Genomic DNA, 57,671 nt, shown 5'->3' with positions numbered 1-57,671 from the left:
ACTCTCTGCCTGTACTTGATGTCGGTTATCACGTCACTGTTGTCAAGCCCAAAGACAAGCCGCTCACCTCTCTGCCAGACGATGTTCATACGATGGTACTTCAAAAGATATTCTCCAAGAGTACTCCACAGAGATACGTCGATCTGGTAAAGGCTCTGGGTGAAGCTTACGCCGAAGAAGGCTACAAGCGTGGTGATAATGCTGTGAAGGAGATGCTAAAGATTTTCAATGAACGAAAGCTGATAACAAAAGAAAAAGACGGCTACCATTATCACCCAACTCTGTTTCCGTCCAAGTGAGTTTACGAGTTTAAGTTTAACCGGGTATATATATATTAAACTAATATGTGCCCATAATATATGTAACAGCATGACTATAGAAGAAATTAAATCAGTCAGCATTGTGCAGTTCCTGGAATCACAGGGCTATCATCATGTCTATATATTAAAGGAGAACTATTGGTATCTGTCTCCTTTTAGGACTGAGGCATCACCTTCATTCAATGTCAGTCCCAAGAAGAATCTATGGAATGACTTTGGAGCAGGCGAAGGTGGCAATCTCATCAATCTGGTTCAGAAAATGAATCCTTCTTGGAACAACCATGAAGTTCTGACCTATCTGGAACAGAAGATAAAGGAACACCATCTTCAATATTCTGAGGATTATGAAGCCCAAAGGAAGGAAGATGAGAGAAAGGATGCCTGGAAGCAAGACCAAGTTGCCCAGCGAGAGAAGGCAAAAGAAGCCAGCACCATCATTGAGCGTATTGTTGAGCTCAGTCACCCTTATCTCAGAGACTACATTTTGCAGAGACGAATAGACTATGACATAGCCAAGGAGTATTGCAAGGAAGTACATTATCGTATCTATGACAAGAGTTACTATGCCATAGCCTTCAAGAATATCGAGGGCGGAATGGAAGCAAGAAACAAATACAGCAAACGTAGCATCGGCAAAAAGTCGATTTCAATTATCAGACCAAACAACGAGCCACACAAAGAATGTTGTATCTTTGAAGGTTTCTTTGATATGCTGACATATGCCAGTATCAAGAGATGGATAACAGGAAATGGGCTTTGCCTGCCACATGAATGCGACTATCTCGTTCTCAACTCTGTCAGTAACATCAAGGTTCTGATGCCATACCTGCAGGAATACTCCGTGATACATTGTTATCTTGATAACGATGATGCAGGTGCAAAGACTGTAGAGAAAATAAAAGCTGCTTATCAGGATAAGGTGATAAATGAATCTCATCGATACGTCAACTACAAAGATGTTAATGATGTAATCAATGGTATCATCAAACCACCCAAATAGTGTGAAACTGCCATGACACTAACCAATCAGGAGGTTCTCTTTCGAGAGGGTCTCCTTTTTTGTTTTATACGCCCTTTCGTTATTTTATAGTATGATTATTAAAATATTATCATACTTCTTTTATAATCTGTGTTAAGACTGAAACAGTTTTAGCTTTGTTTTTTCATTTATCGCACAAATATATGTTCCTTTGCACTGTTTTTGGGAAATACGCCGACTCGTCGGATGTAAGTTCCGAGTATGATAACAATAAAAATAACAAATAAAATTCAGATTGAAAATGTCAGGATTCGTAATTTTTGCGCTCGTCCTCACTTTTGTGTATGTAGTGTACTTTGCAGTAATGATCACATTAGACCTACATGGGAAGAAGGATGAAAAGAAAACAGAAGAAGAGACCTATGATGTAGGTGATTTGACCAATGAGGAACAGCCAGTTGCAATCGAAGAACGCAACGAGGGTCCTGACGAAGGTGACATGACCTTCACGGAGCAAATCACGGATGATGGACTCAGAGTTGTCAACCCGACAGGAAACGTACCATATCCGCAACCTCCTTCAGATGAAGAGCTGTCGCAGCAGCCACAGTCACATACCGTGACCAGTGAAGAACTCAATGAGAAAAACGATGAGATTTTGGAGCACATAGATCCAGTGCCACAATGCAGTTACCTCTCAGATGAGTTTATGCAGAATCTCAACAACAAGCACAACACCCGAAAAATAGAAAAGAAGAATGCCAGAGATAAGCTGTAAACACAATCTTTTGTTTGCCATAATGTTGATAGGTGTCATGCTCTTCCAGCCAATGTTGGCATCAGCCAAATGCGGAGGTGTCGATTATAGCTGGGGAGCAGACGCTCTGAGCAATGCTCATGACTTTACGGTAACAATGATGCTCTATGTAGTCTATCTGGTGTATGCCATAGCAGCCATCGTAGCCATCATAGGAGCTTTACAAATCTATATAAAGATGAATACGGGCGAAGGTGACGTAACCAAATCCATCATGATGCTGATTGGTGCCTGCCTTTTCATGATAGGTACAACTATCCTGTTCCCTGCATTCTTCGGTTATAATATAGTATAAGGTAAAAAGATAGGATAACAAAACATCTCAACCTGCAGGAGAGATAAATGAGTGTAAATTTTTTAAGTAACATCAAAAGAAATCAAATGAAGAAAATCAAGAATTTCACAAAAAAACTTTTCAGTGCCAAGCGTATGAAGACGCTCGCCATGCTCCTTTTCTGTGGAACATTAGCGACCTATGCACAGAATGCAGCTGGTGATTACACCGCCGGAACAGATGCCCTCGCAACTGTGACGGAGGAGATTGCCAAGTATGTACCTTTTGTGGTTAAGCTCTGCTATGCCATTGCTGGTGTAGTAGCCGTTGTGGGTGCTATCAGCGTTTACATCGCTATGAACAATGAGGAGCAGGATGTCAAGAAGAAGATCATGATGGTTGTTGGCGCATGTATCTTCCTCGTTGCTGCAGCCCAGGCTCTGCCTTTGTTCTTCGGCCTCTAATCTATCGTTCAAGCATTAAAGAATACATCATGTCAGGAGAAGTAAAAGAAAATCAGTACGTAAGCTATCCCATGTTCAAGGGTCTCCAGAAGCCCCTTGAATTTATGGGATTCCAGGGACGCTACATCACCTGGGCAGCCTGTGCCATTGGTGGAGCCATCCTCGGCTTCATCATAGCATATTGCATCCTCGGCTTTGTGGTTGGTCTTGTGGTTCTCGCTGTTTCCCTCTGTTCGGGAGCTGCTCTCATCTTCTTCAAACAGAAGAAAGGGTTGCATACCAAGAAGGAAGAGCATGGTGTGTTCATCTATGCTTGTTCGCATAGAATGTAATCAAACAAAATTCAAACGTAAACAAATGAGCAAGTGTGTTGAAATCTGAATAGTGTAAATCGGTAGGCTCACCCTCTCGCAAGGATGAGCCTATCTTCATTTGATAAAAGAGCAAATAACAATGATCATATATGTAATCATAGCATTTGTAGCAATACTCATAGGCATGGCTATCTCAGTCTCTGCCTTTGGAACCGGAGGAAAACGCAAGAAAATCTTTCAGGACATCTACTTCTCTGTTGAGGATGTGGATGGCATTGGCGTGCTCTACACCAAGACTGGCGAATATTCTGCCATCTTGAAGATGGAGAACCCGGTGCAGAAGTATTCTGCAAACATAGACAGCTATTATGAGTTCAATCATCTTGTCACCGCACTTGCCCAGACCCTCGGTGAAGGCTATGCCATTCATAAGCAGGATGTCTTCGTGCGTAAGCAGTTCCAGGATGAGAGTAACGACAACCATGAGTTCTTGTCAGAGTCTTACTTCAAGTATTTCAATGGACGTTCCTATACCGACAGCCAGACTTATCTGATTATCACCCAGGAGAATAAGAAAAGCCGTATCTTCTCTTTTGATAGCAAGAAATGGCGTGACTTTATGGTGAAAATTCGCAAGGTCAAAGACCAGTTGAAGGACTCAGGCGTGGAAGCCTCCTATCTGGACGGAAATACAGCTCGCGAATATGTTGACCGCTATTTCTCGATGAACTTTAACGACAAGACTGTATCAATGACCAACTTCAAAGTCGATGAAGAGTCTATCTGTATGGGCAACAAACGATGCAAGGTCTATAGTCTTGTTGATGTTGACTGTGTCAGCACACCATCTATAGTCCGTCCTTTCACAAACATTGAGGTAAACAATGTTTCAATGCCAGTGGATATGGTATCATTGGTTGACAGCATCCCATCTGCCGATGTAGTTGTGTATAACCAGATGTTCTTCATTCCTAACCAGAAAAGAGAACTCTCCCTACTCGACAAGAAGAAAAATCGTCATGCCAGTATGCCAAATCCAAGCAACCAGATAGCCGTGGAGGACATCAAGAAGGTGCAGGATGTGATAGCAAGAGAAAACAAGCAGTTGGTATATGCCCACTTCAACCTTGTCGTTGGAGTACCTATAGATGCTGATATTCAGAAATGTACCAACCATCTGGAGAACTCCTTTGGCCGATTGGGCATTCATATCAGCAAAAGAGCCTACAACCAGCTGGAGCTGTTTGTCAACTCATTCCCTGGTAATTGCTACTCCACCAACCCAGAGTATGACCGCTTCCTAACTCTCAGTGATGCAGCAGCCTGTCTCATGTACAAAGAGCGCATTCAGCATAGTGAGGAAACGCTTTTGAAGATTTACTATACAGACCGCCAAGGTGTGCCTGTTGCCATCGACATCAGCGGAAAGGAAGGAAAGAACAAGATAACGGATAACTCCAATTTCTTCTGCCTCGGTCCTTCGGGAAGTGGTAAGTCCTTCCACATGCATGTCATATGGACTAAAACGCATCGAAAAGAACTCCAAACAAAACTTAGAGAAACGTCATAAATAGCTCATTTTCAATACATATTCATTAACATAACGCTCCAACCGCCTATTGCGAGTTTCATCCGTTTATAGTAATTTTGTACCACGGTTGTACCATGGGCAGAGGGACACACGGTTCTTAATGAGGGTTCTTATTTCCTCTTATTTCCCCTTGTTTCCTCTTAAAAGTTTCCGTCAAGGACCATCCCCCATGAGTCACTGCAAAATTCAAAAATAACGGTAAAAATGAATACTACAACTCGCATTCCAATCGTGCTGATGTCCGTAGAGGAAACAGCGCAGGCAGTAAGCATCAGCGTCAAGACAGTACGCAGTCTTATTCGTCAAGGCAGGCTAAGAGCCGTAAATTTCGGTACACGCATGACCAGGATCTATTTGCAAGACCTTCTTGAAATAGCCAAGGGACAAGGTTATCAGGTGGTTCTCCCTTCTTCCCTATCGTTAGAAGGAGCAACGTCCAAGAAAGCACAGAGGCTAAAAGATGCCGAGACTGGCTCAGTCAACAAGTTGGCAAAGTGTCGCAAGACTCCCAGGGCTGGTGAAAGAGCACCTGATGGAGTAACCCACGACACCCATTACACAATGGCAGAGGTGTTGAGCACCTTTAATATCAAGTATGGAAGATTCTATGAAGTCCGCAATCGTTACCAACTCCAGTCAGTTCACGCATGGGGAACGACCTGCTTCAAGAAAGAAGACGTGGAAAGGGTTATCGGGCTTTATAATGAAGAACAGGGTAAGAACATTTCCGATGACTGGTACACCTGCTTCGACATCATGAAACTCTACGGATTAGGCAAGACACAGGTACGCAGATTTGCGGAGACCCATGGAGTGAGAATCCGAAAGTTCAAAGGCGGAAGAGCCAACTACTATCTGAAAGCAGACTGGGAGGCTGCACGCAAGAAGGCAGAGAAAAGCAGTACTACGACCAAGGCAAAACGGAAGTGAGACACAAGTCAAGAGATGGTTCAAACAAACTCATATACGACCCATGCCGTTGCAATTGCTATGCAGCACCCATCCATGTCGGTCGAAACAAACCCACAACGCAGAGTAACGGATATAAGACAAAAAACGCATCCAATACCTGCTTTTAGTCTGATTTTGAGCGTAAAATCATACTCAAAAGCAAATTCAGGTTAAATTCTGGCTGTATTTGAAGCCATCTTTGCTTTTCTCTTTTCACGGCAATCTAACTTTGCATCGGATTTGAGAGTTAAAGCGTTGCGACCATGGCTATTCGCATCCACAGATACACATCGGTAAGAATAATAAAAGAATAACAATATGACGAACATTTGTACAAAGGTCACCGTGCGGAAACGACCTATCAAGAACGGACAGACTTCCCTCTATCTGGATTTCTATCCTCCAATCCGCAACCCGAAGACAGGCAAGCTCTCACGCAGGGAGTACCTTGGTCTTTACATCTACACCAACCCTGTTGAACGCTTTCAGCAGGAGTACAACAAAAGTATGATTCAGAAAGCGGAAATCATCAAGTGCCGCAGGACTGAGTCCATCATCAATGAGGAGTATGGCTTCCTCGACCGCAACAAGGGCAAGGAGAGCTTCTTGGAATATTTCAAGAACCTCATGATTGAGCGTGGCAGCAGCCAGAACTGGGCAACCGCCTACATGCACTTCCACAATTACACGCATGGCGAGTGCCGCTTCTGCGACCTTACCGTTCCGTACTGCCAGGGATTCCTCGACTACCTGTTGTCGGATGCCTGTATGCACAACGGCAAGCGCATGATGGGAACAACAGCCAACAACAACCTTACCAAGTTGAAGTGCATCCTTGCCATCGCATACGAGGACGGACTGCTCAAAGAGAATATCGCCAAGAAACTTGTGCGTGCCAAGGCTCATGGCAACAAGCGGCAGTTCCTCACCAAGGAAGAGTTGTTGCAGTTGTCTCAGACTCCTTGCAAGAGTGATGTCCTTCGCCGTGCAGGTCTCTTCTCCTGCCTTACAGGTCTTCGCCTTTCTGACTGCATCAGACTCCAGTGGGAGAATATCGTCAAGTTGGCTGATGGCGGCTGGGGAATGGACATTATCACAAAGAAGACTTCCACCGCTGCAATCCTGCCTATCAGCGAAGAGGCTTTGCAGCTCTGTGGCGAGCGAAGCACTGGACAGGTGTTCAAGAATCTCACGAACAGTACAGTGGCATTGTATCTCAAACCGTGGATAAAGGCTTCCGGCATCGAGAAACACATCACCTTCCACTGCTTCCGTCATACCTTTGCCACCTTGCAGTTGGCAGAGGGAACGGACATCTACACCGTGAGCAAGCTGCTTACCCATAGCAATCTTGCCACTACTCAGGTGTATGCCGATGTGGTGGACGAACTCAAACGTGATGCGGCAGAACGTATCTCGCTCAAAATACCAACAAAGGAAGAGAGTGACCAGACATAAGTGAAAAACATAATCAGGATAACAAATGGAAGAAAACAAATCATTATCGTTCGACCAACTGCCCAGTGCAGTTGGCGAACTTCTGACAAAGGTCAATACGATGATGACTCGTCTTGATGACATTGGTCAGAGAATAGGCAATGCTCCGAGCGAGAATGACCATGTTCTTATGGACATCAGAGAGGCAAGTGCCTTCGTCCGAAAGAAAGTCTCATCGCTTTATGCTTACACATCTGAAAGGCGCATTCCTTTCTACAAGAGAGGGAACACGCTCTACTTCTTCAAAGACCAGCTGATAAAATGGATTGAGGCAGGTGGCTCATGGGACAAGCCTTACGAATCGACCCAGGAGGAACAGGCAGACTTCGAGGCTCATCTGGCAATGTTGCAGAAAAGCAAGAAGAACAAGCCTGCCTCCATGAAGAGGGTCAAGGGCGAGAAAAATCCTGATGGGGAAGAATGGCATGACGGATAAGAGAATCATGTAATCTACTTTTTACGAAAGGGGAAAGAGAAACTATTCATTCTTTCTTTGCTGAGTAATCCGTTTCACTAATAATCAGTTTTTCAAGATGAGTAACCAAAGCATAAAATACGGAATCCTGCTGACCAAGGAACAGCTCGATTTCTTGAAGGATGACAGGCAGGGCTTCCACCGCATGACCGCCTTCGGCACTTTTGTATCAATGGCATCCACCAAGCCAAGTGTTTATCTGAAGACAGGCTTCTCCGCTTCTCTCTCCATCGGGCAGTTTGCCATCTCTACCGTTGAGCTGTCTGCCCTTTGGAAGTGTGACCGCAAGACAGCGGCAAAGGTGGTGGAACTGTTCAATCAGGTGGGCATCCTCTCAACCGAGAGGAACAACCGCACCTCCATACATACGATACTATGCATCGCCTTCTGGTACGTTGACGGCATCAAGGAAGCCATCAAGAACCCCTTCTACAACCGTCAATCCGTGACTTCCGCCACCCAAGAGGAATCGGTGTCCAATGTCCCATCCGATACCGCTTGCTCTTCGGAAGGCAATCTTTCCAATGGCATAGGTCAGCAGAAAGACAGCAGCGTCAATCCTGCCACTACTGACATTCTGCAGCCCCATGTTCCTGCCTCTTATAATACCTCTTCCCCTTTCGTTAATTCTCATGTTATCGGGGATGGACTTTCAGATCCTTCTCCGATACCACAAGACTTCAAACAAAGGGAAAAGGAAGGTGATGACCATTTTGAGTATGAGGTTGGACAGCCGTCAGAAGATGACTGCAATCAAGGAGAAGGGGCATCACCCATTGAGTTGCTGCCGTCTCCTGTCTATGATGACGAGGGCAACCTCTTGCAGCCACCGCCCCATGAAGGACGATGCGAGGATCACACGGAGAGACATGGCGCGCATATCACCCCAAGTCACTCATGATGTCATCTCTACTTTTCCCTTATTTCGACTATTGACGTTCCCGACAGGCAAGCTATCCAGAAGCCGCTACCTCTATTAGCCGTAGTTTTTTTTCGGAGGTCTAAACAAGAAGTACCAGTGTCAGACGGTTTCGCTTCGCCCACCGCTTCCTACTGGCATTCTTGAATGTTCGCAGGCTCACATTGGCTGTCCTGTTATATCAAGTATAAACTTTATAAACCCCATCTACAATGACAAAAGACAAGAATAACAACACGGAGAAAACCTCAAGGAAGAGACCTCCGAAGACCAGACACATTGACGTTCGTTTCACAGAAGAACACTACGACTTGGTAGTACATAATGCCCGACTGTCAGGCAGGAGCAAGAGCACATATCTTCATGACTTAGGCATCGGACACAAGCCATCCCTACCCATGACCGCAGAGCAGGAGGAAGCCTTGAAGGGCTTAATCGGGGCAAGGTCTGAACTGGTTTATGTGCGCAATGCGCTTCATGCCCTGCCACAGACCGAGAGACTAAAACTCTTCAAGAGAGCCGACTTCATGGAACGTTGGCTTCAAGGCATCAACACCCTGATAGAGGAATTGAGCCGCATTAGAGACAAATTCTTGGATATGTTATGATAGCAAAAGCGTCAGCAATTCAGCATGGTCAGGCAATGACCAATTACGCAACCAAAAACAATCGCGCGGACATCGTCAAGACCAACCATCTCAGCGAGGGTCTGCCGCCGATGGGCATGTGGGACGAGATGGTGCTGCATCAGTCCATGTTCAAGCAGAGGTATGCCAAGAAGCCCATCGAACTGACGTCCATCCGCTTTGAGCTTTCCCCATCTGAGGAGGAGGCACGTAACTGGACTATGGAGGACTGGAGAAGATTCCTTGACGAGTTCATTCGTGAGATGGATGGTATCTCCAAGGTGAACCACATCGGCAAGAAGAAAGGCAAGGCTGCAACTTCGGTCAAGCCGACCAACATAGCCAACTCACAATATTTTGCCGCCCTTCACCGTGACTCCAAGAGTGGCATTCCCCACCTGCATCTGGTGGTGAACCGCATCGACATGGACGGTAATCTCAATGATGTGAAGTTCATCGGTGAGCGTGCCGTGATGGCTGCGAAAGCCATCAATCAGCGTCATGGTTGGAAGGATGCCATGGATATTCGTCAGGAACGCATTGCAGAGGTGACCAAAGCCTGTATGGATGTGCTGCGTTCAATGCCGTTCTTTGATTGGGATGAATATGCCGACCGATTGAGGGCAAAGGGATATGACATCGAGCTTATCCGTGACAAGAATGGTCAAGGCAGGGTGCATGGCTACCGCTTCAAGTTCGGAAAAACTACCATCAAGGCTTCCGAACTGGGTGTAGGAAGGAATCTCACCGCATCGAAAATCGGGAATACCTTCCGCAAGCTGCACCCTCAGCCAACACCTGTTGCAGTTGGTCAAAGACCTTCTCCTTCTGTTTCAAACGCTACCACATTGGACAGCAGAAATACGGCATCGCAAGGTGGTCTGTCTCGTACAAGCAATGTTGCCAAACCTGACCTTCCTGCCGGATTGAGAAAGATTATTGAAGTCGATGGTGAGCGTTTCAGCATAGTCATGCCGAGAACTGCTTACGACACGATGAACAGTTGTATCGAAGTTCCCGAGAATGGATCCGCAAGCCACACTGACATTCTGAATGTAGCCATGCTGCTCTTCATGAACTACCTTGATGCTGCCACATCGATGTCTGAGTCATGTGGTGGCGGTGGCAGTCCTGGCAGTGGCTGGGGACGTGATAAGGACGATGATGACCGTGAATGGGCAAGACGTTGCGCAATGCAAGCAAACACACTCTGCAAGCCGATAAAGAGAGGCATGAAACGATAACTTTTCAAACAAGAACGGTATGGGAAGAAACAAGAAAGATGCCACACAGGATGTGCTTAACCTGTACAATCAGATGCAGGAGGACGAGAACATCGAGAGTGGCAAGGAAGAAATCAAAGTGACCCTGAAAGAGATTGAATCAGCCAAGAAAGCACTCTATGAGGCAAAGGAGGAACTGGGCAATGCCTATCGGAGGTTGGAATCAACGAAAGTGGCACTTATGGCTGCCCACAGGAGCACGGACAACATCGTGGATAGTATATGCCATGCCATAGTCAAGGCAGAGCAGAGCAACCTCAAAGTCGGCATCAACGATGAAGGAGTTGCCCAGTTGGATAAGCGGAACAACACCGCCATTTCTGCTTTCAAGCAAGCCCTTGACGAGCATGAGAAGCGGATAAACGACCTGTTCACTCACCAGCAGAAAGAGCTTAAACGAATCCGCAATATCGAGGAGGGTGCATACTTCAACGGTAGCACCTATGCCTGGATGTTCGGCTTGGCTTTCCTAAGTTGGTCTATCATCTTTGTTGAAATCACCATTTGGATATGCATCACACTTTTTTAGAAAACTCAAAACATCAGAATCATGACAGACAACGAATACAGCAAGGCAAGAAAAGCCGCTGTTGATGCCCTTATCTACTGGGCAAAGACAGGCATGAGAGAGTTCACCATGCGTGACGCAGTAAACGACTATCTGGAGGCGAGCGGTGCTAACCGCCCCTCCATCGGTGGCGAATAGACCATCCTTGCACACAGAAAAAATGCAGCCAACCGACTGGCGATTGACTGCATATACAATTCATTTTGCAATAAGATTACTTACTTTCCCTCTTTTCCATCGGTTTTATTAGATGAGTTTGTTTTTGTAGTTGCTGTTTTTGATGAGGTTGCTCGTGGAAGAAGAGTTGGATTAGAGCCTATTGACCAACGATTATTCTTCGGTTGCGACGGAGGAACATTTGTGTTTGTGCGACTGGTTTCTTTTCGCTTTTGTTCCGCTTTTCTTTTTTCCTCTGCTCTTCTCCTCGCATTTTCCCGTTCTAAAGCAATGCGATTACGTTCATTAATCTCATGAAGACGTTGATTGTTTATCCTTTGTTGCTCTTGTTGGAATCGTCTCTCATTTTCTTTTCTAATTTGTTCATTACGTTCTTCTTCAAGATATCCTAAATTCCGCAGCATTTTAGTTTAACTTATTTTATAAGTACCTGAGCAACAAAAAGTTGCTCAGGATTTTGCCATGTCAGATTTTTCACCTATCTTAGTGTTGCAAATCAAAATATGTATCAAACCCGACAGACATGGCAAAGGTAGCAATAAAATCTGAGAAACTCTCTCCTTTTGGAGGAATTTTTTCAATAATGGAGCAATTTGACTCCAATCTCTCATCTGTAATCGACTCAACCCTCGGTATGAGATGTAGGCTGTATGGTTATCAATACAGCGAAATCATCCGTTCGCTTATGAGCGTTTATTTCTGTGGCGGCTCATGCATAGAGGATGTCACCACTCATCTGATGTATCACCTCTCGCTTCATCCGACACTTCGCACATGCAGTGCCGACACGATTCTCAGAGCCATAAAGGAACTGACCCAGGATAACATTTCCTACACATCCGACACTGGCAAGACCTACGACTTCAACACGGCAGACATGCTGAATACACTGCTCCTCAATTGCCTATTGTCCACAGGGCAGCTGAAAGAGGGCGAGGGGTATGACGTTGACTTCGACCACCAGTTCATAGAGGCTGAGAAGTTTGATGCGAAACCCACATACAAGAAGTTTCTCGGGTACCGTCCAGGTGTGGCTGTCATTGGCGACATGATTGTCGGCATAGAGAACAGCGACGGCAACACTAACGTTCGTTTCCACCAGAAGGACACGTTGAGGAGATTCTTTGAGAGGATTGAACAGAAAGGATTGACAGTCAATCGTTTCAGGGCAGATTGCGGATCCTGCTCAGAGGAAATTGTGGAAGAGGTCGGAAAGCATTGCATGACTTTCTATATCCGCGCCAACCGCTGCGGTTCGCTCTACGATGACATCTTTGCACTCAGAGGGTGGAAGAGAGAGGAACTGGGCGGCATTGAGTTTGAACTGAACTCCATTCTTGTTGAGAAATGGAAAGGGAGGGCATACCGTCTTGTAATCCAAAGGCAGAAGCGAATTGACGGTGAGATTGACCTGTGGGAAGGCGAATACACCTACCGCTGCATCCTTACAAATGACTACGAGTCTTCCGAGAAAGAGATTGTCAAATTCTATAACCTCCGTGGAGGGAAGGAACGCATCTTCGATGAAATGAATAACGGATTCGGCTGGAACAGGCTTCCAAAATCCTTCATGGGAGAAAACACGGTGTTTCTTCTGCTTACGGCACTCATACGCAACTTCTATAAATTCATCATGGCGAGGCTTGACGTGAAGAGGTTCGGACTCAAAGCAACAAGCCGCATCAAGGCGTTTGTCTTCAAGTTCATCTCTGTGCCAGCCAAATGGGTCAGGACATCAAGGCAGTATGTGCTGAATATCTATTCATGCAACAACGCTTATGCTGATGTGTTCCAGAATGACTTTGGATGACACCGACAACTTATGGTCGTGATTTTGCGTATTGCCTCAAGTCGCATGGTGGGGTAAGGGGATTTAATGCGTCTTTGTGGCGATTTTTGCTGCGTTGCACCCTCTTTTGCCACAGTGTCGCTACCTTTTTGACCTCTGTGTCATCTTATGAGGGCGGTTGCGGATTTGAGGTTGAACTTTTGTGCAATGTTGAAGATTAGTAATTCTATTCAACATTTGTGCTAAAAGTCGGCTCCATCGCCAATTTGCCAGCCGTTATGCGGCAGCTTAAAAAAAGACGACACCAAACCAAAAAAATCATCTTGACAACCACCCGACTTTGAACTACGAAGGATGAAATTTTTCAGGGACAACTTCCAGCATTTCCAAAAAACAGTTTAACCATTGACTTGGAGACAAACAAACAATTTGAGCATTAAGGTTTAAACCGAATTTTTCCGAAATTGACCTGACCTGACTTTTCCTGAAAATCGACTTTAAAGCTGTTTTTACAGATAAATCAGGTTTCTCTAACAGACAGGAAATAAATGCTAAGTATTTGGCTTTAAACTTAAAATCAAAAAATAAGTGTTTTCTTTTAATGTTTAACAGGGCTGATTTGACAGTTGGCGGTGGCAAGAAACTTTCAGGACCTACCTCATAGACAAGTTTCAAATCAAAAAAAGTATGATAGAAAACGGTATATGGATTGTAAAGCTTCCTCGAAAATAACTTTTGTGTAGGTTCTAATTGAAGGACAATGGAACCTCCCAGAAAATTTCCAAGACTCTCAAACATCAGGATTTTGAAAATATCGGAAGTAATGCCATAAGGAATATTTGACACCACTTTGAAAGGAAATTTCGGAACTGCAAAATTCCTAAAATCACAACCGACAACTTGAACATTTCGGGCATCAGAAAATAATTTTCGTAAATGTTCAACCAAAGCTGTGTCGTTTTCAATAGCAACAACATTGTTGGCGATTTTTAATAAATGAACAGTAAGAAACCCCTTGCCTGCCCCAATATCTAAAACCGTATCCTGATTACTTATATTTGCTTGTCTTATTGCATCTTTTATTAGCACTTTATCAATAGTAAAGTGCTGACCCGTAAAACGAACGGGCAATTTCTTTTTTGTCTTCATAAAATAAAAAATTTAAATTAAACAATATGCCTTTCGGCATTATTTGACAATCTCAATAAAATCAGTAGGAATATACGCAGTAGCGACAAGGCACAATCCCGAGATCTCAACAACAATTCTTTGTTGTCCTGCTATTCTGGCAACTTTTCCAACCACTCCCTTGAAGTCACCAGCTATTACTCGTACTTTATCTCCACTTTTATAGTGACACTGTTCCGCTGTAACAATGCGTACATGCTCACTATCAGTACTTGTTGCTTTGATAAAATTTATCATTGCATTGTATGGTATAATAAGCGGAGGATTTTTACCGTTTGCCTCTGGAGGAAGCGTCTTATCCAAATAATATTTTATAAAAGAGATTGGGGCATCAACTGTCTTTTTCACAAAACTGTCTGATTGTTCCCTTGTGGCGTATATAAAAAGAAAGTTGGGAAGAAGAGGCTGTTGTATTCGCTTCTTCTTCCCAGCAATCACTTTTAGTACATAGTGCATCGGCACGTATGTCTTAATATCATTCTTCTTTGCTTTCTCTACGGCTGCATTTACCCTGTTATAAGTAGCACGAAGAACAAACCAGTTGTAACCTTCCTGCTGGACATATTCCGAGGACACCCCTGTTTGTGAGCTTTGGGCTTCGGGGGAGACATTGGAGGCAAATCCAATGTGAGGAGGTGAATCGCAACCTCGTTTGGTATGCGCATTAAGCAATGCGTTCATATCGGCTTATATGTCGTTGCTCGTTAATAGCAATATAGACATAAAAAGAGCGTGGAAACGTCTGTTGTCTATTCCACAGTCTGAGGCTCTAGCAATTGCCTATCATAGTTGAACAGACAACGTCAGAGCCCACGCCGATATGAATAATCATTTCCATTAGGAGACCATAATAAACAATTGTTGTGCCCGAAAAGGTACAATCCGTGCTTACAGGTCTCCGCAGGAGCGATATTATCACACCCGGGACATCTACCGTTGGCTTTGCTCAAGACTATGATAACTGTTAATTTGCTAGATTACAGACTGTCTTAAACAGAGCGTTAGTAAACGCCTTCATTATGTCTGGACTATCTTTCCCACCCAATGCCCGCTTTGTACCGCTTTGTCATTATGACTCCGCCATACTCAGCACGGCGTAGGCTGCCTTGTATGCCATCACGAAAGAACACGTCTAACCTCAATGGCTATAAACATGGCGATAATAGTCCGCTGCAAAAGTACAAAGAAAATCTCAATACAACCTCATTTTGTTATGGAAAAGTATGTATAAACCTTAAATTTAACCATAATTAACTAATTCTTGCTCAAATCTCGTATATTTTGTGTAAGGAAATGGCCTCTTATTGGCGTAAAAAGCAAAAGACAGATGCGAATGTCACATCTGTCATTATTGTTGTCGCACATGTCTTTCTTGAAAGAAAGCCTATGGCTGGTTTATTTCAGAATGATTTTCTCCTTTGCTGGATGACATAAGGAGAATGTACTTTTGCCGTCTTTGTTTGTATAGCAGAAGTCGCATGAATTTATAATATCCATGCCAATCACCACATCATAGTCTGAATTGTCGTTAAGCAGAGCCTGAACATTCAACTCTGCTGTTCCTGTTGGAAGGATAACATGAACAAGGTAAGTCCAGGATTCGACATCACCTCCTGCACTCGAAATAAGAGCCTTGTTCTTCGGTTGTAACCCTAAAGCATTTACAACTTCCTGTGAAATCAATGTATTGGTCGCTCCTGTGTCCCACAATACATTTTCAACTTGGCAATGAACAGGAACAGCCACGTTTGCCGACAAATCTACGGCTGGACAGATAATGACGTTTGTAAGAATAGCCTCTGGCTGGGATTCGTATTCTTTTGTATATACAGCCATTCCTACCTCAACTCAATTTTTCCCGTATATGAAGTTTGTTGAGGAACAGGCTCGTCAGTGATAAGGCGAACCAAACGGACATAACCTGTCCGTGCAGCTCTATTTCCGTTAATGACGGGAGCCTGAACTGCGGTTGCAAAATCTATTGTCTTGTTCTTTATAACTTTCATATACCTACAATTTAAAAAATGTCCCGCTGGGTACGCTGTTCTTATGGGAAGCGAGCGGGATTTGTCAATGCAAAGGTAGGCATTCAATTCCAAAAAACCAAACAATTGGAAGAAAAACTAATCTAACTACCCTAAATTTAACATTTTATCAGGAAAACTACTAAACAATGAATACGTCTTTCAAACGCTATTCTATTGCCGCCGAATTATTAACCTGCATTGTCTTTCAGCATTATATGCCGACTGAGATACAACCGAGGTACAAGACATCCATTTTCGCCCTATGTAGAAGCCACAAACAAGGCTCTCTCACCCCTCCTTTTCTTTTTCGATTGTCTCACTCTTTATGGCTGATGAAAGTGGGACTTTTCATCAAAAATGCGCTCTTTGGATAGCAACCAGCCAAAATTGCCCAAAATATTTTCATAAATAATCTTAAAATTGCTTTTTGCCCCTGTCATAGTTTTTTCTCTTTGCCGAGTGCCTTGAACTATAGATTTTCCCCTGTTCAAAATTTGTACCGTTTTGAATTTGTTGTTTTCAAGAGAGTACTGTGGCTCAGCGTGTTAGGATATATAAAAAGGCTTCTTCATGAATAGTGTAGTCCGTCAGATGTGGGAACAGAACACCGACGTTGTGATGGTTGATACCGGTAATTCATATGAAGGACTCTGCGAATATGTCGGTGGCAAATATATCAGCTACACAGACGAGCATCCTATCACGATGAATCCTTTTGCCATCAAGCGTGAGGAGTTGAACATCGAGAAGATAGGCTTCCTGAAAAATCTGGTCATGCTCATCTGGAAAGGACCCCAAGGTGAAGTCACCAAGACGGAAGACCGTCTCATAGAGCAGGTTATCACGGAATACTTCGATGAATACTTCATGAAGAAACAAATAGAGAACCTGTCGTTCAACACATTCTACGAGTACAGTAAAGTCCGTATTCCTCAGATTATAAAGGAGAACAATCTGGCAGGAATAGACTTGGCATCCTACAACTATCTGCTGAAGGACTTCTACAAGGGTGGTAGTCATGAGCTTACACTCAATGAGAACCTCGACACAAAGCTGTTTGATGAGACCTTCATCGTCTTTGAGATTGACTCCATCAAGGGTGCGCCCGTCAAGGCTGCATAAATAACTATTCCATTAGCAAGGAATTAGGCAAGTGTACATTGAAAAGACCTATCATCCGCCTACTTATCCATTCAACGAAAGACGATGGGGAGTGTAGCATGTAGGAAATCCATAAGTCAATCAGCTATCAGATTGCGACTGAATGGTGGGATGAAAAGATAGACAAAGGATAAAATCTATACTGATTGAATGATAGTCCAAGCGGTATCTGCGCGTACCTGCAACGTAAGATAGCTAAACTCGTTGTATCGTGACACTCATTTTCCAGTCTTTGAGGAGAATAGAGCATGTACTTGTCACGACGCATCTGCAATAAGCAGAAAAGGACGAAAGTCATATCCTCCTGTCTATCAGGCAAGAGTTATTATGCAAGCAAACGGGGATTGCCTAAATCGGAAAGCCACTTGTAAGGCTATGAGGTGCAGACCTCTGAATATCTGACAAGGCAACGGAGCCTCCGTAGTAGTCCGAGCAGGATAATGACCTGCACATGGCAAAGGGAGGCAGTTAATTCTTTTAATACAATTAATGAAAAATGTGTGAGACATTATGAGAAATTCAGAAAGAGTATTAAACAGTCTGGCTATACACAGCCGACAACCGAACTATAAATTTGAGCGGCTTTACCGCCTGCTCTTCAATGAACAGATGTACTATGCTGCCTATCAGCGCATTTATGCAAAGGAGGGTAACATGACCAAGGGGGCAGACAACGCCACCATTGACCACATGAGTATATCACGCATTGAAAAACTGATAATTTCGTTGAAAGACGAGTCATATCAGCCCATACCGTCAAGGAGAGTTTATATTCCCAAGAAGAATGGGAAGAAACGACCTCTTGGCATACCCACATTCAACGACAAACTTCTTCAAGAAGTTGTCAGAATGATTTTGGAAGCGATATATGAAGGTAGCTTTGACAACAATTCCCATGGTTTTAGACCCAAACGAAGTTGTCATACAGCCTTGCAACAAATTCAAAAGTCATTCAATGGGACACGTTGGTTCATAGAAGGGGACATAAAAGGCTTCTTTGACAATATCAATCATAACACATTGATAGACATTTTAAGGAAGCGAATTGACGATGAGCGTTTTCTTCGATTGATACGCAAGTTCCTCAATGCGGGATTTATTGAAAATTGGGTATTCAACAAAACATATAGTGGCACGCCACAAGGTGGAATAATCAGCCCGATATTGGCAAACATCTACCTTGACCAACTTGACACTTATATGCGTGAATACATCCAAAAATTCAACAAGGGCAAGGAAAGAGCAGACAATCCCGAAAGGGTGAAATTTGAGTACGGCAAAAGTCGTGCAGTGTTGAAACTCAAAGCGGTAACAGACAGGGAAGAGCGCAAATCCATAGTCAAAGAAATAAAACACTTTGATAAGGAAAGAGCAAAAATTCCTTGTGGTGTGGATATGGATGCAAATTTCAGACGCCTAAAATATGTACGGTATGCAGATGATTTTCTGTGTGCTGTCATTGGAACAAAGAAAGAGGCGGAAGCCATCAAGCAGGACATCAAAAAGTTCCTTGCCGAGAAGCTTTCGCTTGAACTTTCAGATGAGAAGACACTCATTACACATGGAAGAAAGTCTGCAAAGTTCCTCGGCTATGAAATCTATATCCGCAAATCTGTATTGACCAAGAGAAACAAGGCTGGCAGATTGACAAGACCCTTTAATAATAAGGTGTACTTGAAGATGCCGACGCAAGTGATTAGAAAGAAACTCCTTGACTATGGTGCATTGGAGATAAAGATGCACAATGGAAAGGAGTTTTACAAGCCTAAGCACCGACCATATCTCATCAACAGTGATGACTTGGAAATCTTGGAAAGATACAATGCTGAAATAAGAGGTATCTATAACTTCTATTCAATAGCAAACAATTGTCATTCGCTTCATACATTCAAGTATATCATGGAGTATAGCATGTACAAAACCTATGCGTCCAAGTATAGAAGTTCTGTAGTGCAAATCTGCAAGAAATACAAGAAAGACGGAGTGTTCACAGTAAGCTATAAGAACAGAAAAGGACAAACCTTAAAGAGGCAGTTTTACCACGATGGGTTCAAGCGTAAGAAACAAGAATATGGAGATTGCTATGACAGATTACCTGTTCAATACTTTTACCACGGAACAAGTCTTATCGACAGATTAAAGGCAAACCGTTGTGAATTGTGTGGAAAGGAAAACGTAAAACTTGATATGCACCATGTGAGAAAACTCAAAGACCTTTAAGGAAAGGAAGATTGGGAACGCCACATGATTGCACGCAAGCGTAAGACGATAGCTTTATGTCGTAGCTGCCATAAGAAAGTCCATTACGGTAGTATAGACTGATAGAATTAATGGAGAGCCGGATACGCCGAAATGTGTAAGTCCGGTTCGGGGGCGAGCATTTGGAAACCTACCATAGTAATATGGCAAGGCGCTGGGTGCTTAGCCTACATGACCCTCTCCTCTTCCCTCTTGTTACACTTATCATCATGGACGTTTTCATCCAGAAGATGCGTATCAAAAAGAACCGCAAGGTGCTTGTCATTGAAGAGGCATGGAAAGCCATAGCTTCGCCAATGATGGCAGAATATATCAAGTACCTCTACAAGACAGCCCGTAAGTTCTGGGCATCGGTGGGTGTGGTTACTCAGGAGATCCAGGACATCGTGGGAAGTCCTATCGTGAAGGAAGCCATCATCAACAACTCTGATGTGGTGATGCTGCTTGACCAAAGCAAGTTCCGTGAACGTTTCGACGAGATCAAGGCAATCCTTGGCTTGACAGATGTGGACTGCAAGAAGATCTTCACCATCAACCGACTTGAAAACAAGGAAGGCAGAAGCTTCTTCCGAGAAGTCTTTATCCGAAGAGGAAGTGTCGGAGGCGTGTTTGGAGTTGAGGAACCTCACGAGTGCTATATGACCTATACCACCGAGCGAGCAGAAAAGGAAGCGCTGAAACTCTACAAGAAAGAGTTGCAATGCGACCATCAGCATGCCATCGAAGCCTATTGCCGAGACTGGGAACTGTCAGGAATCACCAAATCCCTACCATTTGCCCAGAAGGTGAACCAGACTGGCCATGTGCTGAACCTCAAACCCAAGAGGAAATTTGATGAGTATATGTAACAAGTCATAAACGATAATATTCAAACAATGAAACGCTATCTGATAATACTTACTCTCTATCTCTGTGCCGTAGTACCGACGATGGCACAGTACTACAGTGTAAACTATGACAAACGCACTGTAGAAGCAATGACAGCCGCTTTTGCAACAGAGGCAGCTACTGAGGCGTATTATGCCGAGCAGGTAGCCAAGATACGTGAACACTATCAGGCGGCAGAGGTGGCTGCGGCAGGAATCTTCACATCCAAGTTCCTTGACCGTAAAGCCCTCACCCATCTGGGACTATGGACAAGTTCGACGGAGAACTACTATTACCGCCGTATCTACAACATGGTGTCGGCCAAGATCATGCCGAAGATATGGACTGTAGCTGGAATGATGCTCAAAAGTCCACAGAATGCTCTCTACTGGGGAAGCTATTTATATAAGGTATGTGAAGAGACCAAGACTCTCTGCTATCAGTTTGAGTCAATCGTCACCAACAGCACCCTCTCCTTCAAGGATATTGCATTTCTGGAGATCAACCAGGAATTGGCGGCTATTCTGAAACTCTCGGAGTTGGGTAACGTAGATTGGGAAGCGATGTTTGACAACTTTTCCGGGTTCGGTTCCAACTTTACGAAGGAGAATCTGAAGGAAGACATAGACAACCTGTATGCCATGGGAGTCAACCTTGCCTCTGCTGGAGCTGGTAATGCTGTAGGCTCAATCCTTGGCAACAGTAGTTTCAGTGGTACGATGATGGATAAGACAAGCAGCGTCATTGAGATTGCAGAAAATGTGTATGGACTCTACAACAGTCTGTCTGCAAATGCAGGCAATACGCTCTTGCAGTTTGTTGGAGGAAGGGACAGCATTGCAAATCTCTTCTCTTTATCGAACTACAATCTGACCTCTTGGGTAACAGACTATGCCCGTGAAGGAATGGGACAATACTACACCCAGCGATGGTATATCTATAGGGTTGATGCCGGTAATGTGAAGCTGTGTGACTACTATCCACCTACAGACAATGATGCTATCATCAAAGGTGATCACTGGTATCGTATCAGCACAAAGGACAAAAACTATACTCCAACAATGGCAGAAAGAGAAGCAGCATTGAGAAACTCAGAAAGCCACGCAGGTTGGAGTCGAAGTGATGTTCAGCAGCATAACAACTCAAACGACGGCTTCAATTATAGTATAACCTACTATATGTCAGGCTATATTCTCAGTAAGAAGAAAAGTGGTCAATATGCTAAAGCCTATGCTTACGAGATTCATGTTTCAAAGAGCTGGTATAAAAAGGAAGTTGCTTATGAGGATGTCTTTGATTCCTACACAATGGACATGAGCACATTCAAAGCCGGATTGAATGCACGACTGAAAGAACTCAATGATAACGAGGAAGGTTACACCTACTATCTTTCAAGTGATGCAAAGAGATACTATCAGACAACCGATGCCAAGAAGATTGCAGGATGTGAAACTGCAACCATCAGTGTTACCTGCCATGGCGGTACCAAACTTGGTGAAGCTTCGACCCAATACAAGTGTTCGAGTTGTGGAGGTAGCGTGAATGGTCACACCAAGCAGTGTGCTATGGCCACAAGTGTCACTCATGAAAGTGTCAACACCTCAGAGATTGATTCCAAGATTGCGGAGACAGAGAGGAAAATAGCTTCTCTCCAGTCTGAAATCACAAACTTGGAGGCAGAAAATTCGGAACTTCTTAGAAAAATTAAGAATTCAAATGTGAATGATGCTGCGAGGTATCGTCAACAGTACAACGCTAACAAAGATCGCATTACAGCATTGAAGTCTGACAAGAGTACTGCCGAATCAAAACTTGCCCAGTACCAAAAGGCAAAACAAGAGGCTATTGATGGTGAGAATGCCGTGACAGATGATTATTACCGCATACCGGCCATCATGCAGGATTGCAAGACTGCCTATAATCTCAGTTGGAATGGTTCGGGTGCATGGGAAGGTAATACTTTCGTCCGTACTGCATCTATGCCTAATATCAATGGTGTCATCACTTTCAAGGCAACAGTCTCGATAGCGAGAAAGCCCAAGTACTTCATGGGTATCAAGATACACCGTGCCATCGTGCAGATTTCATGGACTCTGACCACGGAATATAGCGATACGCAAGTGGTAGCTGTAGTAAACCTCGACCCAGCTAAGACCGATGAGGAGAAAGCAGCCGAAGTAAATGCTAAACTTGCAGAGATTGCCCGTGACTATCCAGACTGTGACCCTACGGTTGAATATGCCAAGAGTAGCCCCGTAGAATCAGACAATACGGATGATACCTATCATCTGCTCTGGTCAAGTGACCGCCTGGAAATAGCACGTCAGATAGACAGCCGTCTCACTAAGATTTTTGCCGATTTGGTGTCATTGGAGAAGATGATGCATTACAAGCATTCCATCATAGACATTTTAAGGAGTGTTGCTCCCCCACTGAATGACGAGCAAGGCAGAAGACAGACTCTCATTGAACAATGCAGGAAACGATGGTTGCGACATGCAGCCGATAGTGGACATTCAGATAGTTATAACGGAAAATATGAAGACGATGAAGAAGACAACAGTGAATAGCAAGATACTGACAATACTCATTTGTCTGTTGACCCTTTTACCTTCAGCAGCAAAAGCTCAGGTAGGCTTTGATGCAGTTTCTATCGAGGCCTATATCAAAGATCACAAGCAACAGCGCAGTCTGCTGCTTGTGCGTTCCACCTTGGAGGCAAGCAATAAACTGCTGCATGACTATAGCGGCGATGCCAACTTAGGCTTCCGAGACATCAACAAGGAACTGGATAAGTACACCAGGGCATTTGATGTGATTGACATTCTGTATCAGTCACTCCGCACCAGTCTCAATGTGTACAGTACCTATGAGAATGTGAGTGACAAAGTCTGTGACTATAGAAAGATGCTCAATGATTTCAGGAAGAAATGCCTGGAAAGAGGCAACATCATGAGTACCGACACGCTGATCATCACCATCAACACCAAGGCTTTGGCCAAGATTGCAGATGAAGGCGACAATCTCTATAGGTCAGTCAGTGATTTGCTACTATATGCTACTGGAGCAGCCGCATGTTCAACGTCAGACTTGCTTCTCATTCTTACAAACATCAACAACTCGCTCGACAACATCAACAAGCATCTTAACAAGGCATACTTTGAAACATGGAGATATATCCAAGTGAGAATAGGCTATTGGAAAAAGCAGGTGTACCGTGCCAAGAGCAAGGAGGAAATCATAAGCGATGCCTTCGGAAGATGGAGAGGTGCAGGATATTTAGGCTATTAGAATAATAAATAAAAATTCAATGAATATGAAACATTTAATCTCTTCACGGACAGCACTTTGTCTATGTGGCTTGACGTTATGCTTTAACGCATCAGCCCAAGGCTATGTGAGTTACAACCATGATGCAGCCAAGATGAATCAGATTACGGTTCAGGAGATTGGTGCCGGTGGTCTCACTCCTGCATTCTATTATGATGCCTTACACAACAGCTATCAGAAGTCTGCAGCAAAAAAGAACAAGCAGTTTTTCAGAACCATGGCAGGAGTTTCTGCATATCAGCAGGTGGATGTTGCTGACAGTATCAAAGCATCTCTTACCCAACGAGCAGAAATAGAGGCACTCAACATTGCAGACCGGCAGATTGACATTGCCTGGCTTGCAGAAGGAAACAAGATCAACTCCAAGCTCTCGGTCTTTCAAGCGAACATAGACCGAATAGTAAGCGCAGGTGGCTCTGTTTCAGACAAAACACGATGGACAGAATACTACAAGATGTACAAGACAGCCATCAAGGAGATGCAGGATGCCTATATGCCCAATGCCCAGCGCAAGCAGCAGTATCTTGCCATCTATGATGACATTACCAAGCAGAATGAGACACTTATCTCATTTCTGATCCAACTAAGCAACAAGCGAAAGACCACCTCCTTGCTTGCAGCTCGACTTGAAAGAAGAACCAATGTGGCCAGCCACGCATCATCAGCAATCAGCCGATGGCGTGAAGCAGGCAAAAAGAATATAGGAAATAACTCCGGAGGCTCAGGAACTGATGACTCCGACGACAATAACATAGTAAGACAATAAAACATGGCAGATTCAAACATCCTTTCCGATTTCGGTATCAAGATCCTCGAACAGGAGATTGATGATGTGATATTCCAGACCAACGAGTTCCTTTGTGATGCCACGTTCACAGGCTCACAAGGTCCATTTTGGTGGATATTGCAGATGTGTATGGCTCTGGCTGCGCTGTTCTCGATAGTCGTAGCTGGCAGTATGGCCTACAAGATGATGGTAAAGCATGAGCCGATAGACATTATGAAGCTGTTCAAGCCTCTTGTAGTCAGTGTCATTCTCTGTTGGTGGTACCCACCTGCAGATACCGGCATAACAAACAGCGGCAGCAGCTGGTGTGTACTTGACTTTCTCTCCTATATCCCTAACTGCATAGGTTCATACACCCACGACTTGTATGAAGCAGAGTCCGCACAGATTGAGGATAAGTTTGAAGAAGTCCAGGAACTCATCTATACACGAGACACTCTTTATAACTCATTACAGGCTCAGGCAGACGTAGCCCATTCCGGCACATCGGATCCAAACCTGATAGAGTCCACCATGGAACAGGCAGGTGTGGATGAAGTGACGAACATGGAAACTGATGCTTCAAAGCTCTGGTTCACGTCACTCACAGCTGGTGCAGTGGTAGGCATAGACAAGGTAATCATGCTCATCGCATTGATAGTCTTCCGCATAGGCTGGTGGGCAACCATCTATTGCCAACAGATACTCCTGGGTATGCTGACGATATTCGGTCCGATACAATGGGCATTTTCTCTCTTGCCGAAATGGGAAGGAGTCTGGTCAAAGTGGCTGATACGTTATCTCACGGTACATTTCTATGGAGCAATGCTATACTTCGTGGGCTTTTATGTCTTGTTACTCTTTGATATAGTGCTCTGTATTCAGGTAGAGAACCTTACAGCCATTACCGAAAGTGAGCAGACAATGGCAGCATACCTGCAGAACTCGTTCTTCTCTGCCGGTTATCTGATGGCAGCAAGCATTGTAGCGTTGAAATGTCTGAACCTCGTTCCAGACCTTGCTGCATGGATGATTCCTGAAGGAGATACAGCTTTCTCTACCCGAAACTTCGGTGAAGGTGTGGCACAGCAAGCCAAGATTTCAACCCAAGGCATGATTAGCAAAGTGATGTAAACAGCAAATAATACATATATAATAAGGTATGGTAATAAAGAATCTCGAAAACAAAATCAAGTTGGTGACGATCATCTGCTCACTCTTCCTTGTGGGCTGCATCATCATCTGTATCTCCAGCATTTGGACAGCCAAGCAAATGGTTTCGGATGCTCATCAGAAAGTGTATGTGCTGGATGGCAATGTTCCTATTCTCGTTCAGCGTAGCACCATGGAAGAAACACTCGATGTGGAAGCAAAGAGCCATGTGGAGATGTTCCACCATTACTTCTTCACTCTTGCGCCAGATGACAAGTACATCAAATACACAATGGATAAAGCCATGTATCTGGTCGATGAAACGGGTCTTGCGCAGTACAATACATTGAAGGAGAAAGGCTTCTACTCAAACATCATGGGTACAAGTGCCGTATTCAGCATCTTCTGTGACAGTATTAAGTTCGACAAGGAGAAGATGGAGTTCACCTACTATGGCAGACAGCGTATTGAGCGACGCACAAGCATTCTTACCAGAGAACTTGTGACGGCAGGTCATTTGAAGCGTGTTCCCCGTACTGACAACAACCCACATGGTTTGCTGATTACCAACTGGAGAACCCTTCTCAATAAGGATATAGAACAAAAGACCAAACTGACATATTGATATGGGATGGAAGAAAATGTTTATCGGTGAAAAGATGCCGGACAAAGATGATCCTCAATATCGTCAGAGATATGAGAATGAGGTGAAGGCAGGACGCAAGTTTGCCAAGACTATGAAGCTTGATGTGCTTGCAGCCAAGGTACAACTGTTTGCTAATGACCATAAACTGTTGTTCCTCTACCTTGTATTTGGTTTCATAATCTTCTGTTTTGGTCTGAACATCTACAGGATGGTAGTGGTGTATAGTCATCAACAGTCAAGACAAAGTGCTACGGAAAGGCAAGAGCAGATGTTGCGTCTGCGACACAGCAAAGTCTGGAAAGCTGTTGAAAAAGCCTACACCACGCATCCTGCCATGAATAGAGATAATCAAAAGAATAATAACGAAAAGATAGAAAACGATGGACGCATTGAAAAAGATTAACTGGAAACAGCCCAAGTATATGATACCGCTTATCATTTACTTCCCTCTGTTGTTTGTCGGCTACTTCGTCATTGACCTCTTTCATACGGAGAAGGCAGAGGTTCCTGATGGTCTCACAACGACAGAATATCTTAATCCTGACCTGCCTGATGCCAAGATGAAGGGAGACGGTATTGGTAACAAGTATGAGAGCATGCTTAAATCATACGGTAAGATAGACGATTATTCAGCAGTAGGAAACATTGAACGCAATGAAGAAGATACCAAGGAAGAGTATGATACAAAGTACTCAGATGAAGAACGTAAACTGGTCGAAGCCCAGGAAGCCGAGAAGCTCTCTGAGATGCAAAGGCAGCTACAGGAGAGCGCACAGAAAGGCCAGGAAATCGCCAAAGGCAACAATTCTGCAGAAAATGATCGCTTAGCTCGTGGCAAACAGCGTGAGCAGGAGGCGATGGAAGAACTCAATCGAGCCATTGCCCAGGCAAGGATGCAGGCTCAGCAGGTCTCTACCCCATCCATGCAGGCCGAAGTAACTGCCAAAACGGGCGATGCCAAGGAAGGAAAGGTTGAAATTCCGGAAAAGAAGAAGACCGATGATGAACCTCATGAGGTCGTCAAGAAGGTCAAGGTTACTTCCGACTACTTCAACACCCTGTGTGACAATGACAAGGAAGCTGGACTTATCAAGGCTATCATAGACGAGAATATCAAGGCGGTGGATGGATCAAGAGTACGACTTCGTCTGCTCGATGATATTGTCATCAATGAAACGGTCATTCATAAAGGCTCCTACATCTATGCCACCATGAGCGGCTTCGGTTCACAGCGTGTCAAGGGCACTGTCAAGAGTATCATGGTAGATGATGACATCGTCAAGGTAAACCTTTCGCTCTATGATACCGACGGACTTGAAGGATTATATGTACCAAGCAGCCAGTTCAGAGAGACCACAAAAGATGTTGGTAGCGGTGCTTTGAGCAACACTTCAACCCTTACCAACAGTACATCTACTGGAGGTGGCAATCTGGCATCCTGGGGAGCACAAGCCGTTACCAATGCCGTTCAGAAGACAAGCAACGCCATCAGCAAGGCCATCAAGAAGAACTCAGCCAAGCTGAAATACGGAACCTTTGTGTATCTCATCAATTCACGTTCAAACCAGAAAGAAAAATAATAAAGACATATACGAATATGAAGACTATCAAGAAATTCTGCGCATTGGTAGTATGCGCATTAGCCTCTCTCCCATCCATGGCACAACAGACGTATCAGGAAATGGAGCAGCTAACCATCAATGAGAATGTCACAACAGTCATTACCGCCTCTGAGCCAGTCCGCTTCGTTGACATATCTACAGATGCAGTGGTCGGCGACCAGCCAATCAACAATACCATCCGTTTGAAACCCAAGGAAGGTGCAGCCGTACATGCAGATGGTGACATCCTTGCTATTGTGACGATAGTTACAGAGCGTTACAGAACCCAGTACGCTCTGATATACACTACACGAATGCAGGAAGCAGTCACAGACAAACAGATTCTTGCCTCTGAGAAGATTCCATACCATAATCCTTCTGTATCAATGAGTACTGAGGATATGACCAGATATGCCCGAAAGATATGGAACTCACCGGCAAGAATACGCAACGTAAGTACCAAGCAGCACAGAATGACCATGAGGTTGAACAACATCTACTCTGTTGGAGAATACTTCTTCATTGATTTCAGCATCGAGAACCGCACCAATATCCGCTTTGACATCGACGAGATGCGTATCAAGCTGAATGACAAGAAGGTTTCCAAGGCAACTAATGCCCAGATGATTGAACTTACGCCAGCTATGGTGCTTGACCAGTCCAAGACCTTCAAATATGGTTATAGAAACGTTCTCGTCCTGAAAAAGATGACATTCCCTAACGACAAGGTGCTGACTATTGAGATTTCAGAGAAGCAGATTAGCGGAAGAACTATCAGTCTGGATATAGACTACGAAGATGTTCTGTATGCCGACTCATTCAACTCATACTTAATGATGGAGGAATAAGACGATGAAGAAATACATATTGTCATTGATGATGGGACTGTGCGTTTCAGTCTCATCATTTGCCCAGAGCCATAGCGACCGAATATCCGTTGGTGCAGGAGCCTTATATCAGACAGGCTTGGATGCCACAATCTCATGGGAACATGAAACACGCTACCACAACTCTTGGGAGTACTTCATCAACGGTTACATCAAATGGGATGAATGCGCATCATGTGGACACGTCTGTCCTGAGTCTTTCTGGAATAACTACCGTACATGGGGAATAGGCGCTGCCTACAAACCCTGTGTGGCAAGAGGCAGGAACAACTACGGAAACCTCCGAATTGGCGCAAGTGCTGGCAGTGACACAGATAAGTTTGTCGGTGGCTTGCATGTAGGTTACGAGCATAATTTTGCCCTACGTCATGGGTGGGGATTGTTTGTTCAAGCCAAATGTGATCTCACTCTTCCCAAACGGGAAGACTTGTTTCGCACTGGCATCGTGATAGGATTCAAGATACCCACATTAAAGAAATAGCAACAATGAAGATACTAAATATCATTTGTGCTACTCTCATGGCAGTAGCATTTGCCTCATGCGATGAGCATCGAGACTTTCCTGATACGGCAATGAAGACCTGCGACATCCTCTGTACAGATGGCAAAGTCGTAAGATTCGAGGAAGTTAAGTCCCAAAACAAGACTCCTATTGCTGTGGTGTTCTATGTGAATCAGAACGAGGACATACAAGGAACAGGCTATGCTGTCTATCTAAAGGATATTGAGCCGTTTGCCTATTCTGACTCTCTCGGAATGAAGCATAACACATCAGCTGACATTGCTGCATTTGATGGTAATGTAAATACGCATGCTATGTATTCCACTGGCACTTCGCCTACAGCTTCAGCAGTCTTTGACATGTGGCAATATGGTCAGAGTGCCTACATCCCTTCCGTTGCTCAGATAAAACTCTTGTATCAAGCACGCAGTGCGGTAAATACGTATATTCGCAAGTGCGGAGGCGATGTGATTCCAGACAATCCGGATGAGTGTTGGTATTGGACTTCGACAGAGGTTAAAGACCAGGAAACAGCCAAAGCCTGGCTATACTCTTTAGCTTCAGGGGCACTTCAAGAAACACCAAAGACGCAAGAACATAAAGTCCGTCCAATCATCACTTTATATAATTAGCATTAAATATTCACTATAATACAAGAATAAGGTTTCATGGAGGAAACAAAAGAATTACAGACCATGTATAAGATATTCCGCTGTCTGATATACTTATCATTGATAGTGGAGTTCTTTGAGTATGCGATAGATCCTGCGTTGCTAGACTATTGGGGTGGCATTGTTTGTGACATTCATAGCCGTGCAAAGAGGTGGTTTATCTATATGGATGGCAACCTCGTATGGAGCAAGATTGCTACCATCGTGCTTATCTGTATCACTTGCATTGGCACCCCAGCCCGTCCGAGAACGGCCGTTTTGGGGTGTATCATAGAGGGCAGAACCGCTATCACGACTCCACCTAAGCCCCTCTAAGGGCATATCTTTTTTCATCTTAAAATTTTAGTTTATGTTAAACAATTCGTCATAAGGGCTTAAAATGGCCGATATGAACACTAATAGAGCGTGTTTTTCGATGGTATTGATCCCTACAGGTCATTATCCAAGAGAAGCAATCAAAGCAGGTACACCTTTGAGAGATATGGCACGACGAAGGTTATAAGATAGGCAAAAGAGACCCATCTCAGCAGTTACTTTCAGTTTGCCTTTCAGTAAAAAGTAGTATTGCCCAAGTGCTCGCTTCATGGTTCCAAAAGGATGCTCGGAGAGGCATTTGCGATTGTCCATCTTGTTCTGATCTAGATGTAAAACGTAACGGACACCCTTCTTCACGATCTTCATTCTTGGAGGTTTTGGCTTGTCCTTATTCTCTTCTTTGAGTTGCTTGCGTTTTGCTTCGGTTGCCTTTATCAAGGTGTCTTTGTTGAAGTCTGCCTCCTTGAACTTCTGGATGGTACACTTGCACTTGCATTTTTTACATGCAAGCTTGTTGCAGTAGCGGATCATACCGTTTCTTTTGATAGACTTTTGCCTCAGGATTTCTCCTTGCGGACAATAGACAAGATTGCGTTCGGCATCCCTCACGAAGTATCCTTCAAGAGCCTTGGCACGCATCTGCCCGGGAGTCATCTTCAGTACAGCAGACTCTGCTACATCAGAAGTGTACTCCTTGACCTCTACAATCTGTGCATCGGTTAAAAAATCCTTGTAGGCTTCCGGTATGACTGCAGCTTCAAGACATGCCTTCAAATCTTCTGGATTAGTACTTGACTTTTGTTCGTCAGTTATGGTAGCTTCGTTATAGTCAAACTGAACCTGCTCCGTGCAGCTGCCATCACGTTGGATGACATTTGGTACGATACCATTAGCCAATGCATCTGCATGATCCTCGGGACACTCGTACCCCTTGTCTGCAGTTGATTCAAGAACGTCAACACCATAATCGGCTTTCACCTCAGATGCTACGCTTGTAAGCTGACCATGGTCTGTTGGACTGTTGGTTACCAGGAAGCCTGCTATCATATGGCTCTCCGCATCAACTGCAGTTTGCACATTATAACCGACACAAAAGCCTTCGTTGGCTTTCATTAGTCGGGAATCAGGATCGGTTAAGGAAATCTGGCTTTCACCACTTTTCTCAAGTGTATCACGGTATCCCTCATAGCGTTCCTTGCGCTCCTTGCAAACATCAAGCTTACGTTGCAACTCATCTTTAGAGAGCCTGCGTCCTTCCTCATGATCGTATGCTTCAAGTTCTTCCATATAGATTGAAATATGTTCATCAAGACGCTTGATTCGGTCATCGAGTTTGCTTAGAGTAAGGTTGTTGTCTTTAGCATTTACAGCCTTAAACTTGCTTCCATCAATAGAGATGTACGACTTGGAAAAGAGCTTCAGTCCCATACAAAACTTGTTGAACTCTTTAAAAACTTTAGTAATAGCCTTCTTGTTGTCCTTGCGGAAATCGGAGATTGTACGAAAGTCAGGAGTCAGCTTGTTGAGCAGCCACATTACCTCTACGTTACACTTGCACTCACGAGCAAGTTTGCGAGAGGAACGTACCTGATAGAAGTAACCATAAATATAGAGTTTGAGGAGATCGCGAGGATCATATCCAGGAGTACCTGTCTCTGCAGGAGTACTGCGGACGAATCCCAGTTCATCCATTTTGAGATTATCGACAAAAGCATCAAACAAGCGAACAGGGGCGTCAGCCTCTACATACTCGTCAATGCAATCAGGGAAAAGAACCCTCTGTCGTCTATCTTGTCCTTTTTTATATGCCATATCTTTCTTGTTTTTTACTACAAAGATACATAAAATAATTGAGAATCAAGAAGATACGAGGTTAATTAACTATAAAGAGCAAAAGAAAAATGCCCAATTCAGTTGTTTGCTTCCCTAATTAAGTTTTCGGACGGCCTCACCCGAAACAAGAAACACTTGGAGTTTGATGCTCGTCGTCAAGTGTTCTATCCGTTGGTGAGTGGACTGTTCGTTACCATACTGTCTATATGGCTTTTCGGTCATCGTATGGATATGAGGTTCTATACCATCAGTCTGAACATCTGGCTCTACATGGCTGCCTCTATTCTTGGTACCATCTGCATCCATGTTGCCCTTGACAATATCTCCAAGTTCCTGAAGGAAGGATTGCTCAAAGACCGTTTCAACTTCGAGAACGAGTCTTTTGAGCAATGCCAGGAACTGCAGGAGAACAAGTATAGCGTAAACATCCCGATGCGCTATTACTACAAGGGCAAGTTCCGCAAAGGTTGGGTGAATATCGTGAATCCTTTCCGAGGAACATGGGTAGTTGGTACTCCTGGTTCCGGTAAGACTTTCTCCATCATCGAGCCGTTCATCCGCCAGCATAGTGCCAAGGGTTTTGCTATGGTTGTCTATGATTATAAGTTTCCGACGCTTGCGCAGAAGCTGTATTATCACTATAAGATAAACCAGAAGGCCGGGAAGGTGCCACATGGATGCAAGTTCAACATCATCAACTTTGTGGATGTGGAATACTCCAGACGTGTGAATCCTATTCAGCAAAAATACATCGGCAACCTTGCTGCTGCTAGTGAAACGGCAGAAACTCTGTTGGAGTCTCTGCAGAAAGGCAAGAAGGAAGGTGGTGGCGGTAGCGACCAGTTTTTCCAGACATCAGCGGTCAACTTCCTGGCAGCTTGTATCTATTTCTTTGTCAACTACAAGAAGGTGCCATACGACAAGAACGGCAATCCTCTTATTGCAGAGATGACAACAGAACCAAAGACTCATCGTCCGAAACCTACAGGCAGAGTCTTCAACCATACCGGCAGAGAGGTGGAACCAGAGTATTGGTTGGGCAAGTACAGTGACATGCCACATATCCTTTCTTTCCTTAATCTCGATTACCAGACAATCTTTGAGGTTTTGGAAACAGATCCAGAGGTTGCTCCTCTCCTCGGTCCTTTCCAGACTGCCATGAAGAATAAGGCTATGGAACAGTTGGAAGGTATGATAGGTACGCTCCGTGTCTATACCTCTCGATTGGCTACCAAGGAGTCATATTGGATATTCCATAAGGATGGTGATGATTTTGACCTGAAGGTGTCTGATCCTAAGAATCCGTCATATCTGCTCATAGCCAACGACCCAGAGATGGAAAGTATCATTGGTGCGTTGAATGCTTTGATTCTGAACCGTCTCGTCACCCGTGTCAATACTGGCCAAGGCAAGAATATCCCTGTCAGCATCATCGTGGACGAGTTGCCTACGCTCTACTTCCACAAGATTGACCGACTTATCGGTACAGCCCGAAGCAACAAGGTTAGCGTGGCTCTGGGTTTTCAGGAGTTGCCACAGCTTGAATCTGACTACGGAAAGGTGGGTATGCAGAAGGTTATTACAACTGTAGGTAATGTGGTGAGTGGTTCAGCAAGAGCAAAAGAGACTTTGGAATGGCTCTCCAACGACATATTCGGCAAGGTAGTTCAGTTAAAGAAAGGTGTGACTATTGACCGTGATAAGACTTCCATCAATCTCAATGAGAACATGGATAGCCTTGTTCCTGCAAGTAAAATCTCAGACATGCCTACTGGTTGGATATGCGGTCAGTCTGCTCGTGACTTCATAAAGACAAAGACCGGACGAGGTGACAGCATGAATATCCAGGAGTCGGCAGAGTTCCAGACCTCTAAGTTCTATTGCAAGACGGACTTCGATATGAAGAAGATTGCAGAGGAAGAAGCAGACTATGCTAACTATAAGATACCGAAGTTCTACACCTTTCCATCCAAGGATGCCAAGGAACGAATCCTATATCAGAATTTCGTGAGTGTAAACCTCGATGTCAAGAATATGATTGACGAGATAAACAAATTCAAGATAAAATGACTTTCAGAAAGATAATATTATTCCTGCTTATATCATTGTGTCTGGTTGCGAATGTCCAGGCTCGAATGCCGACAGAGCGACTGGCATCAACACCGACTTCCATATTCGAGTTGCCACCTTTCGAGCGTGCGGTATGCTGCATCAGGTTCTATGAAGGTATGCACCGAGCTAAGGACTATCCGTATGTAGGTTATGGACATAAGCTCAGACCAGGAGAGCGTTACTCTGCTAATATGTCAACATATGAAGCAGAGCAACTTCTTCGTAAAGACCTCAGAGAGTTATGTGCTATGTTTCGTTCCTATGGTCAGGACTCCCTACTCCTTGCCACTTTGGCCTATAACATCGGACCATACAAGGTGACAGGATATAAGGGCAAATACCCGAAAAGTTCTGTTATAAAGAAACTCGAAGTTGGCAACCGGAACATCAGAGACGATTATGTGAATCATTGCCATTGGCAAGGGAAACGAATCCCTTCCATTGAGCGCAGACGATATGCAGAACTCATGTTATTATTTACTCCATGACAGAGAACGAACCAATCAAAACAGTTTCAGACGGTATTACATTCCTATCCACTGGTAGATACTATGATGGTATCAACCGGTGGGTAGCTCATAAACTGAAAGATGGAGACAATGATGCAATAGACTATGCTGCACGTCAGATAGCAAAGGTGATACCACAAAATGCGGTTCTCGTTCCAATCCCAGGACATCATGGCAAAGCCGAACAGACCATGCAGTTGGCAAAAGCTATCTCGTCATATACTCACCTCCCTATCGTTGAAGCCCTCCGTGGCATAGAGCGAGGCTCACAATATGATGCCAAGAAAAGAGGCCAGACGCTTTCAGCCGAAGATATGGGGTTCTACAGACATAAAGACTTACCCTCGAATCGTACGCCTTATCTCATTGACAATGTTGTAGATACAGGCAATACCGCTAAGGCAGCTATCAGAACACTTGGCTGTGGAACAGTTGCATCATTTGCTATGAGCGATACTCTTCTACAAAGAGAAGAAACCAGAAGTCTTCGTCGATAACACAATTATAAAGATTGATTTATGCCCAAACCAAGAAAGAAACAAATAAAGCCAATCGCAACTGCAACAATCTATCATTGTAAGGATTGTGCTAAAAGTTACGATTGGCATAGCAAAGCTTTAGACGGGCACCTTATCCTGTGTCGTTGTCCACACAAGCAGGAAGGTGGCCGCTATTGTATATTTCTTAATGACCCACAATGTGAGCATTTTGCAGTACATCATAAAACTAATTTATGTCTCTAAAAAGCCAAAATCGACAAAATTAGGGAAAAATTCTGTCTTGTAGTGTATATGAGCCAATAACAGAAGAGGACTTAAACCGATTTTCTCTGTACGAAAAGAAATCGGTTTATATTTTATCTTAAAAGTTTTCAGAAATGCCTCTAATGTATCTGGTAAACATATACTTGACTTAACACACATTTCATTATGCAGATGATGATCAAATAGATTTACTTCTAAATATTCATCAAAGATAGGAAGTGGTATCTGGAGATTTACTTTAGACGCGTTTATCTCTTTTCTTAGATATTTATAATTCGTTTTTTGACGAAAAAATGCTAAAATCTCAACAAGAACTAAAAGATACATTGAAGAACTATCAACATAATCTTCTGACTTTTTGAACATACTTGCACAAACTTCTTTAATGTTATTATAAAATTCCGGAAAAATATTCTGTCTTTTATGACGCAAAATAACATTTGCACAAAGACGATCTATATATTCAAAATAATCTTTTATAACACTTTCATCTTCAGGTTGTCCACAAGCCCAAACAAATCTGGTTAATAAGACTAACGTAATTGAATGATTGTCCAACAAAGGAACGTCAAAGCCACTATTCTGTTTTATAATATTTGTAACTATTCTTAACTGGTCATTGCGAGTTGGAATATCCTCATACCCAAACCATTCTGTAGAAAGATAATAATAAAGCAAATCATTTAAGAAATCATAACATCTTAAAGGATAGCAAACTCTTTCAGAATAAGTCCCCATAGGCTGATACAGCCCTTTATATGATAGAGCCATAGGTAACAACTTATGAATATACGAATCATAAATTGTAATATGAAGGTCATAGATTTTCATAAAATTATTATAATATATTTTTCTATTCTCCACTTTGTTCTGAAGAATCCATGACCAAGTTTTTAATATTATTCTATCAGAACTCCATTTAGCAGGTAATAAGTTGCCGCATTCCTCACAATTTTTAAAAATTATTGCAAGGATAAGATTTAAACCAGCAAAAGTCTTATTGACAATCCTCTTATTGGGAGTCTTCGATATAGGGCAACGAGTCAAAAAAATATCAATTATTCGATCGATATCATTTGTATTCCATCCTGGTGCATCTAGCATAACAAGAACTTTTTTAAACAAAGTATAGCATACGTCATCTGCAAAAATACATTCTTCAAACAAATGCTCAGAAAACAAAAGAGTTAAACGCTCAATATCCCAACGTTCAAAATTGACATCACTATAATTATTTTTAATAAATCCATTAAAAGCAGGTTCTGCATTTGCCTGAAGGATACCGTTATGTACAAACACAATTTTTACAGGTAACTCATCAAACTTTGGGATTGATTGGCAGTCGTATGCAACATCCTTAGCTTCTAAAAGTGAATCTCTAACTCCATCTTCTGCATAAAAATTTGTTGTAGTTATATCCTTTGCTCCATTACCTTTTAGCTCAAAATACCAACGATATATAATATTGTTAGTATCGTAACCAATAGCAACGATATCCTTACCATGCTGGGGCTGTCCTTTAGAATTTCTTGGAGTAGAAACAATCCTAAAGCCCATAGCTTGCAACAATATTGGGAAAATATAATCCAATTCGTTATCTTCTTTTAAAGATTCTATATATTCTCGTAAAATTCTATTTTTCATTTTTGTTACTTATTGTTGACCAGTCTAAATACATATTATTAAAAAACTCTTGCTCCTCTAAGGGACTTAACGCATTTAACATAATCGGCATCTCGCATGAGAATTTAATGTGTGCAAGTTGTTGAACATTACCATTCTCATCCAACCATCCTCCACCTTTCCCTAAAGCAATTTTAGTCATAAATTTATCTACAATGGAATCTCTTTTTCTTTCAGCCATTTTCATAGTTTCTTTCATGAAATTTTGAGTGGCACGATTACAACTTTCAAGAATAGTAGGCATTGAATAATCAGACAAAAGTTCCTTACACTTATCCATGTACTTAAATTTTGCATCTAATTCGCTAAAAAATGCAGAAAATTGCTTATATTCATCACTCTCGTTTATTTCAGTTTTATCTATATATTTTTTTACTGTTCCATAATAATTGTACGCATAGTTTGCCAATACATTTACAAGACACATACGTACAGAAGAATAGTCGCTATTAAAAAAGAGAAGAGTTTTCGACAATCGTTTTTGAGGATTATCAAAATCTGACAATATGGACAATACAAAACGCATTTGAAATTCTTCATTATTCGTCAAAAGGTCTAAATCAGAATCATTCAAATTTAAACTATCCCATAAATGCCTTCCTATAAGACGTCTATACCCATTTGTATCGATAATTAACTCAATGACGCATTCATTAAGTTTTGTACAGTCATTGCGACGAGAATACTCTATAGCAAAAATTTCAATACATTTCAAACAACCCTTAACACTCTTGCTTTCTACAATTCTATCTATACAATAGGAAAATAAATCCAAAGTAATATAGTTGTTTACATCAGAGTTTTCTAATGCAAACTTAATGTCTGAAAGAGAACAATTGCCGTCTTCCAGTGTTTTTTTTATATAGTTGCGAATATCATCCTCAGACTTAGATTCCATCCTAAGGTAAAACACTTTGTCTGACAAATTCATCTTATTCATATTATATTTTTTACAGTACAAATTTTCGTTTAAATCATCAGCACCTTCCAGAAACTGATGGGTAAATACACATTCTCCAAATAAGCTGCATCCTTAAACATAGGAGCAATCTCTTCAGGAGTATATCCAGCGATACCGCAGCCAACTGGAGTTACCAGAAACTTTAGTTCAGGATGCTCCCTGGCATATTGCGTAAATCTCATAATGGCAAGCTTTGTATTATGCTCACCCTCCATCGTGGGAATCGAGTACGACTGACCTTGCAATCCTTCACCATTCCCCCATTCTGCACCAAACTCATTGTAGGCCACACGAGCAGCACCAGCATGGTGCATACCCAGAGCATTGCTTCCAAACACAAAAATCTCGTTCGGTGCCAAGCTGTAAATCACAGATGGGATGATACGTGTAGGCAATGTTCCTGTTCTGCCTCCTGTCATCCAATAACGCTCTTCATCTGTGTAGATGTTCGTCTTTTCCATCGTTCTTATAATTTTGTTTATACCACGACCTAAAGGTCTAACTGTTACAATCTGGATGCAAAAGTAGAAAGCCATTATGCAATCTATCTGCACTCTCAGAAAAAAGACGCACTTCAAATGCAAAAATACAATATTTTTTCGAATAACATGACGAAAACATCAATTTATTTGCTTTAGGAGTGTTATTTTTATGAAAAATGTCTGTTTTTCGAAGAAAAAACCTTATTTTTGCATATTGATAATATATAAAAACAAGAAATATGGAGAAACAACCTCTAAATCGGATTAAGGTGATGCTTGCAGAACGCATGCTAACCAACAAGCAACTGGCTGAGATGCTCGGAAAGGATCCTGCTACAATATCAAAGTGGGTCACCAATACATCACAACCAACTTTAGAGAATTTGATTGAGATAGCTCGCTGTCTCAAATGCGACATGAACGACCTTGTCAGACTGGACGATGTCGTTACTATAAAAACAGATAAATAAGCTAATTAAGAAAAGACTCTATGCCAACAAACAAGAATGCGCAACTGCGCTACCGGATACTGGACAGATGCTTTAGCGACTTTCATAGAACATATAGTATTGAGGACCTCCTTGACACGGTCAATGAGTCCCTCATGGATCTCTATGGCTCGCAGGTCAGCATCCGACAGATACGTGAAGACATCAAATACATGAGAGATAGAGTCACCTACAATGCCCCTATCGAGACATATCCTTTCGATGGAAGGAAAAGTTACTACCGTTATTCAGACCCAAGCTTCTCCATCTTTAATAATGAGTTGACAGCCGAAGAAATAAAGTCTCTTCGCTCCACTATTGATATACTAAGCCGTTTTCGTGGTGTGCCGAGTAACGCATGGTTGGAAGATGTTATCTCAAATCTCGAATTCCGTTTTGGTGTCAAGCCCAATACAGAGAATATCGTATCTTTTGACCACAATGATCTGCTGAAGGGAACAGAGTTCTTGGGAGAACTGATAGAATCCGCTTTGAATCATCAGCCTTTGAATTTGCTCTATCGCACTTTCGCTGGCAATGAAAGAACTGCCATCCTTCATCCTTACCATATCAAGCAATTCAATAACCGCTGGTTCCTCATTGGATTGCAGGAAGGTAGTCATGGCAATTACATCACCAACAAAGCGCTCGACCGTATCGTGAAGTTTTCACGTGCCAATGTGCCGTTTATTCCCAATACGGATATAGACTTCAATGAGTATTTCAAGGACATCGTTGGAGTGACATTACCCGAAGACCATCCAGTTGCAGAGGAAGTACTGTTGAAGTTTGACGAAGCCCGTTTCCCTTACGTGGTGAATAAACCAATCCATCCTTCACAGGAGATTGAAGACGAAGAACAGCACATTGTCAAGCTCACGGTTCGTCCCAACAAGGAACTTGAAGCACGCATCTTTTCATACGGAAATCAGGTTGAAGTACTCAAACCTGAGTGGTTGAGACGGCAAATTGCTGAGAAAATTGAGAATTTATTGAAAAAATATTCAACAGTGCAGAAAGACTGCAACATAGAATGATAATTTTGCAATTAAATTATAAACAATGATAAATGACGCAGACATAAGTGAGAACCAACTCCTCCACAGCTACGGAGAGAAGGTTTGTATGAATCTTCTGAAAGATCATACCACCCAGCAGAATATCTACTGGGCTACGGATTCGTATGCTGACTACGGAGAGGATTTTACTTTCTTTGCACCTATCACGCTCGACAAGATTACATCCTATGCCTCAAAAGAAGGCAAGGTGATTACGAAGGTGCAATACAATGTGTTGGTCAAAAAGTATCCTGAAGAGAAAGACAATTACCAGGAGATTATCCGACCACGTGCCGTGAAGTCGAAAGAAGAACAGACGCAACGTGCCAAGGATAAGGCAGAGGTGTTTACTCCTGCATGGATTTGCAATGCACAGAACAATCTCATAGATGAAGAATGGTTCGGCAGAAAAGAAGGACTCTTCAATTCGCCCGACCCTAAGAACCCTCAGAAGTGGATTAACAATGAGGAGAAAATTGAGTTTCCTGAAGGTAAGACCTGGAAAGACTACGTGGCAGATACCCGTTTGGAAATAACCTGTGGCGAAGCTCCATACCTCTGTAATAGATATGATGCCGTTACCGGTGAGTATAACGAAAATGTGAAATATCGCATAGGAATGCTCGACCGTAAACTCCGAATCGTTTCTGAGAATACGAAGGATTCCAAGGATTGGATTCTTTGGGCTAAGATTGCTCTCCGTGCAACATACGGTTTCGAATGGCAAGGCGATAACCTTCTACTTGCCAGGGAAGCTCTCTTCTTTACATTTGAAGAACATTATATCGCTCGGTTTGGTGAAAAGAAGTTCAACCAGAACAAGATGCGCATGATGCCAGGTGCTGCTTACATCATCTCCTGGAACGTGTGGCAGATGGATGGATTGACATACGGACTTCCAGGGCATACGCCTAAGGAGTTGTCTTCAGAAGAGAAAAAACGGATCATTCAAGACTTTGAAAAGAAAAAGTCTGATTTGGGAATCTTCAGAACTCCAGAAGCCGAGAAAAAACTGGATGCTAAGAGAGATAGATTAATCCATAAAGAATATCCACCCTTTGAGAGGTTCTGTCTTATCAAAGACTTCCTTAAAGGTGTCAACCTCCAGAAGTCAACGCTGAGAAATACAGACTTTCACGACCTGTCGGCAATCAAACAGACCTTCGAGTCGTTAGTAAACAAGAATAATAACAAATAACATAACATCAATTATGGCAACGTACTCAACCCTTGAAGAAATAAAGACCGGCATGCAGGATGACCTGTTTGCCGACGACCTTATCACTCTTCGTTCTGAGCAAAGGGACGCAATCGACCAAGCGAAGGAGCGTTTCTGTAAAAGAAGTGGAAGACGTGGTGAATACCAGTATGAAGTTCTTCCTGAATATCGCCAGTTCCTCTGGAATGCCAAGATGCGTTTCGGCAAGACCATCTGTGCCATGCAGCTTATGCGCGAACTGGATGTGAAGCGCACCCTTATCATCACCCACCGACCTGTAGTAGGAGAAAGTTGGCTGAAAGCCTTCAAACAGGTTGTGGGCAGCAAAAGTTCTGAGCCTAAAGTGAAAGGCAACAGCGACATCCACAAAACCTATGGTTTCGGTATGCGTTCGGATGATGAGAATGAAACTGTAGGTAACTACTATGATTTACAAAGCTTTGTCGAGACTCCAGGCAATCACTATGCCTTCTTTGTTTCGATGCAATATATTCGTCTCTCTGAACTTGTCAACAGCAAGACACAGGCAAAAAATGCAGGTAAGGAACTGGGCAATGGAAACTCTACATCCAAGGAGAACGAGATGCTGAAAGCTGATATTCTGAAAACCGACTGGGATTTAATTATTATAGACGAGGCTCACGAGGGAACACTTACCTCATTGGGCAAAGGTGTCATCCAGGACTTTCTGAAGAAAGAGAAAACCAAGATGCTCTATCTCTCTGGAACTCCTTTCAATCTCTATGAGGATTTCAATGGGGATGAAATCTACACCTGGGACTATATTGCCGAGCAAACTGCCAAGCATAACTGGAGTTTGGAACATCCCAACGAGAAGAATCCGTACGCTGAACTGCCGAAGATGAATATCTTCACCTACGACATTACCAAGAATATCGATAATATCCTGGACCAGACTGGCGTATTCTCGTTCCCTGAATTCTTCCGTACATGGACTGGTAATCCTAAAGCCGACAAAGCATCTATGCCAGAGGGTGCTAAAGGCCGTTTTGTGCATGAGCCGGAAGTATCTGAGTTCTTGAATTTACTCAGCATAAAGGATGACGAGAATAATTTTCCGTTCTCAAAACCTGAATATCGCCAGATGTTCCGTCATACACTTTGGGTAGTATCTCATGTCAACGAAGCGGCAGCTTTGGAGCAAATTCTGAAAGAGCATAAGATTTTCCGTCACTTCGATGTTGTGAATGTAGCAGGTAGAAGCGATACTGACGAACAGAATGAGAATGCGCTCGACAAAGTGCTTAAAGCGATTGGCGACAATCCAGAGAAGACTTCTACCATTACCATATCCTGTGGCCGTCTGACTACAGGCGTTACTGTAGCGCCTTGGACTGCCGTGTTCTATCTGAAAGGTGGCGACCGTGCTGCCACTTACATGCAGACCATCTTCCGTGTGCAGTCTCCATACAAGACTCATGAAGGTAAGATCAAGAAAGAATGTTATGTATTCGACTTTGCGCCCGACCGCACCTTGAAGATTGTGGCTGAAACAGCCAAGTTCTCTTCTATGGCTACAGCTAAGGAGAAGAAGAAGCAGGAAGGCGATGAAGAAAAGACGCAGGAAATGCGTGACAAGGAGACTGTTCGTGAATTTATCGAGCTTTGTCCTGTTCTTTCAATGGATGGAGGCAAGATGAGCGCAATGGATGTTAACGACATCTACAAGCAGTTGGAAAATGTGTTTATCGACCGACTGGTACGCAAGGGCTTTGACGATCCATGTCTCTATAACCAGGATGAGTTGAACAAGGTGAATCCGGAAATCATCAATCATATTGGTGAGCATGGAGGCAAGGCTCCTGACGAGAAGCGCAAGGATGCGAAAGATACCGTTGATCTGAGCCACATGACCGATGAACAGCGTGCCGAATGGGAGGAAAAGATTCGCCAGAAGAAAGCAGAAGCCAAGAAGAAAGCAGAAGAAAAGCTGAAGAAGGACGAGGAGTTCAAGGCAAAATGGGAAGCTATGTCTGATGAAGAGCGTGAGCAGTGGCTGAAGGAAGAAGCTGAGCGTATTGCCCGACGTGAAAAGGCAAAGGAAGAGCGTGAGGAGTTTAAAAAGCGTATGACTAATATCCGTGGTATTGCGCTCCGTATTCCGTTGCTGATGTATGGCGGTGCTGATGCAGGAGACCCTAAGGACGAACTGACTGTTGACAACTTCACCCGAAAGATTAAGGATGAGTCGTGGACTGAGTTCATGCCGAAGGGAATCTCGAAGGAAGATTTCAATAAAATTCGTAAATGCTTCAATGCTACCCGCTTTGAGGAAGCGGGTAAGAAATATCGTGCCCTTACCCGTGAGGCAGACTTCATGCATATCGATGAACGCATCCGTCAGATTACGGAGATTTTCTCTTATTTCCGCAATCCTGACAAGGAGACGGTGCTCACTCCTTGGCGTGTAGTGAATATGCACATGAGTGACACGATTGGTGGTTGGTGCTGGTACGACGAAACCTTTGATGAAAAGACTGGAGTACTCGACACACCTCGTTATGTTGAACAGGGCGATGTAACCCGTCAAATCTTTGACAATGTTGACCTTACAGGAGAGGTTCAGACAAAGATATTGGAGATCAATTCGAAGACTGGTCTCTACCCTCTTTATGTCACCTACTCTCTCTTCCGTCGCCGCTTGGATGAATACATCAAGGCGGAATGCATCGACAAAGAGACGGTCAGCGTGCAGGAAGAACAAGTGGTATGGGATGATATTGTAAAGGATAACATGTATGTTATCTGCAATACTCCTATGGCTGTGGGTATCACTCGCCGCACCCTCTTTGGTTTCCGTCAGGTTGACCAGAAAGCGAATATCAAAAACGTACAATTAATCGAACGTGCTTCTAAGGACCAGGAAGGACTCGTAAAAGAATTGAAGTCTGTTGGTTTCTGGAAGGGCAATTCAAGTAAGCAAGAAATGAAATTTAATGCTGTGGTGGGAAATCCACCGTATCAGATTATGGATGGTGGCGCACAAGCAAGTGCAACGCCTGTTTATAATTTATTTGTCAATTTAGCAAAAAAAATGCTTCCTAATTATATATCTATAATTATGCCAGCCCGTTGGTATAGCGGAGGAAAAGGTTTAGATGAGTTTAGAGTAAGTATGCTAGAAGATAAGCATATAAAGCGACTTGATGATTTTACAAATCCTGAAAACGTTTTTCCTCATACTAATATACGAGGAGGTATTTGCTATTTTCTATGGGATATTATGTATGATTCTCAAGAAAAAAAGACTCGAGTTATTAGTCATGGAAATAATGGCGTAATCTGTGATAAAATGCGCTTTCTTAAATTAGACAATATTGATACATTTATTCGTAGTTATGAAGCTATTTCTATAATAGAAAAAATAAGGAATAAAGACTTTTCAAGTATAAAATCAATTGTGTCAGCTCGTAAACCATTCGACTTACCTACAGATTTTATCAAAAACAGTCAATATAAACAGTCTCCTGATGAACTTACAAATCCTCTCTTGTGTTATGGAAAAGGACATTGTATAGGATATGTTGAAAGAAAACTAATAAAGAAGAACAATGGATGGATAGACAAATATAAGGTCATTACTCCATATGCCAACAATATAGGAACTGAGTTAAATGATGATAATCTCAATGCTTTTATCTCTGAACCTAATAGTATTTGTACTGAGACATATCTTGTAATAGGAGCCGATTTAAACTTGACAAAAACAGAATGTCAAAATCTCATAGGCTACCTACAAACAAAATTTGTTAGATTTTTAATAAGTCTATCAAAATCAGGACATCATGCGACTGCGGCAGTTTACCAATTTGTACCTTTATTAGATTTTAGCAAAATCTGGACAGATGAGGACTTATACGAGAAATATGGCTTGGACCTCTTTGAACGAGAGTACATCGAGTCGTTGATTAAGCCGATGGACTAATTCCCTCTCGAGTGATTCTTCAAGAACAACGATATTAAAAAAAATAGATTATGCCAAAGAAAGAATATACGTCTTTACCGATAAATTATCCTGTATGTGAGCATAGTAGCTGCCCTATGGCAGCTACCTGCTTACATCAGGTAGCCTACTCCATGATGATGGAGCAGAATGAAGAGTATCTGCGTCTGATCAATCCCACCAGATGCAGCAAGGACGAGACATGTACATACTATCGAGATAAAAAGCCGGTGATATTAGCCAAAGGATTCACCAACTTCCAAAAGCGGATGTACCCACAGCAGTATGACCAGTTCATGACTACCCTCATCCTCCACTTCGGGCGCAACCAATATTTCAAGCGCAGACGTGGTGACATTCTTCTTCCACCAGAGGAGCAAGAAGTGATAAAACTGATGCTTGAAAAGGTAGGAGCTGACTCCAAAATGGACTTCGACAAATACGAGGAGCACATCAATTGGAGTGCCTGATTCATGCCTTCAAAGTACCTGGTCAGTACCACATAAGTGTTACTACGGTGTCAGTTACTTGATACTCCAGTACCACCTAAGATAAACTCCAGTACCAGTTAAGCGGTACGAAAAACGGTACTAAGCGTAATTGAAAGAGGAAAAAAGTTAAACCATAACATAAATAAGACAATATGACATCAAACGATATAAACGATATGATGCTCTATGGTGAGCGCATAAACATAGAATATAAGGAAGCTACAAACGAGCTTCCAAAGTCGGTATGGGAAACCTATTCTTCCTTTGCCAACACTATTGGCGGAACTATTATACTTGGTATCAAGGAACGCCGAAACCATACAATTGAGCAAGGACGTTTTGAAGTGACAGGAGTTAACGATACCGACAAAATCCTAAAATCATTTTGGGACACTATTAATAGTGCAATACTGCGTTAAATTAATATTTAATCGTCTGTAAATCAATAACTTATATTAAGAAATGCTTATGAAAACTTAACTATAGAAAGTTGGTCAAGTCGCTGATTTTCAGTAACTTTGCAAATCACGACAAACGCAAAATTATATGAATACAGGACTTGACCAATATATGGATATCTTTAAAGATGCAGTTGAAGATTCGGCTGCAAAGTTAACAAAAAGTTTCGAGAAAATACTCATCGAGGTGATAATTTTGTTCATGGTAATACCAAGAAAGATAAATTTCACCCAAATGGGGAGGTATGGCTCGCATGTTGAGCAAACCTATCGCAACGCATTCGGCTTAAAAAAGTCGAAAAGCATTGACTGGCTCAAACTTAATGTCTCACTTGCCAAGCGCTTCTTTGGTAAACAGGGAAGATGGGCTATTGCCATTGATCCCAGCTACATCAGCAAAGCTGGCAAGAAGACTCCACATATCGGTCGTTTTTGGTCGGGATGTGCACAGTCTGTTAAACATGGTCTCGAAATCATGGGTATTGGCCTCATTGATATTGATGCCAAAGACTGCATGATGTTAAAAGCACACCAGTCGCTAAGTAATAAAGAACTGAGTCTTAGAAACAAGACTATGGTAGATTTCTATATCAGCGTCATTAAGCGTTACCGCAAGGAACTTCTTAAACTCTCAACCCTCATAGTTGCAGATGCTTACTTCTCTACAAGTACATTTGTTAATGGGATAAAGAAAGAAGGGTTCTCTTTGATAAGCCGCTTTCGTGACAATGCTTGTCTCTTTTATGTCTATGCTGGTCCACGTACTGGAAAACGTGGTCGCCCCAAGACCAAGGATGGCAAGATTGATATGAAGAATCTTGACCTCACTCGAATGGAGAAGATGGAGATGAAAGATATAGAAGGAACAGCTTATACTTTGATAGCCTATTCCAAGGCACTCAGGTGTAAAGTTAGACTTGTCATCTGGCAGATGCCGAATGGCAAGAAGAAACTATTCTTCTCTACAGACACCTCACTTTCGGGTGAAGAAGTACTTCTTTATTATAGAACCAGGTTCCAGATCGAATTTTGCTTTCGTGACGCCAAAGGCTATACTGGTCTTATGGACTGCCAGGCTCGCGATAAGTGGAAACTCGATTTTGCTTTCAATGCTTCGTTCACATCACTAAATGTTGCCAAGGTAACTATGAAGGAGATGGGAATGGAATATTCTATGTCTTCATTCAAGTCACTGATGACCAATATTTATCTGGTGAAACGAATTTTTAAAGCAAGCGGGTACACCCCGAACCGAACTTTAATTAGCAAGATTTTCAAAGATCTCTCGTGCTTACAGCGTATAGCTGCTTAGCACATTATTGAATTATTAACGAACTATTGATAGTGATAAGGTAAGTCGTAATATCCTCATGGAGGACAATGTGGAATGTATTGACTATAATGGCAAAAACATTATAGCCATACACGTACCAATGGCAAACTATACCATGCGTCCTATCTACATCAATAAGAACCTGATAGGAGGTTCGTATAAGCGCAACTTTGAAGGAGACTATCATTGCACAGATGAAGAAGTTAAATCAATGTTGCGTGATGCCAATGAAAATGGCAACGATGGTACATTGGTAGAAAATTATGACTTAAATGACATAGACATGCCTACCCTACATGCCTATCGTAACCGCTTTGAAGTGAGAAATGTGGATCATGCTTTCAACCAACTTGACGACAAAGAGTTTCTGAGAAATATGGGAGGATATGTTTTTGATAGAAACACGCATCGCGAGGGATTAACCGTTGCCGGACTCATGATGTTCGGCAAAGGACTTCCTGTGCGTGACCGCTTCGACAACATACGTATGGATTATATAGACAAGACCAACTTAGAAACAGATAGCCGTTGGAGCGACCGATTGACATATGATGGTACATGGGAAAACAACCTTTTCAACTTCTTTATGCGAGTTATTGCCAAGCTCACACAAGATTTGAAACGTCCATTCAAACTCGAAGGTATGGAGCGTATCGATGACACGCCTATACATAAAGCTGTACGTGAAGCTCTGACCAACATGATTATCCACGCTGATCTACTCATCACTGGAGTACTGAAAATAGAGAAGTACGAGAAAGAATTTCTCTTCTCTAATCCAGGCTCGCTAAAACTGCCAATGGAGGACATCATGCATGGTGGTAATTCTAAAGCAAGAAATCCACGAATACAAAATATGCTACGTATGATTGGCTATGGCGAAAACATCGGTAGTGGCTATCCAACTATATTAAAGACATGGAAGGAACAAAACTGGCGCAAACCGATCTTGATAGATCGAACAGAATTGCGTCAGGTAGATCTCACATTGCCTATGGTAAGTCTTCTTCCTGCATCAACTTTAGCAGAAATGAAAGCTTATTATGGCGAAGAAACATACAATAGCTTTACTGCCAATGAGCAACAAGTAATGGCATACGTTTGGAATGGTGATAGTGTAAGCAATATGGAGCTGCAGCAAATGCTTGGAATGAACTCTCTGGAAATAGGCAAGTTATTACATAATATGGTTGATAAAAACCTGCTTAACCAAGAAAGCAAAAACCGCTGGACCACATATACTATAAACAAAGAAATCACTCCTGAAAACGGATGTGAGGTAAAGAGTGAGGTAAAGAGTGAGGTAAAGAGTGAGGTAAAGAGTGAGGTAAAGAATCAAACTGAAACTCTTACAAATTCTGAAAAAGAAGTATTATCCCTCATTAAACAAAACACCCAAATTACATATGAGCAAATTGGAAAAAGCTTATCATTAGGTGTAACTACTATCTACAAAATAGTAAAATGTTTAAAGAAAAAGGAACTAATCCATCGTGTAGGAAGTAGCGCACATGGTTATTGGGTAGTAAATAATAGTGAGATTTCCGAAAAATAGAATGAGGGCAATGAAACAAGTGATACCTACACCAGCATCCATCCGCAAGGCTTACGTGGAAGAATATCTGAAACGCAGGCCCGATGCAGAGGAGTTCGCCCGATTCACCGAATCGGAACTGGCTGACTTCATACGAAAGCATGAGTCACCAAACTTTGAAAGCATCTATACACAGCTCGACCATAACTACTATGATCGAGTACGCCATGACATGGCAATAGACGGACAGATGAGAACAGAAGACAATGCTGCTGACAACAGGTATTCCTTACATCTGAAAACATGGTCAGGGTTTCTGGAATCAAAAGCATTCCGCAATCTATTCAAAACAAAGATTGCCATAGAGAATTTGTCATCTGATGCGGAACCATCAGCACCTTCTACTCCATCATTCCGGGAAGAAACCGAAGGCGAACGGAAACATATTCTGAAAGAGATGGATGTGATAAGGCGCAATCCTCAGCTCCGCCAGATGTGCCTTGACAAGTATGGCTACCAATGCCAATGCTGTGGAATGGATTTTGAGGAAACATACGGCAGAGAACTGGGTGCCAACTTCATGGAAGTGCATCATCTAAGGATGATTTCCACATACGAGACCGATGGCGTACCCAAGGACTTTCTGGAGAATCTGGTACCGCTATGCAGCAACTGCCACAGTATGATTCATCATATCAAGGATTCGGAACAACCGTTAAGGGATTTGCGTGAAGCATACCGAGGCATCAAGAAAGAAATTAAAATATGGAAACAAGACTAAGCAAGAAGCTTGCAGACAAAATAGCATCGTTAGACACCAGCCATCCATACGTATGGAAGCTGAGATTGTCGGAGGCAGATTTCAATGAACTTGAAGTCTGCCTAAGCGCTATTGTGTCTGATTGTGGAGTAGCAGCATTGGCAAAGCCTGAAAATGCCACGACAACCATTGTCTATATGGCAGAATGGTATAAGCGCAAATACCAAAGTGGCAACAGGAACCAACTGATAGAGAATCTGGATTTAGAAACACTCTGGTCCAACTCAGGCATCAGCAAGAAACGTTATCTGTATCAGGATGATAGCGGACAGAAGCGATGGCTCTACTCCATCTATGTGCTTGGTGGTCTTGCCATACAGCATGAGCTGAACCGTCATGACAAGATGAAGTTCCTGAAAGGACTTTGCCGTATCTATCATGGCGAGAACTATACATTAGAAAATCTGGATGAAGCATCAAGAGCTGTAGCATTCAGAGAGAGTATCAAGCGCCAGCATTCCCTTTATGAATACATGAAGGAGATTCTGAACGGAGAAATGCCCTTCCATGAAGACGATCTGAAGGATGCAGCATCTGACGTGAACCGATTCGTGGCAACCATCAAGGCTGCCAACGATGAAATATTGAAGATAAAATTCCGTTTCGAATGGCAAGTAATATTCTCGCCAGACTATACTTATATGACACGCCGACTCAACCTTTGGCTGAAACCAGAGGAAGTAGGTGGAGGTCTGCACCAGTATCTGCGTTACGATCGTGTGCATCTCTGGGGCGTGCCTAACCCAGAGAAACAATTACACCTATTTATATATATAAGGTTCAAAAGAGGCGATGAGGTGATAGAACCATCGACCAAGGATAATCCTATCATCACCTATCTCAACCACAGCGTGAACGACTTCGTTGCCTTTGGCGTAGAAAAAGGAGTACAGATCAAAAACATCCCTACATCACGATTTGATAAGATAGAAATCGTGGTGAAGGATGATGAAGGTAATGAATATCTGGCTCAAACACAGAATACAACAGAATACATCCAACTCTGGCGACAGGGAGACTATGGGGAGGCATGGACTTCTACCCAGAACACTCAGAAGGAAACGGCTCTGCTGTTTTCATACCGCTGCAAGCTGAAGGATGAGACCATTGCCGAAAATGTGTATCGCAAGCGATTCCGTGATCAGAAGTTTGGTACTACCGAGACATGGAATTGGATTTACATCTATGATTGCGTCAGTTTCCTGGATGAACAAGGAAAAGAGATCAACCTATATAACCGCATAGGTTATGACCAGGTTACTACAAGGCTTTATACCGACGCCATCCGATATGTAGGAGGCGGAAAGGTGAAGCATTATTATATAAACGACCCAAACATCAGCGACGAATATGAGGTAGATGAACTGCCGCTGATATTTGGATGGGAAGATGTGATAGTTCGTCACTTTGCTACCAAGGACGATATTCTCCATGCTCAGCCAGAGGAGGAAACCGAGGCTGAGATGATTGAATATAAACAAGAAAACGGCAGATATACCGAATGGACAAAGCTGAATGAACCTCCGTATGGTGAGGTGACATTAAGGGTAACTGTAAAAGGAAAGCCTTTATTGTTTACTGTAGTTTATCTGCCAAGATTAGAGAAAGCATCGCCTATCAAGCGAGACTTCGAGTCAACGCTCATCAGATACAAGAATGTAGATGGAACAGAGGCTGAACTTCAAGATGAAATCCCGAAGGATGGAAATCCTCTCTCCCCTACACTACCAGTCAGGTACGGAGAAGATGAAAGCTACTATGAAGTAGATGTCTATCGACCAACCCTATTGAAAGAGGTCATGCTTGATGGCAAGATTATCGAGTATCTGAATGATGAAGAAACGCTCAATCTTCCATACATCTTCAAAGACAGGGTTCAGCTGAATGACTTCAGCGAGAAAGGTTTTCAGGCATACGAATGCAGGAATCTGCGTAGTATTTATTCGCAGGACTTCATCAATATCTCTGGTAATCCATCGGTAGGTGAAGCTGCATTGAATGCCTGGCGAAATGACAATCACTATGTAGGAAAGCTACTCGATGTCATGGCTCCAGAAAGTCTGGTAGTATGTTTCGGCAATGATCAGGAGCACAGTTCATGGAAAGGTGAACAAGCTCTATACTGGAATTATGACGAGCAGTCTGAACCTGAGCCTATCAATCCGGATGAAGATGCAGACTCAAAGAATATGGGTGTGATATTTCAAAACATCAGCAAGACAGAAAATCTGCAATGTAACCTGGGAATGGATATCGACAATGATCCATGGGCATGGGACGACATCGAGGAATCAGTTACGGAATCCCTCCTGAAATGTTTCGAAGTGGCAAATCATTATGGAACATACTTCTTCCTGATGAAGACATTGAGAGATATGGACAAGGACAAGATTGTGTCGGAAATATATGAGCCTTTACTCGAAAAGAGAAACGGCACATTAACGCCAGAAGACAAACAGGGACTGCTCCGCTTTGCCGAAGAGTCAGGATTTGACTGGCAAGAGTTTAATATACACATAGATAACGAAATATAGACAAGAAATATAATAAGATTATGAACTTCTCTGAACTATATAACAACAATAGAACAGCGGTGGAAAGAGCCCTCGTTGCGATGTGGTGCGGTGAGTCGAACAACGACAGTCAGCGCTCATACATCAAGCAGATGAAGACTCTTATCGGCAATCTATTTGCGCCTGAAAATGCCGTGCCTGTAGTTCAATGCATGAACTCATATATCCCAGTTGCCCCTGAGAAAACTGAGGAAGCCAAGGCTTTGGTGGGTAAACTGTGGAACTTTAAATATTCTCCATACGAGCACCAGTATAAATGCTGGGATGTATTGCTCAGACAAAGAACGGCAGACGATAAGCCAAAATCGATTGTCGTGACTACGGGTACAGGATCTGGTAAGACGGAGTGCTTTATGATGCCATTGATTCATGACCTCTCACAAAACGCACTGCCAAATGAGATACAGGCTCTCTTTCTCTATCCTCTCAACGCCTTGATGGAAGATCAGAAGGAACGTCTGGAAGAACTTCTGACGGTTGCCGAATCTTCTACCGGCACTTGCCTGACCTACACTGTATATAATGGTGATCTGCCAGAAATGGAACCAAAGAATACAGACAAGTCGGATGATGCAGAGAAAATGCGCCGTCGCATAGAGCATGTGACTGGAGGCAAATATGAATGGGTAAAGGAAGATCCTGACGGGCAAGGACATTACGAGCTGAAGAACTCGAAATATCCTCACATGGTCTATACCCGTAAGGATGTTCGCAACAACCCTCCTCATATTGTATTGACCAACCCTACTATGCTGGAATACATCTTGCTGAGAGGAGCCGATGCAAAGTTGATTGTTGCAGGAAAGCATAGTCTTCGCTGGGTTGCTATCGACGAGACTCACTCTTATACTGGAGCAGGCGCAGCAGAACTTGCCATGCTTCTTCGCCGAGTGCTTCTCGCCTTCAAGGTGGATGCAAAGAATGTGCGTTTTGCAACATCATCTGCTACCTTCGGAAATGGTGAGGACAAAGAGAAGGATGAAAGAGAACTGAAGGAGTTTATTGCCGGTATCACTGGCGTAAGAGCTGACCAGGTGGAAGCTATTGGAGGTAAGCGTATCGGAGAAACTGAAATTCCAAAGGGTGAAGACGAAGAGCGTTGGAGAAAGATATTCAAGGCTGACTATATCTCTCTGGATGAACTATATCCAGAGAAAGCATCTATCAGCCAGAAACTGCAATGGCTCGACGAGATGTGTCAGCGTGAAGAAGACCGCTGCAAGGAAGAAGGACTGAAGATGCCTGTATGTAAATTGAAGGTACACTACTTCTATCGTGTCCCTAACAACGGTCTCTTTGTCCGCTTGAATGAGTTTGCAGATGGGTCTTTCAAGATATATACAGAAAACGCAATCGGAAAGAAGATTGGTGAAGATTCTCTGTCATTGACTCCTATCGAGGAAGCTCCGTTGCTGGAACTCAGCCGATGCAAGCATTGCGGCGAGTATGTAGCACTGGCTTCTGTCAATACCGAGGATTGGACTTACGAGACAATCGCAACTGATGATAGTGATATGTTCGACCTCGATATGGCAGAAAGCAATGACAACTCAACGAAGAAGTATGCCATCTTCGGACTCTCTAATGAAAAGAACATGAAGGGAGACGGCAACGTGAAATTCCGTTTGGTTCCTGGAGGCAAACTTCAACCATTAACACCTGCCGATGAAAAAGAAACAGGAAGTTGGCATGTTGTTGGAAACATTCAGGGATGCTGTCCATACTGCAATGCCAAACAGACCAAGAACCACAATACAGACCAGGATGTAGAAGGTGATGCAAATGGCAATATGGAAGACAACCGTCTGCAGAAGTTCCGTCTCTCTGCCGACTTCATCTCACGCATGATGGCTCCAAGCATCCTTGACCAGTTGGATAAAGGCGATTCAAAGACAGGCGGCATCGTGCTTCATGATGGTCAGCAATATATCAGTTTTGTGGATAGCCGTCAGGCTGCAGCAAAAGCAACCTTGAAACAGAATCTGGAACAGGAACGCATGTGGTTCAACAGTACCATATACCATGAACTGTGTCGCAGGAAGGCAAATGGACTGACAAAGGAGGCTGCTATGGCACAAATCTTAGCAGCTGTTCAAGCAGATCCTATGTCTATGATGAAATATACACCAATGATGGCTAATCTCCAGTCGCCTGACCCTAAGGTGGTTCAGAAGCAGCTGGACGAGATGTCGTGCAAGTATATGACCTGGTCAGAGATAGCAGAACTTCTGAAAAAAGATCCATACTGTCCGGTGTTTGCATCCGTATTCGTGAAGCGTTCGGGTGATAGCGATGAGGTGGAAGACGGACTTCCATCTGATGAAATCATTGACAAGTATATCCAGAGTATCATGGTGATGTATTTGGCACATCGTCCTGCATCGGCAGCATCTCCGGAAACATTGGGTCTGTTTGAAACATGCTATCCTCAACTGGATAAAATCAAGTTGCCAAAGGCTGTAGAAGACTTCAATGATTTGCTGGACAACCCAGCTAACCAGATTACAGAAGAGGACTGGAGAAACCTGATGCAGGTTTATCTCGACTATACGGTACGAAGCAACCAGTCTTTCTATCTTCGCATTCCAGGAAATGACAAGATAGACATCTTCTCAACGGTACGTTTTGCTACAGAGAAGCCTCGCCGTCGTCCATTTAACAAACCTAAACTGGAAGAAGGCAAGGTATCAACTGCCCGTATTGTGCGTTATCTCTGTGCGCTGATTGCCCGTGATGACAACACATTGACCATGAATGATGCCCAGCGACAGTATTTCCATGAGATTTCTGCTGTGATAGATTCTCTTTGGGAAACTCTGACTGGCGATGAATATAAGATATTGCAGGTGGGTCAGCGTCTGGATGAGTCGGGACACTTTGTCAATGAAAAAGACAATGCGCCTCGTTTCAATCTCAATGACCTGTGCTTCAAGCTCTATGATGACGTTTATCTCTGCGATACAAAAGCAGACGGTAATCGTCATGTGGTCTGCCTGCGCCCTATCGGAAACAATTTCAAGCGTTTCTCTCCATATCTGGAGGGTACTACTCCAGTGGAATTACGTGAGGATTTGCATGAACATTGGGAGGCATTCCCATACTATAAGGGTTCAGCAAAGGAAGGAGACAAGAAGACTATAGAATCCTGGGCTAAGACGCATAGAGCCTTACTTTGGAACCATAACATTTGGGGAACAGATGGTGTATTCTCAGACCGTCTGGAGGATATTCATGTATTCCCAAATCTCTTTGTACAGCAGGAGCATACTGCTCAGGTAGATAAAAGTGTGGCTCGTGGATTGCAGTCAAAGTTCAAGGATCATACCATCAATATCCTTGCCTGCTCTACAACTATGGAGATGGGTGTGGACTTGGGTAACCTGGAGGTAGTATTGCTATCGAGTGTTCCTCCTCTGCCAGCGAACTATAAGCAGCGTGCTGGTCGAAGCGGACGTAACAACAAGGTTCGTAGTGCCTGTATAACCCTTTGTGGTTCAGACGTGATAGGTCTTAGAACATTGAGTAATCCTATAGATAAGATTATCAGCCGACCAGTAAGAGTGCCATCGGTAGATTTGAAGAGTCCTCAGGTGATTCAGCGTCATGTTAACTCATTCCTTGTTCGTGCCTTTGGCGTGTTTACCGAAGGTGCCAATGGTGGTCGTCTGACACAAAAGGTAGCAGACTATTATACCCCATTTGAAGTCAAGGTAATCAACGGCAAGATTGAGTTTGTGAAGGATAATTCAAGTAATGCCGACCCTAACGACCTGCTTGGCGATCCAAAGGGAACAATGTATGAGAAATTCAACATTCTATGTTCCAAGCAACTTGAACCAGAGGTACGTGAGGACTTGATGAAACTTTTGAGTGGTACGGTCTATGATGATCAAATCAATCAGGTGGTCAAGAATGCTCAGGAAATCAACGAGCGTTGCTATTCTGAACTGCGCAACAAACTGATAGACTACAAGACTGCATTTTCGGGAGGTGGTCCTATCACGGACAAATTCCGCATCAAGCTGAAAATGCAGTATATAGAGGTGTTGTATAAGCGATTGTTGAACTTCTGGGCAACCAGTCGTTTCACTCCGAATGCCAATATGCCGGTCAACGTGCTCACGCTCGATTTGAACAGCAATGGCAAGAAAGACTTCTTTACTCCTATGACATCATCCAATCCATCCTACTCATTGCGTGATGCCATCGCCCAGTATGCGCCAGGCAACAGCGTGGCAGTTGATGGTGTGGTATATATCGTTCGTGGTATAGAAATCACCAACATGTATGATGACAACCACAAAACATACAAGACCATCTATCGAAACAGTGACAAGACGGTAATCAATGATTCTACGCTCAGTAATCAGATTAAATGGACTGTGAATGATAACTATGGGCTGGAACTGATTCAGCCAGTTGGTTTCATGCCTGATATGAATGAGGACAAGACCCGAATCATGGACAGTAATGTCTATACACGAGTTAGTGCTCAGCTGATTGATGCTGACGACTGGGCAAACAATGTGACGGAACCACATCTTTTCTCTGTTCGCCCTAATAGTGATTCAGGCAATGCCAAGATACTCTATTACAATGAAGGAAAGGGATATGGATATTGCTTCTGTCCTAAGTGTGGACGTACCGTATTGGAAGAAGATGTTGCGGACAAGGATGAGCCATTGAAGTTCCCTTATGAGTTTAACAATATAAAGCCCGAAAAGAAGGAAGGAAAGCCAGAGAAGCCAAAATTCCATTTCGCCATCACCGGTAAGGAAATGCGCAAGGCTTGTGGTTGCTCACATGACACAACAAAGGTGAAGCGCAATGTGATTATTGGCGACACAATACAGACCGACTATAGCGAGATTCGTATTCGCCATAAGGGAAAGAACAAATGGATGTCTAACCGTGATGAGGAGGAGAACCTGCTCTTTACATTGGGTATAGCCTTCACTCAGACCTTGGTGGAC

General features: G+C 43.1%; 46 protein-coding genes and 6 pseudogenes (2 of these 52 only partly in view). 44 read left to right on the top strand and 8 right to left on the bottom strand.

The features are described 5' to 3' along the window. The 15 genes and pseudogenes from KUA49_RS09545 to KUA49_RS09475 all read left to right on the top strand — a co-directional run. A protein-coding gene (locus KUA49_RS09545; RefSeq protein WP_176452239.1) for an AAA family ATPase crosses the window boundary here: on the top strand, window positions 1–299 show its 3' end. The gene continues 754 nt to the left of window position 1, outside the view; only the last 299 of its 1,053 coding nucleotides appear in the window; its start codon lies beyond the left edge, outside the window; the stop codon is at window positions 297–299. A gap of 70 nt (window positions 300–369) precedes the next feature. Further along, a complete protein-coding gene (locus KUA49_RS09540) occupies window positions 370–1,320 on the top strand; it encodes a toprim domain-containing protein (protein ID WP_218411498.1) in 951 nt (316 codons plus the stop codon). 343 nt (window positions 1,321–1,663) lie between these two features. After that, window positions 1,664–2,077, top strand: a complete 414-nt coding sequence (locus KUA49_RS09535; RefSeq protein ID WP_228113654.1) for a hypothetical protein — start codon at window positions 1,664–1,666, stop codon at window positions 2,075–2,077. Window positions 2,078–2,099: 22 nt separating this feature from the next. Continuing rightward, complete coding sequence (locus KUA49_RS09530; RefSeq protein ID WP_181976460.1) at window positions 2,100–2,411, top strand: DUF4134 domain-containing protein; 312 nt, start codon at window positions 2,100–2,102, stop codon at window positions 2,409–2,411. 86 nt (window positions 2,412–2,497) lie between these two features. Next, on the top strand, window positions 2,498–2,854 hold the full coding sequence (locus tag KUA49_RS09525) for a DUF4134 domain-containing protein (RefSeq protein ID WP_218411499.1): 357 nt from the start codon (window positions 2,498–2,500) through the stop codon (window positions 2,852–2,854). Window positions 2,855–2,883: 29 nt separating this feature from the next. Further along, window positions 2,884–3,186 (top strand): DUF4133 domain-containing protein, encoded by a 303-nt coding sequence (locus KUA49_RS09520; protein WP_256624730.1) that lies wholly within the window; start codon window positions 2,884–2,886, stop codon window positions 3,184–3,186. A gap of 121 nt (window positions 3,187–3,307) precedes the next feature. Then, window positions 3,308–4,732: pseudogene (locus KUA49_RS09515) on the top strand (conjugal transfer protein TraG); the annotation flags it as partial. A 231-nt stretch (window positions 4,733–4,963) separates the two neighbouring features. Beyond that, window positions 4,964–5,689, top strand: coding sequence for a helix-turn-helix domain-containing protein (locus tag KUA49_RS09510; RefSeq protein ID WP_048317560.1), 726 nt, complete (start codon window positions 4,964–4,966; stop codon window positions 5,687–5,689). Window positions 5,690–6,028: 339 nt separating this feature from the next. Next, window positions 6,029–7,168, top strand: a complete 1,140-nt coding sequence (locus tag KUA49_RS09505) for a site-specific integrase (RefSeq protein WP_048317558.1) — start codon at window positions 6,029–6,031, stop codon at window positions 7,166–7,168. A 25-nt stretch (window positions 7,169–7,193) separates the two neighbouring features. After that, complete coding sequence (locus KUA49_RS09500) at window positions 7,194–7,643, top strand: helix-turn-helix domain-containing protein (protein WP_048317556.1); 450 nt, start codon at window positions 7,194–7,196, stop codon at window positions 7,641–7,643. A gap of 97 nt (window positions 7,644–7,740) precedes the next feature. Further along, on the top strand, window positions 7,741–8,583 hold the full coding sequence (locus tag KUA49_RS09495; RefSeq protein WP_048317554.1) for a hypothetical protein: 843 nt from the start codon (window positions 7,741–7,743) through the stop codon (window positions 8,581–8,583). A gap of 230 nt (window positions 8,584–8,813) precedes the next feature. After that, on the top strand, window positions 8,814–9,209 hold the full coding sequence (locus KUA49_RS09490) for a plasmid mobilization protein (protein ID WP_048317552.1): 396 nt from the start codon (window positions 8,814–8,816) through the stop codon (window positions 9,207–9,209). Beyond that, on the top strand, window positions 9,206–10,471 hold the full coding sequence (locus KUA49_RS09485) for a relaxase/mobilization nuclease domain-containing protein (protein ID WP_048317550.1): 1,266 nt from the start codon (window positions 9,206–9,208) through the stop codon (window positions 10,469–10,471). The genes KUA49_RS09490 and KUA49_RS09485 overlap by 4 nt, the downstream gene beginning before the upstream one ends. 19 nt (window positions 10,472–10,490) lie before the next feature. Then, window positions 10,491–11,039, top strand: a complete 549-nt coding sequence (locus KUA49_RS09480; protein ID WP_048317548.1) for a hypothetical protein — start codon at window positions 10,491–10,493, stop codon at window positions 11,037–11,039. Between the two features lie 21 nt (window positions 11,040–11,060). After that, complete coding sequence (locus tag KUA49_RS09475; RefSeq protein WP_153093198.1) at window positions 11,061–11,216, top strand: hypothetical protein; 156 nt, start codon at window positions 11,061–11,063, stop codon at window positions 11,214–11,216. 80 nt (window positions 11,217–11,296) lie between these two features. On the opposite strand, the gene KUA49_RS09470 is transcribed toward KUA49_RS09475, so the two are convergent. After that, the gene (locus KUA49_RS09470; protein WP_053078087.1) at window positions 11,297–11,659 is read right to left on the bottom strand and encodes a hypothetical protein; all 363 of its coding nucleotides are present in this window, start codon (window positions 11,657–11,659) and stop codon (window positions 11,297–11,299) included. Window positions 11,660–11,778: 119 nt separating this feature from the next. On the opposite strand from KUA49_RS09470, the gene KUA49_RS09465 reads away from it, so the two are divergent. Then, a complete protein-coding gene (locus KUA49_RS09465; RefSeq protein WP_118354577.1) occupies window positions 11,779–13,065 on the top strand; it encodes an IS1380 family transposase in 1,287 nt (428 codons plus the stop codon). 324 nt (window positions 13,066–13,389) lie between these two features. On the opposite strand, the gene erm(F) is transcribed toward KUA49_RS09465, so the two are convergent. The 3 genes from erm(F) to KUA49_RS09450 all read right to left on the bottom strand — a co-directional run bounded on the left by erm(F) (window position 13,390) and on the right by KUA49_RS09450 (window position 16,068). Beyond that, window positions 13,390–14,193 carry a 23S rRNA (adenine(2058)-N(6))-methyltransferase Erm(F) gene (erm(F), locus tag KUA49_RS09460; protein WP_118119549.1) on the bottom strand — a complete coding sequence of 268 codons (804 nt, stop codon included), beginning with the start codon at window positions 14,191–14,193 and terminating at the stop codon, window positions 13,390–13,392. Between the two features lie 39 nt (window positions 14,194–14,232). Next, the gene (locus KUA49_RS09455; protein WP_049129570.1) at window positions 14,233–14,913 is read right to left on the bottom strand and encodes a UpxY family transcription antiterminator; all 681 of its coding nucleotides are present in this window, start codon (window positions 14,911–14,913) and stop codon (window positions 14,233–14,235) included. Window positions 14,914–15,627: 714 nt separating this feature from the next. Then, complete coding sequence (locus tag KUA49_RS09450; RefSeq protein WP_048316574.1) at window positions 15,628–16,068, bottom strand: retropepsin-like aspartic protease; 441 nt, start codon at window positions 16,066–16,068, stop codon at window positions 15,628–15,630. A gap of 749 nt (window positions 16,069–16,817) precedes the next feature. Between KUA49_RS09450 and KUA49_RS09445 the strand changes: the two are divergent. The 14 genes and pseudogenes from KUA49_RS09445 to KUA49_RS09380 form a co-directional block, all read left to right on the top strand. Beyond that, a pseudogene (locus tag KUA49_RS09445) lies at window positions 16,818–17,369 on the top strand (conjugal transfer protein TraG); the annotation flags it as partial. A gap of 561 nt (window positions 17,370–17,930) precedes the next feature. After that, window positions 17,931–19,742: pseudogene (locus KUA49_RS09440) on the top strand (reverse transcriptase domain-containing protein). Window positions 19,743–19,789: 47 nt separating this feature from the next. Beyond that, window positions 19,790–20,527 (top strand): annotated as a pseudogene (locus tag KUA49_RS09435) (conjugal transfer protein TraG); the annotation flags it as partial. A 27-nt stretch (window positions 20,528–20,554) separates the two neighbouring features. After that, window positions 20,555–23,116: a hypothetical protein gene (locus tag KUA49_RS09430; protein WP_218413412.1), complete on the top strand. Its 2,562-nt coding sequence runs from the start codon at window positions 20,555–20,557 to the stop codon at window positions 23,114–23,116. After that, entirely contained in the window at window positions 23,094–23,837 is a 744-nt protein-coding gene (locus tag KUA49_RS09425) for a hypothetical protein (protein WP_218413411.1), read from the top strand. Before KUA49_RS09430 ends, KUA49_RS09425 begins: the two co-directional genes overlap by 23 nt. Before the next feature lie 25 nt (window positions 23,838–23,862). Then, window positions 23,863–24,642: a DUF5045 domain-containing protein gene (locus tag KUA49_RS09420; RefSeq protein WP_218413410.1), complete on the top strand. Its 780-nt coding sequence runs from the start codon at window positions 23,863–23,865 to the stop codon at window positions 24,640–24,642. Window positions 24,643–24,645: 3 nt separating this feature from the next. Next, complete coding sequence (locus KUA49_RS09415) at window positions 24,646–25,776, top strand: hypothetical protein (RefSeq protein ID WP_153094915.1); 1,131 nt, start codon at window positions 24,646–24,648, stop codon at window positions 25,774–25,776. Window positions 25,777–25,804: 28 nt separating this feature from the next. Further along, window positions 25,805–26,419 carry a conjugative transposon protein TraK gene (gene traK, locus KUA49_RS09410; protein ID WP_215652309.1) on the top strand — a complete coding sequence of 205 codons (615 nt, stop codon included), beginning with the start codon at window positions 25,805–25,807 and terminating at the stop codon, window positions 26,417–26,419. A 1-nt stretch (window position 26,420) separates the two neighbouring features. Further along, window positions 26,421–26,843 carry a hypothetical protein gene (locus KUA49_RS09405; RefSeq protein WP_118191483.1) on the top strand — a complete coding sequence of 141 codons (423 nt, stop codon included), beginning with the start codon at window positions 26,421–26,423 and terminating at the stop codon, window positions 26,841–26,843. Next, entirely contained in the window at window positions 26,821–28,020 is a 1,200-nt protein-coding gene (gene traM, locus KUA49_RS09400; protein WP_218413409.1) for a conjugative transposon protein TraM, read from the top strand. The genes KUA49_RS09405 and traM overlap by 23 nt, the downstream gene beginning before the upstream one ends. Window positions 28,021–28,037: 17 nt before the next feature. Next, window positions 28,038–28,889, top strand: a complete 852-nt coding sequence (gene traN, locus KUA49_RS09395) for a conjugative transposon protein TraN (protein WP_218413408.1) — start codon at window positions 28,038–28,040, stop codon at window positions 28,887–28,889. A 4-nt stretch (window positions 28,890–28,893) separates the two neighbouring features. Beyond that, window positions 28,894–29,409, top strand: a complete 516-nt coding sequence (locus KUA49_RS09390; protein ID WP_218413407.1) for a hypothetical protein — start codon at window positions 28,894–28,896, stop codon at window positions 29,407–29,409. Between the two features lie 5 nt (window positions 29,410–29,414). Next, a complete protein-coding gene (locus tag KUA49_RS09385; protein ID WP_218413406.1) occupies window positions 29,415–30,062 on the top strand; it encodes a DUF1566 domain-containing protein in 648 nt (215 codons plus the stop codon). 36 nt (window positions 30,063–30,098) lie between these two features. Next, window positions 30,099–30,335, top strand: a pseudogene (locus tag KUA49_RS09380) (type IV secretory system conjugative DNA transfer family protein); the annotation flags it as partial. A 204-nt stretch (window positions 30,336–30,539) separates the two neighbouring features. Here the strand turns inward: KUA49_RS09380 and KUA49_RS09375 are convergent. Further along, window positions 30,540–32,228, bottom strand: a complete 1,689-nt coding sequence (locus tag KUA49_RS09375; RefSeq protein WP_218413636.1) for a transposase — start codon at window positions 32,226–32,228, stop codon at window positions 30,540–30,542. A 138-nt stretch (window positions 32,229–32,366) separates the two neighbouring features. On the opposite strand from KUA49_RS09375, the pseudogene KUA49_RS09370 reads away from it, so the two are divergent. The 3 genes and pseudogenes from KUA49_RS09370 to KUA49_RS09360 form a co-directional block, all read left to right on the top strand. Further along, window positions 32,367–34,319, top strand: a pseudogene (locus KUA49_RS09370) (type IV secretory system conjugative DNA transfer family protein); the annotation flags it as partial. After that, window positions 34,316–34,849: a glycoside hydrolase family protein gene (locus KUA49_RS09365; protein WP_218413456.1), complete on the top strand. Its 534-nt coding sequence runs from the start codon at window positions 34,316–34,318 to the stop codon at window positions 34,847–34,849. The pseudogene KUA49_RS09370 and the gene KUA49_RS09365, both read left to right, overlap by 4 nt. Then, window positions 34,846–35,367 (top strand): phosphoribosyltransferase, encoded by a 522-nt coding sequence (locus KUA49_RS09360; RefSeq protein ID WP_218413455.1) that lies wholly within the window; start codon window positions 34,846–34,848, stop codon window positions 35,365–35,367. Before KUA49_RS09365 ends, KUA49_RS09360 begins: the two co-directional genes overlap by 4 nt. 234 nt (window positions 35,368–35,601) lie before the next feature. On the opposite strand, the gene KUA49_RS09355 is transcribed toward KUA49_RS09360, so the two are convergent. From KUA49_RS09355 to KUA49_RS09345, 3 genes are read right to left on the bottom strand one after another with little or no spacing between them, the layout of a single operon-like run. After that, complete coding sequence (locus KUA49_RS09355) at window positions 35,602–37,278, bottom strand: hypothetical protein (protein WP_118079500.1); 1,677 nt, start codon at window positions 37,276–37,278, stop codon at window positions 35,602–35,604. After that, entirely contained in the window at window positions 37,268–38,257 is a 990-nt protein-coding gene (locus KUA49_RS09350) for a hypothetical protein (RefSeq protein WP_218413454.1), read from the bottom strand. Before KUA49_RS09350 ends, KUA49_RS09355 begins: the two co-directional genes overlap by 11 nt. A gap of 29 nt (window positions 38,258–38,286) precedes the next feature. Continuing rightward, window positions 38,287–38,739, bottom strand: coding sequence for a hypothetical protein (locus KUA49_RS09345; RefSeq protein WP_256624928.1), 453 nt, complete (start codon window positions 38,737–38,739; stop codon window positions 38,287–38,289). A 260-nt stretch (window positions 38,740–38,999) separates the two neighbouring features. Between KUA49_RS09345 and KUA49_RS09340 the strand changes: the two genes are divergently transcribed. From KUA49_RS09340 to KUA49_RS09290, 11 genes are all read left to right on the top strand, one after another. Further along, the gene (locus KUA49_RS09340; protein WP_006846518.1) at window positions 39,000–39,230 is read left to right on the top strand and encodes a helix-turn-helix transcriptional regulator; all 231 of its coding nucleotides are present in this window, start codon (window positions 39,000–39,002) and stop codon (window positions 39,228–39,230) included. A 20-nt stretch (window positions 39,231–39,250) separates the two neighbouring features. After that, complete coding sequence (locus KUA49_RS09335; RefSeq protein ID WP_218413453.1) at window positions 39,251–40,285, top strand: helix-turn-helix transcriptional regulator; 1,035 nt, start codon at window positions 39,251–39,253, stop codon at window positions 40,283–40,285. Window positions 40,286–40,310: 25 nt separating this feature from the next. Next, window positions 40,311–41,504, top strand: a complete 1,194-nt coding sequence (locus tag KUA49_RS09330) for a restriction endonuclease subunit M (RefSeq protein ID WP_218413452.1) — start codon at window positions 40,311–40,313, stop codon at window positions 41,502–41,504. 13 nt (window positions 41,505–41,517) lie between these two features. After that, window positions 41,518–45,471, top strand: a complete 3,954-nt coding sequence (locus tag KUA49_RS09325) for an Eco57I restriction-modification methylase domain-containing protein (protein WP_218413451.1) — start codon at window positions 41,518–41,520, stop codon at window positions 45,469–45,471. Window positions 45,472–45,521: 50 nt separating this feature from the next. Beyond that, window positions 45,522–45,959: a DUF6078 family protein gene (locus KUA49_RS09320; protein WP_218413450.1), complete on the top strand. Its 438-nt coding sequence runs from the start codon at window positions 45,522–45,524 to the stop codon at window positions 45,957–45,959. Window positions 45,960–46,132: 173 nt separating this feature from the next. Next, window positions 46,133–46,399: a helix-turn-helix domain-containing protein gene (locus tag KUA49_RS09315; RefSeq protein ID WP_218413449.1), complete on the top strand. Its 267-nt coding sequence runs from the start codon at window positions 46,133–46,135 to the stop codon at window positions 46,397–46,399. A 127-nt stretch (window positions 46,400–46,526) separates the two neighbouring features. After that, entirely contained in the window at window positions 46,527–47,750 is a 1,224-nt protein-coding gene (locus tag KUA49_RS09310; protein WP_153093847.1) for a transposase, read from the top strand. Window positions 47,751–47,808: 58 nt separating this feature from the next. Beyond that, on the top strand, window positions 47,809–49,326 hold the full coding sequence (locus KUA49_RS09305) for an ATP-binding protein (protein WP_218412858.1): 1,518 nt from the start codon (window positions 47,809–47,811) through the stop codon (window positions 49,324–49,326). Window positions 49,327–49,336: 10 nt separating this feature from the next. Then, complete coding sequence (locus KUA49_RS09300; protein WP_218412859.1) at window positions 49,337–50,086, top strand: HNH endonuclease; 750 nt, start codon at window positions 49,337–49,339, stop codon at window positions 50,084–50,086. Further along, on the top strand, window positions 50,071–52,659 hold the full coding sequence (locus KUA49_RS09295; RefSeq protein ID WP_218412860.1) for a hypothetical protein: 2,589 nt from the start codon (window positions 50,071–50,073) through the stop codon (window positions 52,657–52,659). Before KUA49_RS09300 ends, KUA49_RS09295 begins: the two co-directional genes overlap by 16 nt. A 20-nt stretch (window positions 52,660–52,679) precedes the next feature. Further along, window positions 52,680–57,671: the 5' portion of a DEAD/DEAH box helicase gene (locus tag KUA49_RS09290; RefSeq protein ID WP_218412861.1), read on the top strand. The gene runs 1,404 nt beyond the window's last position; the window shows 4,992 of its 6,396 coding nt (coding positions 1–4,992); it begins with the start codon at window positions 52,680–52,682; its stop codon lies beyond the right edge, outside the window.

Origin of the sequence: Segatella copri, assembly GCF_019249655.2 — a bacterium.
In the GTDB taxonomy this organism is placed as follows: Bacteria; Bacteroidota; Bacteroidia; order Bacteroidales; family Bacteroidaceae; genus Prevotella.
The sequence above is the reverse complement of the archived record's forward strand: the minus strand, read 5'-3'. Positions and strand labels throughout refer to the sequence as shown.

What these genes read in the sequence shown, in the direction of transcription:
- KUA49_RS09315 (WP_218413449.1), top strand. Translation starts at nt 46,133, where the DNA reads ATGACATCAAACGATATAAACGATATGATGCTCTATGGTGAGCGCATA.
- traK (WP_215652309.1), top strand. Translation starts at nt 25,805, where the DNA reads ATGGTAATAAAGAATCTCGAAAACAAAATCAAGTTGGTGACGATCATC.
- KUA49_RS09345 (WP_256624928.1), bottom strand. Translation starts at nt 38,739, where the DNA reads ATGGAAAAGACGAACATCTACACAGATGAAGAGCGTTATTGGATGACA.
- KUA49_RS09325 (WP_218413451.1), top strand. Translation starts at nt 41,518, where the DNA reads ATGGCAACGTACTCAACCCTTGAAGAAATAAAGACCGGCATGCAGGAT.
- KUA49_RS09465 (WP_118354577.1), top strand. Translation starts at nt 11,779, where the DNA reads ATGGCAAAGGTAGCAATAAAATCTGAGAAACTCTCTCCTTTTGGAGGA.
- KUA49_RS09335 (WP_218413453.1), top strand. Translation starts at nt 39,251, where the DNA reads ATGCCAACAAACAAGAATGCGCAACTGCGCTACCGGATACTGGACAGA.
- KUA49_RS09455 (WP_049129570.1), bottom strand. Translation starts at nt 14,913, where the DNA reads ATGAACGCATTGCTTAATGCGCATACCAAACGAGGTTGCGATTCACCT.
- KUA49_RS09375 (WP_218413636.1), bottom strand. Translation starts at nt 32,228, where the DNA reads ATGGCATATAAAAAAGGACAAGATAGACGACAGAGGGTTCTTTTCCCT.
- KUA49_RS09310 (WP_153093847.1), top strand. Translation starts at nt 46,527, where the DNA reads ATGAATACAGGACTTGACCAATATATGGATATCTTTAAAGATGCAGTT.
- KUA49_RS09390 (WP_218413407.1), top strand. Translation starts at nt 28,894, where the DNA reads ATGAAGAAATACATATTGTCATTGATGATGGGACTGTGCGTTTCAGTC.
- KUA49_RS09320 (WP_218413450.1), top strand. Translation starts at nt 45,522, where the DNA reads ATGCCAAAGAAAGAATATACGTCTTTACCGATAAATTATCCTGTATGT.
- KUA49_RS09500 (WP_048317556.1), top strand. Translation starts at nt 7,194, where the DNA reads ATGGAAGAAAACAAATCATTATCGTTCGACCAACTGCCCAGTGCAGTT.
- KUA49_RS09295 (WP_218412860.1), top strand. Translation starts at nt 50,071, where the DNA reads ATGGAAACAAGACTAAGCAAGAAGCTTGCAGACAAAATAGCATCGTTA.
- traN (WP_218413408.1), top strand. Translation starts at nt 28,038, where the DNA reads ATGAAGACTATCAAGAAATTCTGCGCATTGGTAGTATGCGCATTAGCC.
- KUA49_RS09470 (WP_053078087.1), bottom strand. Translation starts at nt 11,659, where the DNA reads ATGCTGCGGAATTTAGGATATCTTGAAGAAGAACGTAATGAACAAATT.
- KUA49_RS09420 (WP_218413410.1), top strand. Translation starts at nt 23,863, where the DNA reads ATGAAACATTTAATCTCTTCACGGACAGCACTTTGTCTATGTGGCTTG.
- KUA49_RS09540 (WP_218411498.1), top strand. Translation starts at nt 370, where the DNA reads ATGACTATAGAAGAAATTAAATCAGTCAGCATTGTGCAGTTCCTGGAA.
- KUA49_RS09485 (WP_048317550.1), top strand. Translation starts at nt 9,206, where the DNA reads ATGATAGCAAAAGCGTCAGCAATTCAGCATGGTCAGGCAATGACCAAT.
- KUA49_RS09480 (WP_048317548.1), top strand. Translation starts at nt 10,491, where the DNA reads ATGGGAAGAAACAAGAAAGATGCCACACAGGATGTGCTTAACCTGTAC.
- KUA49_RS09450 (WP_048316574.1), bottom strand. Translation starts at nt 16,068, where the DNA reads ATGGCTGTATATACAAAAGAATACGAATCCCAGCCAGAGGCTATTCTT.
- KUA49_RS09385 (WP_218413406.1), top strand. Translation starts at nt 29,415, where the DNA reads ATGAAGATACTAAATATCATTTGTGCTACTCTCATGGCAGTAGCATTT.
- KUA49_RS09520 (WP_256624730.1), top strand. Translation starts at nt 2,884, where the DNA reads ATGTCAGGAGAAGTAAAAGAAAATCAGTACGTAAGCTATCCCATGTTC.
- KUA49_RS09350 (WP_218413454.1), bottom strand. Translation starts at nt 38,257, where the DNA reads ATGAATAAGATGAATTTGTCAGACAAAGTGTTTTACCTTAGGATGGAA.
- traM (WP_218413409.1), top strand. Translation starts at nt 26,821, where the DNA reads ATGGACGCATTGAAAAAGATTAACTGGAAACAGCCCAAGTATATGATA.
- KUA49_RS09505 (WP_048317558.1), top strand. Translation starts at nt 6,029, where the DNA reads ATGACGAACATTTGTACAAAGGTCACCGTGCGGAAACGACCTATCAAG.
- KUA49_RS09405 (WP_118191483.1), top strand. Translation starts at nt 26,421, where the DNA reads ATGGGATGGAAGAAAATGTTTATCGGTGAAAAGATGCCGGACAAAGAT.
- KUA49_RS09490 (WP_048317552.1), top strand. Translation starts at nt 8,814, where the DNA reads ATGACAAAAGACAAGAATAACAACACGGAGAAAACCTCAAGGAAGAGA.
- KUA49_RS09430 (WP_218413412.1), top strand. Translation starts at nt 20,555, where the DNA reads ATGAAACGCTATCTGATAATACTTACTCTCTATCTCTGTGCCGTAGTA.
- KUA49_RS09525 (WP_218411499.1), top strand. Translation starts at nt 2,498, where the DNA reads ATGAAGAAAATCAAGAATTTCACAAAAAAACTTTTCAGTGCCAAGCGT.
- KUA49_RS09360 (WP_218413455.1), top strand. Translation starts at nt 34,846, where the DNA reads ATGACAGAGAACGAACCAATCAAAACAGTTTCAGACGGTATTACATTC.
- KUA49_RS09510 (WP_048317560.1), top strand. Translation starts at nt 4,964, where the DNA reads ATGAATACTACAACTCGCATTCCAATCGTGCTGATGTCCGTAGAGGAA.
- KUA49_RS09365 (WP_218413456.1), top strand. Translation starts at nt 34,316, where the DNA reads ATGACTTTCAGAAAGATAATATTATTCCTGCTTATATCATTGTGTCTG.
- KUA49_RS09415 (WP_153094915.1), top strand. Translation starts at nt 24,646, where the DNA reads ATGGCAGATTCAAACATCCTTTCCGATTTCGGTATCAAGATCCTCGAA.
- KUA49_RS09355 (WP_118079500.1), bottom strand. Translation starts at nt 37,278, where the DNA reads ATGAAAAATAGAATTTTACGAGAATATATAGAATCTTTAAAAGAAGAT.
- KUA49_RS09330 (WP_218413452.1), top strand. Translation starts at nt 40,311, where the DNA reads ATGATAAATGACGCAGACATAAGTGAGAACCAACTCCTCCACAGCTAC.
- KUA49_RS09300 (WP_218412859.1), top strand. Translation starts at nt 49,337, where the DNA reads ATGAAACAAGTGATACCTACACCAGCATCCATCCGCAAGGCTTACGTG.
- KUA49_RS09340 (WP_006846518.1), top strand. Translation starts at nt 39,000, where the DNA reads ATGGAGAAACAACCTCTAAATCGGATTAAGGTGATGCTTGCAGAACGC.
- KUA49_RS09535 (WP_228113654.1), top strand. Translation starts at nt 1,664, where the DNA reads ATGATCACATTAGACCTACATGGGAAGAAGGATGAAAAGAAAACAGAA.
- KUA49_RS09305 (WP_218412858.1), top strand. Translation starts at nt 47,809, where the DNA reads ATGGAGGACAATGTGGAATGTATTGACTATAATGGCAAAAACATTATA.
- KUA49_RS09475 (WP_153093198.1), top strand. Translation starts at nt 11,061, where the DNA reads ATGACAGACAACGAATACAGCAAGGCAAGAAAAGCCGCTGTTGATGCC.
- KUA49_RS09425 (WP_218413411.1), top strand. Translation starts at nt 23,094, where the DNA reads ATGAAGAAGACAACAGTGAATAGCAAGATACTGACAATACTCATTTGT.
- KUA49_RS09530 (WP_181976460.1), top strand. Translation starts at nt 2,100, where the DNA reads ATGTTGATAGGTGTCATGCTCTTCCAGCCAATGTTGGCATCAGCCAAA.
- KUA49_RS09495 (WP_048317554.1), top strand. Translation starts at nt 7,741, where the DNA reads ATGAGTAACCAAAGCATAAAATACGGAATCCTGCTGACCAAGGAACAG.